Origin of the sequence: Streptomyces sp. NPDC006733, from assembly GCF_040636125.1 — a bacterium.
In the GTDB taxonomy this organism is placed as follows: domain Bacteria; phylum Actinomycetota; class Actinomycetes; order Streptomycetales; family Streptomycetaceae; genus Actinacidiphila.
This window is the reverse complement of the sequence record NZ_JBEYJD010000017.1, coordinates 1-55,239: the sequence shown is the minus strand read 5'-3', so window position 1 is coordinate 55,239 and position 55,239 is coordinate 1. Positions and strand designations below refer to the sequence as shown.

The window sequence follows — 55,239 nt, the reverse complement described above, 5'->3', positions numbered from 1 at the left end:
GAGCGGTGCCGCGACGGCGCGTCGGTCAGGATCTCCGGCAGCCGGTCCAGCAGCGGGGCGTCCGGCGCCATGCGGCGCCCCAGCTCCGCGCGCAGGATGTCGATCCGCCCGTGCAGCAGCCGGCGCACGTACGAGAGGTCCGCCTCCTCCTGCTGCGCGTCGCGGCGCAGGGTGCGCAGGGTGCCCAGGCCGAGCGCCCCCATCTCGGCCTCCGGGGTGTCCGTGGCGAGCGGGCTGCGCGGACCCGGGGGCCGGGGCCCCAGCGCGTCGGCCTTCAGCATGTGATGGCCCTTCTCGATGGACGCGGTCGGTGCGATCGGTGCGGTGGTACCGGAGGTCTCTCCAGTGCCGGGTGTGGTCATTCCTGTCGTCCCCTCGTCGCGGCCGGAGCCGACCAGAGTTCGATGGTCCCACTGCCCGTGGACACCCCGCAGCGACTCTGCACCCGAACGGCCCCGACGGCGGGCGTGCTTGGCGCCCAACCGGGCGTACGACCTGCGGTCGCGTGCGCCCCCTCACCCGTGCGAGTGGTGTTGGCACATGCACGGGACAATGGCCATATGCGAGCGGTTGCCCAGCGGGTCAGTGAAGCCAGTGTCGTGGTCGACGGGGAGACGGTGGGGTCGATCACCGGCCCGGGATTGTGCGTCCTGGTGGGGGTGACGCACGACGACACCCCGGAGAAGGCGGCGCAGCTGGCCCGCAAGTTGTGGAGCCTGCGCATCCTGCCGGACGAGAAGTCCTGCTCGGACATCGGCGGCCCGCTCCTCGTCATCAGCCAGTTCACGCTTTACGGTGACGCCCGTAAGGGGCGCCGCCCCACCTGGAACGCCGCCGCGCCCGGCGAGATCGCCGAGCCGCTCGTCGACGAGGTGGTGAAGCGGCTGCGCGACCTGGGCGCGGACGTGGAAACGGGCCGGTTCGGCGCGGACATGAGAGTCGCGCTGACGAACGACGGCCCGTTCACGGTGGTCATCGACCTCTGATCCCGCCGGACGGGCTACGGCGCGACGACGACCTCCTGCGACGCGACCGTCGTGTCGGCCAGCAGCGTCGCGTCGACCGCCGTGTTGCGCTTCACCAGCGCCAGCGCGATCGGGCCAAGCTCCCAGTGCCGGGCCGAGGACGTGACGAAGCCGATCTGCCGGCTCTCCGCGCCCTCGGAGGCGATACGGACCGGGGACCCGTGCGGCGGGAGCTTCACCTCGCTGCCGTCCAGATGCAGGAAGACCAGGCGGCGCGGGGGCTTGCCCAGGTTGTGCACGCGGGCGACCGTCTCCTGGCCCCGGTAGCAGCCCTTCTGCAGGTGGACGGCGGTCTCCAGCCAGCCCAGCTCGTGCGGGATGGTGCGGTGGTCGGTCTCCAGGCCCAGCCGCGGCCGGTGCGCCTCGATCCGCAGCGCCTCCAGCGACAGCGACCCGATCGGCCGGCCCGCGCCTGCCGCGAAGGACTCCAGCTCGGCGCGCGGCACGAAGACGTCCCGGCCGTACGCCGTCTCGCGGACGCCCCAGCCCTCCGGGACGGCCGTGATGGCCCCCGCGGGCAGGTACACGACCGCGTACTGCTCGGAGGCGTCGGCCGTCTCGACCCGGTAGAAGAACTTCATGCTCTCCAGGTACGCGAGCAGCGCGCCCTGCGTACCGGGCTCCACGTGGATCCAGGTCGTCGAACCGTCGTCCACGAGGTAGAGCGCGTGCTCGATGTGGCCGTGCGCGGTCAGGACCAGCGCCTCGGTCGCGTGGTGCGGGGGCAGCTTCTCGACGTGCTGGGTGAGCAGCAGGTGCAGCCAGGCGAGCCGGTCCTCGCCGCTGACGGTGATGACACCGCGGTGCGACAGGTCCACGAAGCCCGTCCCGTCGGCGAGGGCCCGCTGTTCACGGAACAGGTCGCCGTAGTGTCCGGCGACCCCTTCGTCCGGCCCCTCCGCGGGGACGGCACCGGGAAGGGACAGCAAGGGGCTCTTCGACGTGACGGTCATGGCGATAAGCCTACGACTCGGCGGCGGAAGCCTTCGCGGTACAGGCGGCGCAGCGGCCGAAGATCGCGAAGTGCTTCATGTCCGTCTCGAAGCCGAAGGCCTCGCGCAGCCCCGTGGTGAGCGGCGCGGCGAGCGCCACGTCGGCCTCGATGACGGAGTCGCAGTCCCGGCACACCAGGTGCATGTGGTGGTGCCGGTCGGCGAGGTGGTACGTCGGGGCGCCGTGCCCGAGGTGGGCGTGGCTGACCAGGCCCAGCTCCTCCAGCAGCTCCAGCGTCCGGTAGACGGTGGAGATGTTGATTCCGGACGCGGTTCTGCGCACCTCGGTGAGCAGCTCGTCCGGAGTCGCGTGCTCCAGAGCGTCCACGGCCTCCAGGACAAGCTGCCGCTGCGGGGTCAGCCGGTAGCCGCGCTGCCGCAGATCGCTCTTCCAGTCGGTGGTCACCACAGCCCCCAGTGTAGAGCCGCGGCCCCCGGACGCCGCTTGCCCGCGGGCAGACGGCGTACGGGCTCCCCAGGTGCCGCTCGAAGACGCCAGGGGCTACTTGAAGAAGGCGATCCCGTCGTCGGGCAGGTCTTTGAGGTCCTTCGCCCACTCCCGCGGGTCCACGACCTTCTTCAGGTGCGCGGACATGTACGGGCGCAGCGTCACGGCCGGGGTGGCCTTCTCGCCGACCCACATCAGGTCGCTGTTGACGTAGCCGTAGAGCCGCTTGCCGCCGGAGTACTCCGGGGCCTCGGGCAGCCGCGCGACAGCGTCCGTGACGATGTCGATCTGCGGCTTCTGGTCGGCCAGCTCGCCGGTCCAGATCTCGATGACGCCCTCGTCACGGGTGACGGTGACGTCGACCTTGCGGTCCTTGCCGATCCGCCAGAAGCCGCTCTCGTTCTCGAGCGGGCGCAGCTTCTTGCCCTCGGCGTCCAGCACCCAGGTGCGGGAGGTGTACTCCAGGAAGGAGCGGCCGTCGTGGCTGAACGTCACCTCCTGCCCGAAATTGCACTTCTCGGCGCCGGGGAAGTCGTACACGCCCGCGCCCTCCCACCTGCCGAGGAGGAAGACGAGCGGGACGAGGTCCGGGTGAAGGTCGGACGGGATCTCGATCATGGTGTGGTGCCCTGTTCCGTTGTCCGTGCGTCCGAGGTCAGCGCTGGCCCTGGTACAGCTTCGCCACCGCGAAGACGGAGAACGCGGCGACGCCGAGGCAGACCAGGATGAGCAAGGCGTCGAAGATGTACTCAATACGCACGAGTGTGCTCCTCGGGCAGGCAGGCGGTAATGGACCGGGGACGAGTCTAGTCCGCGGCCACGGGGACGGCGCTGTGAGGTGCGTCCCCGCGGCCGCGGCGGGCCGGGACGGGCCCGAATGGCCCTCGGAGCGGCCGCTCAGCCCAGGAGCTGGGCCTGCAACGTGATCGCCTGGCGGAACGGCACGGCGGGCATCGCACCGGCGTGGGACAGGACGACGACACCCAAGGTGTCGCCTGCGGCGATGTACGAGTAGCGCACCTTCATGCTGCTCGTGCTGTTCCTCCCCTCGAAGGCGTACGTGATCGGCCCTCCCTCGCTCGCCGCCGTCTGGGAGCCGAGGTCGCCCGCCATGCTGGGTGCCAGTTCCAGGGAGGTGATGGCCGCGTCGACGCGGTAGCGGTCGCTGTAGGCCGAGGTGGCGAACTGGAGCAGGTAGACCTCGGCGCGCGTGCCGTCCGGCATGGTCCAGGCGCGGGCCGCGATGTGGCGCAGCCCCTCCTTGGCGAGGTATCCGCCCTGCAGCACCCGGCCGTTTTCCGCGTACAGCTTCAGGTACCGGTCGGTGGGCAGCCAGCCCTTCTCTCCGGGGAAGGCCGGGTCCGGCTTGGCGCCCTCGGGAAGCGGCAGCAGGAGAGAGCGCACGTCGGCGTAGTGCCGGCCGCCGGGATTGTGCTCCGTGTCGAACGCGGCCGGCTTGCCCGCGGGCAGCTTGGGCAGGGCCAGCGGCTGATACTCCCACCGGCCGTCGTCCGGCGTCTTCAGCCCGGGGATCTCGGTCCGCTCGGGCTGGGTGATCCCGTAGGCCGCCCCACCACCGAGCGCACCGAACACCAGCACAGCAGCCGTCCACCGCAAGGCCGCGCGCAGCACGCGGCGCGGCTTCTTCGGTTCGACGGGGAGGACGGGGACGGAGGCCGCCCAGGCGTCCGCCGGCGGCGGAGCCGCGGGGAGGGGCGGCACCGGCGGAAGGTGCGCGGCGGCGACGGGGACGGGCGCGGGCTCGGGCTCGGCTTGCTGCTCGGGGTGGGGTTGTCCCGCGGGCTCGGCGCCCTGCGGGTCCACGTCCTGCGGCTTCTCGTCCTGCGGCTTCTCGTCCTGCGGTGCGATCGACTGGTCGGTCATGCCGCCACCCCCGGGTCCTGGATACGGTCGAGCTGCTGCTTGAGCAGTTCCGCCGCCTCGGTCTTGTGCAGCGGCACGGTGCCGGTCACGTCCATCGTCACCAGCAGGTCGCCTTCGGTGGCCTGGCAGGTCATCTCGTCGAGCTTCTCCCCCGGCTTCGTCGGGGGCAGCACACAGCGCGCCTTGTCGTGGCCCGCGATCCGCGGACCGTTGCGGAAGACCCCCAGCGCCTTCGTGAACTCGTCGAAGTACTGGGTCCGGTCGGCCGCGGCCTGCTTGTTCTTCATCTGCACGATATGCATCTCGACGACGTAGGACCCGTCGTCCCCCGTGTACGTGCGCATGCCCGCGCCTTGCAGGAGCAGGGCGTCGATGGCCTTCTCGACCGCCTTGCGGTTCTTCTTGGGCAGCCCGCTGACGGTCTCCTTCATCATCGACGCGGCCTGCTTGCCGTCCAACTCGACGTCGTTGCCGAACTCGTGGACGTCGGGGCCCGCTACGTAGCCGTCAGGCATCGGGAGCAGCAGCTTTCCGAGGCGGCCGTAGTGGCTGCCTCCGGACAGCGCGCCGAACTCGCCGGTCCTGACCGGAGCCGGGGCCTTCCAGGGCTCGGCCGCCGCGTTCCTGTCCGCCGAGTCGTCGTGGCGCAGCACGGCGTAGCCGATCCCGCCGCCGGCCGCCACGGCGACGAGCGCGGCGGCGATGCCGAGCGCGAGCGCGCGGCGCGACTTGGGCAAGGAAGCCGTCCCGGGCTCAGGGACCGCTTCCGGCTGCGACTCGATCTCCGCCTGCGGCTCGACCTGCGGCTCGATCTGCGGCTCGGGGACCACGGGGTTCTCCTCGTCGCTCACAGTCGCTCCAGCTGCCGCTTGGAGACATCCAGGATGGTGGCGGTACTGATCGGCTTGATCGAGTAGATCTGGACCTCCATGACGATGTTCCCGCGCCGGGCCAGCCCTCGTGCCGTGTAGACGGGCTCGTAGCCCTCCTTGGTCTCCGGCTCGGAGTAGACCCACACCCGGCCGTCGAGGTCTCCGGGGATCGCCGTCCCCTCGTTGGCCGCGTAGTCGGCGTCTGGCATGTACTCCTGCTGGTCGCGCAGCATCTCGACGGCGAACGCCCGCGTGTCGTCGCGGAACTGGATCAACCGGACCTCGGTGACAGTGTGGTTGTCGCCCTCCCAAGCCGTGACCGCGGACCGCCGGAACCCGTTGCCTGCCATCTCCACGAACATGTGGTCCGGGGACTTGAACGAATCCGCGAAGTCCGCGAGCACCGACCAGCCGTCGGAACCGATCGGATACTCCGGCTCCTTCGCGCCCTTCGGCCGCTCCACCAGCAGCTTGCGCAGGTCGCCGTCGACCTTCACGAGGTGGTCGTCGGCGGCCGTCAGCGGGGCGGACGCCGGCGCCGCACCCGCCGGCTGGACCAGCTTGGGCTGGGCCAGCGGCGGGAGGGGGGTTTCCGGGCGGTCCTGCTGGATCTTGTAGCCGGTGCCGGCGCCGGCGAGGACGCCGAGGACGGCCGCCGCGGCGATCAGCAGCGTGGTGCGGCCACGGCGGCGCGGCTTGCGCTCAAGCACGGGCTCGGGCGCCGGCCCTGGCTCGGGCGTCGGCTCGGCGGTCGGCTCGGGCTCGGGCGTCGGCTCGGGCACGGGCCCGGGGTCCACCGGCAACGCTTCCGGTGGTGGCTCGGGGGTGGGCGCGGGGGTGTCTTCGGACATGGTGGTCTCCACGTGGGTGGTGCGAGAAGAGCAAGAAGCAATGAGGGAGGAGGACCGGGCTCAGCGGCCGGTCTTGAGGTGCTGGTACTGCGCGTCCAGCAGGGACTGGAGCAGCTTCGGCTCCACCGTCCTGCCGCCGGTCACGGTGACGGTGATGTGCACGTCGCCCTGGTACGAGATGGCCAGCATCGAGTCCGTGCTCTCCGAGGAGGCGGACTTCAGGTGGTAGGCGCGGGCCGGGTAGCCGCCGGTCAGGGTGAGCTTGGTGCCCTCGTAGTAGTGGGCGTTGTAGTACCCGGCGGCCGAGGCCGGGTCGGCGAAGCGGCTCAGCTTGACCGTGACCTCGGCGCCGCCGCCGGCGGTGAGGTACGTGCGGAAGGCGGCGCCCTTGAAGCCGTACTCGCTCAGGGCGCGCTTCATCTCGGCCTCGTCGGACGCCGTGCTCGCGATCTCGGCGGCGGTGAGCGGGCTGCCCGCCTCGTCGCCGTAGACCTCGGCGTCCTTCGGCGGCGCCAGCAGGAAGAAGCGCAGGTCACCGGTGTGCGAGCCCTGGCTGACCTGGCCCTTGACGGTCGAGGTGGCGGACCCGGACGGTGCCGCGCTGGGGGTGCCCGTCACCGCGGCGGTCGGCGCGGCGGACGTCGGGGCCGAGGACGCCGGAGCGGCCTCGTCGGCGTGGCCGGACGAGGAACCGAGCGCGACCACGAGTCCGGCGGTCACGCCGACCAGCGCGAGCATGCCGACTCCGGCGGATGCGGCGATGACGGCGCCTCGACGGCGTACAGGTTCCACAGGAAGCCCCCCCGGGCACAAACACAACAGCGCAACACTCGCACGCGTGTCGCATTGTGAGTGGAACCGCATTATGTCCAGCCGACACGGCGAGCCCACAATCCTTTTGCCGTGACCTGGGACACAGTTGGGGCTCGTGGGGCACATGAGGTCGGCAGCAGAACCGCTAGCCTGGTGCCCATGGCGAAGAAGCTCGTGCTCAAGGTGACAGCGGGCGCGGACGCGCCCGAGCGCTGCTCGCAGGCGTTCACCGTGGCGGCGGTCGCGGTGGCCAGCGGTGTGGAGGTCTCGCTGTGGCTCACCGGCGAGGCGGCGTGGTTCGCGCTCCCCGGGCGCGCCGCCGAGTTCGAACTCCCGCACGCCGCACCGCTGCCGGATCTGATCGACGGAATCCTCGCCGGCGGCGGCATCACGCTGTGCACGCAGTGCGCGGCCCGCCGGGACATCGGGGAGAAGGACGTCATCGAGGGCGTACGCATCGCGGGCGCCCAGGTCTTCGTGCAGGAGGCCATGGCCGACGGCGTGCAGGCGCTCGTCTACTAGCCGTTCCCCGCCGCCTCCCGCTCAGGGTTTGCCGGCGTCCCCGCCCTCCGGCCGCTTCCCGGCCGCCCTCGCCCGCGCCGCCTCCTCGTCGCGCACCCAGGAGTCGTCCGCGGGCTCGTCCTCCAGCCAGCTGTCGGCCGGGTCGTCCCAGAAGTCGCCCGGCTCGCGCCGGTTCCCGACGATCGCGGCGAACGGCGGGATCACCATCGCGATCACGCACATCGCGACGGCGGCCGGCACCGACCACAGCCGCACCACGGCCCAGGCCAGCACGAACAGCAGGATGCAGCTGCCCATCATGGCGAAGTACCAGTGGCGACGCCGGCGCGCGTACATGCCTCCACGGTACGTCCGGGCCCCGCGTCCGGACAGCGCGAAGGGCCGCACCCGAGGGTGCGGCCCTTCGCCGCTCGTCCGGTCGCCGCCGGGGGGACGGCCCCGGCGGCCACCGGTCACCTGCCAGGTATCAGCTACCGGGTACCAGGTGTCAGGTCAGATCGCGGACCTCAGACCGCGATGGCCACGTCGGCCGCCGCGCCCTGCTGGGCCACGACCGTACGGTCCACCGTGGCGCCCGGGACGAGGGCGCGCAGCGTCCAGGTGCCGGGGGCGGCGAAGAAGCGGAACTGTCCGGTCGCCGAGGTCGGGACCTCCGCGGTGAACTCGCCGCCGCCGTCGAGCAGACGGACGTAGCCGCTGATGGGCTCGCCGTCGCGGGTCACGGAACCCTGAATGATCGTCTCGCTCGCCACGTCAACTCCTGCCAAGTCCGGGCCGCCGGCCTTTGCTCCACACATGTCTGATCCTTTGAGGGGTGGTCTGGAACGGGTCTGGAACCGGACTCAGGCGTTGGCGCCGAGCTCGATCGGGACGCCGACGAGGGAGCCGTACTCGGTCCACGAGCCGTCGTAGTTCTTGACGTTCGGCTGGTCGAGCAGCTCGTGCAGCACGAACCAGGTGAGCGCGGAGCGCTCACCGATGCGGCAGTACGCGATGGTGTCCTTCGCCAGGTCGACGTTCTCGTCCTGGTAGAGCTTGGTGAGCTCTTCGTCGGACTTGAAGGTGCCGTCGTCGTTGGCGTTCTTCGACCACGGGATGTTGCGGGCGCTCGGGATGTGGCCCGGGCGCTGCGACTGCTCCTGCGGGAGGTGGGCCGGGGCGAGCAGCTTGCCCGAGAACTCGTCGGGCGAGCGGACGTCGACCAGGTTCAGGGTGTTGATCGCGGCGACGGCGTCGTCCCGGTACGCGCGGATCGAGGTGTCCTGCTCCTTGGCCTTGTACGTGGTCGTGGCCCGCTGGGGGACCTCGGCGACCAGGTCGCGGGAGTCGAGCTCCCACTTCTTGCGGCCGCCGTCGAGCAGCTTGACGCTGTCGTGGCCGTAGAGCTTGAAGTACCAGTAGGCGTACGAGGCGAACCAGTTGTTGTTGCCGCCGTAGAGGACCACGGTGTCGTCGTTGGCGATGCCCTTGGCCGACAGCAGGGCCTCGAAGCCGGCCTGGTCGACGAAGTCGCGGCGGACCGGGTCCTGAAGGTCGGACTTCCAGTCGATGCGCACGGCGTTGCGGATGTGGTTCTTCTCGTACGCCGCGGTGTCCTCATCCACCTCGACGATCACCACCTTGGGGTCGTCGATGTGGTTCTGGACCCAATCGGCGTCCACAAGGACGTCACTGCGGCTCATTTTGTTCTCCTCCGGGGCAGTACGGATGCGCCAAGACGGGGCGCGGCATTGCGCAGAATGTGCGAGGAACGCCGGGGAGGCAGGCGTACGCGGACGGCCGTCGGGCCTGGTCCGGTACGTAGAAGGCTGCCGCCCCTAGGGCATGCGACAGAGACTGGCGGCGACGCGGCACAGGTCGACTGCCCGCCGCTTCGTGAGATCCGCCTGTCGCTTCATGACCCCGATCGTAGGGAAACCTCCCCAGAAGTGTCACCAGCGTGTCATATACCGAGACAAGATTGTCCGAATATTGGGACACGAATGGGGTCGGCCCTTGTGCGGCGGGCCCGGCGGGCGCTCGGGCGATGTTTCTGACTGCGGTGCGGACGTCGCCGTCTCAGCCCGCGAGAACGACGTTCGTCCCGGAGGCGGCCACCGAGATGCCGCTCGGGGTCGTCACGACCGACTGGACCGTGATGCCGTCGGGCAGCCCCACCAGGCTCCGGGTGAAGTCGATCTTGTCGCGGATCAGCTTGTCGAGGCCGGGGATGGAGTCGACACCCGGGATCACGTCGGCGTGCAGCCGCACCGTGTTGCCCTTCTCGACGCTGACCACGCTGTTGACGCTCTTCTTGACCGTGCCGAGCAGCGGCACGCCGGTGACGCTGCCCGTCACCTTGACCTTGCCCTTGCCGTCCTTGCTCTCGCCCCCGTACGCCACCGTGACGCCCTCGGGCGCGGCGGCCGTCAGGTCCGCGTAGGTGATGAACGCCGAGCCGTCCGCCGTGTCGGCGACCGCCCGCTGGTAGTTGCCGGAGAGGTTCACACCGCGCAGGTCGGCGGTGAAGCTCTCGATGCGCAGCCGCTCGGAGCCGGTGCCCGCCTGGATGTCGTGCGCGGTGATCCTGACGTCGTCCAGCTTGTCCGACGCGACCTGCGTCAGGAACGGGAAGCCCTTGATCGAGATGTCGGGCTTCGAGCTCAGCCCCTGGGTCGACCGGGCGCGGTCGGCCGCCTTGTCCTCGGCGATGGACACGGCAATGCGGTCGACCGCGACGAAGAGCCCGCCGAGGACGACGAGGACGATCAGAAGGATCCGTGCGGCTCGCATTGCTCTCCCCGGGTTCAGGCTGGTCGATCGACACTAACCGCCTGCCCCCGGTGCCCGGGCGGACCGCTGTCGTTTGTCGAGAGGTTGTGACAGCGGCCCGCCGGGCCCGGAGCCCGGAGCGCCGGGGCGTCGCGTCAGCCCGTGAGGACCCGGCCCAGCACGTACACGACCGGTGCCGCGACCGTCAGGGGCAGCGCGACCCCCGCCGTGAAGTGCACGAAGCGCGACGGGAAGTCGTAGCTGGCGACGCGCAGCCCGATGACGGCGCAGGCACCGGCGGCCAGGCCCAGCAGGGCGCCCTGGGTGCCGAGGTCGGTCAGCCGGCCGGTGGCGACACCGCTGCCCGCGGCGGCCAGCACGGCCACCACGACGGAGGCGACGCCGGGCAGCGGCAGGGCGCGGGCGAGCGTCGCGACGGCGACCGCCACCGCGCCGACCACCACCGGGTCGCTGCCGCCCGGTGTCCAGGCGACCGCGAGGAAGCCGGTGGCCAGGACGGTCATCAGCGTCGACACCGAGGTGGCCGTCAGCGAGGACAGCCGCTCGTCCGTCGTCCCGCGGTGGCGCATCTGCAGCACGAGGACCAGCAGCAGCCACGCCCCCAGCGTGCCGGCGACCACGGCGGTCACGTTGTCGCCGTCCGTGGCGAGCAGCGCGACGTCGGCCGTGACGCCCGCCAGGAAGGCCAGCACGATGCCCTGGCGGGCCGGCCACATCCCGTTGAGCCGGAACCAGCCGGCGGCGGTGACCGCCTGCAGGACCGCCACCACGAGCGCGAGCCCGGGGCGTCCGACGACGGCCGCGCCCGCGATCAGCAGGGCGAGGACGGCGGTCAGCGCGGCCGGCTGCATGCCGGGCGCGATGATCGGCGAGCCGGTGCGCTGCCCGGCGGCGGGCGCCGCGGCCCGCTCGCGGGCGGCCCGCCTGCCACCGGCACGCGGCTCCTGGCCGCCCGCGCCTGCCTCCTGCGCGAGCCGGGCGGACTGCGCGGGCTGGGCGGACTGCGCGGGGAACTCGTCGATCGCGGGCAGCACGGCGGTGTGGTCCCCCTCGCGCGCCGGGTCGTACGAGGACGAGGACGACGACGGGTACTGCTGCCCGTGCCGGCCGTGCTGTCCCTGCTGCCCGTACTGGTCGTACTGGGGCTGCGGGGCCTGCGGGATGCCGTTCGGGTCGCCGTACGGCTGCCGCGCGGGAGCGTCGTAGCCGGGTTCCCCGTAGCCGGGCTCCCCGTAGCCGCCGCCGTACTGCTGCCCCTGGGACTGCTGCGGCTGCTGCTGGTTCGGCCACGGCTCCGCGTACGGGTCGTACGCGTTCGGGTCGTAGTTCTGGTGCTGGTTCTGGTTCTGGTTCCAGTCGGAGGAGGTCATGTCACCCACCCGCGAACGGCGGAAGGACCTCGACGGTGCCGCCGTCGGCCAGGGCCACACCCGCGTGGTCGCGGGTCCCGACGGGGTCGCCGTCGACCAGGAACGAGCACCTCAGCAGCACGCGGGCGAACTCCGGCTGCCGCGCGTGCCGTTCGCGCGCGGCGGCGAGCGCCTCCGCCAGCGTCGCGGCGCGGTAGGGCTCCTCGGCCGTGCCGGCCGCTGCCTTGGCCGCGGCCCAGTAGCGGATCGTGCCGGCTCCCGGGGCGGGCCTCCCCTGGATGTCGCTTGCCGCCATAGCGGTTCCTTGTCGTTGTCTTCGCGGTCTCACCGGGCCCTGCGGCTCCTGTGAGGTACAGCCGCCGTCCATGATGACACCCGACCGGAGGCCGGGATGTGAGCCCCGGCGCGGGGCCGGTCAGACCGTGCCGAGCCAGGCCCCGACGCGGCGCAGCAGGGCGTCGTCGGCCGCGTTCTCCGCGTGGCCGAACCCGGGCTCGATCCACAGCTCGGCCGCCTCCCCCGCCGCGCCCGCCAGCGACCGGGGGTGGTCGAGCGGGAAGTACGCGTCGCGGTCGCCGTGCACGATCAGCAGCGGCGTCGGGGCGATCAGGGCCGCGGACTCGATCGGGGAGAGCGGCACGGGGTCCCACTCGTGCGGGTGGATCCGGGTCCCCAGTCCGAGGCGTGAGACGAGTCGGCCGGTGGGACGGGTGACCACCCAGTGCAGCCGCCGCATCGGCGCCGTCCCCCGGTAGTACCAGCGCGCCGGCGCGCTCACCGCGACGACCGCGTCCGGGGCGCCGCCCAGCCGGCGTCCGCCGGAGGGTGCTTCCGTGCGCCCTTCGAGCGCCTGCGCGGGCCGCGCCGCGTGCCGGAGCACGACGGAGCCGCCCATCGAGAAACCGACCGTGACCACCCGCCGGTACCCCAGGCGCCTCGCCCACCCCACGGCCGCGTCGAGGTCGAGAACCTCCAGGTCACCGACGGTGGACCGGCCGCCGGAGCCGCCGTGGCCCCGGAACGAGAACGTGATCACGCCCGCGAACTCGGCGAACACCTCGGCCGCCCGGCGGATCGCCGGCCGCTCCAGGGCACCGGTGAAGCCGTGCGCCACGACGATGGCGCAGCCCTCGTACGGCCCGCCCCCTCCGGCGGAAGTTCCGCCGTCCGACGGCCGGTGTTCGGCCTCGATTCGTACGCCGTCCTCCGTCAACAGAACCGCACGGTGTCCACCCGAAGTGATCGATGAAACACACAAAGGCCCGTTCGGGGACTCACTGACGCTCTCCATGTGGGCTATTCTCCTGGGGAAGAGGACCTGGGCAACGTCGCCCCCGGGTCCTTTCGTGCTTTCTGAACCTGCTTTTCCGACCGCATACTGAGACGCCGCTTTTCGAGACACCGCTTCACCAGGTACGTCCTCGCAGGGACCGAGGAGGGTTCGCAAATGGGCAAGCAAAGCGTGCAGCACCGCCGGACGATCGTCAGGAGTGGCCGGTGAGTTCTCTCCTGCTCCTGACGAACGCGCTCCAGCCGTCCACCGAAGTACTTCCCGCGCTCGGACTGCTGCTCCACAGCGTCCGTGTCGCACCGGCCGAAGGACCGGCCCTGGTGGACACCCCGGGGGCCGACGTCATCCTGATCGACGGCCGCCGCGACCTGCCCCAGGTCCGCTCGCTGTGCCAGCTCCTCCGCTCCACGGGTCCCGGCTGTCCGCTGGTCCTGGTCGTCACCGAGGGCGGCCTCGCCGCCGTCACCGCCGACTGGGGCATCGACGACGTGCTCCTCGACACGGCGGGTCCCGCCGAGGTCGAGGCGCGGCTGCGGCTCGCGATGGGCCGCCAGCAGATCGGCGTCGACGACAGCCCGATGGAGATCCGCAACGGCGACCTGTCGGTCGACGAGGCGACGTACAGCGCGAAGCTCAAGGGCCGGGTCCTGGACCTGACCTTCAAGGAGTTCGAGCTGATCAAGTACCTCGCGCAGCACCCGGGCCGGGTCTTCACCCGCGCGCAGCTGCTGCAGGAGGTCTGGGGCTACGACTACTTCGGGGGCACCCGGACGGTCGATGTCCACGTCCGGCGGCTGCGCGCGAAGCTCGGCCCCGAGCACGAGTCCCTGATCGGCACCGTCCGCAACGTCGGCTACCGCTTCGTCACCCCGGAGAAGGTCGAGCGGGCCGCCGAGGAAGCCGCGAAGGCGCAGGCCCAGGCCCAGGCGCAAGCCGAGGCCCAGGCTCAGGCCCGAGCGCGTGCGGGCGCCGACCGATCCGCGTAGCAGACGGGGTGGACCCGCGTAGACTGCGGCCCGTGGCAAAGGTGACGCGTGACGATGTGGCCAGGCTGGCGGGTACGTCCACCGCCGTCGTCAGCTATGTCATCAACAACGGACCCCGGCCGGTCGCCCCGGCCACCCGCGAGCGGGTGCAGGCGGCCATCGCGCAGCTTGGTTATCGCCCGGACCGCGTGGCCCAGGCGATGGCCAGCCGCCGCACGGACCTCATAGGCCTGATCGTCCCCGACGCCCGTCAGCCGTTCTTCGGCGAGATGGCGCACGCGGTCGAGCAGGCGGCCTCCGACCGCGGAAAAATGGTCCTCGTCGGCAACTCCGACTACCTGGACGACCGCGAGATCCACTACCTTCGCGCCTTCCTCGGCATGCGGGTCTCCGGGCTGATCCTGATCAGCCAGGGCCCGAGCGCGAACGCCGCCGCGGAGATAGAGGCGTGGGACGCCCGTATCGTCCTGCTGCACGAGCGGCCGGAGGCGATAGACGAGTACGCGGTCGTCACGGACGACATCGGCGGCGCGCAGCTCGCCACCCGCCACCTGCTGGAGCACGGCCACGCGTACGTGGCGTGCCTGGGCGGCACCGAGAAGACCCCGGTCCTCGGCGACCCCGTCACCGACCACGTCGAGGGGTGGCGGCGGGCGATGCGCGAGTCCGGCCGCTCCATCGAGGGCCGGCTCTTCCAGGCCCCCTACAACCGCTACGACGCCTACCAGGTCGCCCTCGGGCTGCTCGCGGGCCCCGACCGGCCGCCCGCCATCTTCTGCGCCACCGACGACCAGGCGATCGGCGTGCTGCGCGCGGCGCGCGAGCTGCGGATCGACGTGCCGGGCGGGCTGGCCGTCGCCGGCTTCGACGACGTGAAGGAGGCGGCCCTCACCGACCCGCCCCTCACCACGGTCGCCTCGGACCGCGAGGCGATGGCCCGCGCCGCCGTGGACCTCGTCCTGGACGAGTCGCTGCGCGTCAACGGCACCCGCCGCGACCGGCTGCGGCAGTTCCCGTCCCGGCTGGTCGTCAGGGCCTCCTGCGGCTGCCAGTAGGCGCCCGCTAAACGCCGGACCCACCGGGGGCCGCCGGCCTTTATATCGGTCATACCTACTTCTGTCGGGCTTCTCAGCGGGCGCTCAGCAAGCTCTCATCTTGCCGCCGCAGAGTCAGTGACATGACCGATCACACACAGCGCGGCAACAGCGACTACGACCCGAACGCGGCCTACCCGCCCCCTCCGGCGTACGAGCCGGAGCAGCCCGTGACGACGGACCCCGGGGTCACCGTGTGGCCCGGCGGAGCGCACGCGGCCCACCAGGCACCCCCGGCACCCGAGGCCGGCGGCGGTCACGGCGGGAGCTACCCCCCGCCGCCGCCCGGCTCCCAGCCCTCACCCGGCCCCTCCCCCGTCCCGGCCCCGCGGCGCAAGGTGCGCAAGCCGATCGCCCTCTTCGCCGCAGTCGCGATCGCGTCCGGCGTCGTCGGCGGCGGAACGGCGGCGCTGATCGGCAACACCACCTCGCACTCCCCCGTCAGCGCCGCGGCCTCCGCCGTCAACGCCAGCTCCAGCAAGACGGGCGTGGCGGGCGTGGCCGCCGCCGTCAGCCCGAGCATCGTCGAGATCGGCGCGACGTCCACCGCCGGCCAGTCCACCGGCGCCGGCGTGATCATCACCAGCGACGGCGAGATCGTCACCAACAACCACGTCATCGCCGGCGCGAGCAGCATCAAGGTCACCTACAGCAACGGCAGGACGGCGACGGCCAAGGTCGTCGGCACGGACGCCAAGAAGGACCTCGCACTCATCAAGGTCGACAACGCGAGCGGCCTGACCGCCGCCAAGCTCGGCAACTCCGACGGCATCGCCGTCGGCGACCAGGTCGTGGCCATCGGCTCGCCCGAGGGCCTGACCGGCACCGTCACCAGCGGCATCGTCTCCGCGCTCAACCGCGACGTGACCGTCTCCACCGACGAGAGCCAGGGCCAGAACCAGGGCCAGGGTCAGGGCGGCGGCTCGGGGCAGTGGCCGTTCGAGTTCGGCGGCAACCAGTACAACGGCGACACCGGCAACTCCACCACCACCTACAAGGCCATCCAGACCGACGCCTCCCTCAACCCGGGCAACTCCGGCGGCGCGCTGATCAACATGAACGGCGAGATCATCGGCATCAACTCCGCGATGTACTCGGCCGCTTCGTCCGGCTCATCGGGCAGCAGCGCCGGCAGCGTCGGCCTCGGCTTCTCCATCCCGATCAACACCGTGAAGGCCGACCTCGACTCGCTGCGCAGCGGGGGCAGCGGCAGCTGACCTGCGCTCCGCGGGTCCGCAGTCCGCAGTCCGCAGTTCGCGTCCGCGTCCGCGTTCCGACCAGGGGAGGCACCACCCATGACCAGCATCATGACCAGCACCATCACCGTCAACGTCAACCGCGCCCGGCACGCGCTCGCCGCCGCCGTCTCCTGGGGGGCGGGTGCCCCGGCCGCCCACGGCGCGGTCCGCACCGGGCCGGCCGACCTCGACCTGCCGCTCGGGATGCCGCTGGCCTCCGCCCCGCAGCCGCCCCGTGCCGCCGAGGTCGCCACCCCGGCACCCGCCCGACGCGCCTCCGCACGCCGCCGACCCGCCGCCGTGCGAGGCTGATACCCGTCCCCACGCCCCTTCACCACCACGAGGTCGAGACCCCCATGAGCCCCGGCGAGAACGGCGAGACCAGCCGCATTCTGATCGTCGACGACGAACCCGCCGTCCGCGAGGCGCTGCAGCGCAGCCTCGCGTTCGAGGGGTACGACACCGCCATCGCCGCCGACGGCATGGCCGCCCTCGACCAGGTGAGCGGCTACCAGCCGGACGCGATCATCCTCGACGTCCTGATGCCCCGCATGGACGGCCTCACCACCGCCCGCCGGCTGCGCGCCACGGGTGTCACCGTGCCGATCCTGATGCTCACCGCCCGGGACACCGTCGGCGACCGCGTCACCGGCCTCGACGCGGGCGCCGACGACTACCTCGTCAAGCCCTTCGAACTCGACGAACTCCTCGCCCGGCTGCGCGCCCTGCTGCGCCGCAGCTCCTACGCCGCCGCGTCGGCCGCGGCCGACGCGGACGACGCCCTCACCTTCGCCGACCTCCGCATGGACACCTCCACCCGCGAGGTCACCCGCGCCGGCCGCCCCGTCGAACTCACCCGGACCGAGTACACCCTCCTGGAGATGTTCCTCGCCCACCCGCGCCAGGTCCTGACGCGCGAGCAGATCCTCAAGTCCGTCTGGGGCTTCGACTTCGAGCCGTCCTCGAACTCCCTCGACGTCTACGTCATGTACCTCCGCCGCAAGACCGAGATCGACGGCCTCCCCCGCCTCGTCCACACCGTCCGAGGCGTCGGCTACGCCCTACGTGCACCGGACGGCGGCACGTCATGAAACGGCTGCCGCTCCGCTCCCGGCTGGCGATCCTGACCGCGGCCGCGGTGGCGGTGGCGGTGGCGGCGGTGGCACTGTCCTGCTGGTTGATCACACGCCAGCAGCTGACCGAGCAGTTGGACACCAACCTGCGGTTGGTCAAGGTGGGCAACAACCTCGCGCGCGACCTGATCCGTGCGTGCGACTCGCCGTCCTCGCAAGTGGTCGCCCAGCCCACGCCGTACACGATCCAGATCGTCTACGGCGACGGGCAGACCTGCACGTACCCCGGCAAAGCCAAGCTCACCGTTCAGGAGGGCGACCTGGCGGTGGTGAAGGGCACCCAGCGCTCCTCGGTCCACAACACCACGACCGCTGACAGCAGCCGGACCGAGATGCGGGTCGTCACCAGCCAGCTCGAGAGCCCCCCGGGTATGTCGGCGCGCGGTATCGCCGTCTCCGTCGCCCAGCCCCTGAGCACGATCGACGACCCGCTCTCCACCCTCGCCTGGGTGCTCCTCGCCGTAGCCGGCGTCGGCGTACTCGGCGCCGGCGGCGCCGGCCTGCTGATCGCCCGCGCGGGGCTGCGCCCCGTCGACCGGCTCACCGAGACCGTGGAGCACATCGCGCGGACCGAGGACCTCAGTGTCCGGATTCCCGTGGAGGGGGAGGACGAGATCGCGCGGCTGTCGGAGTCCTTCAACGCGATGACGGCCGCGCTGGCGTCCTCGCGGGACCGGCAGCAGCAGTTGATCGCGGACGCCGGGCACGAGCTGCGCACGCCGCTCACCTCCCTCCGCACCAACATCGAACTGCTGGAGCGCAGCGAGGCCGCCGGGCGGCCGATCCCTCCGGCGGACCGGAAGGCGCTGCTCGCGAGCGTGAAGGCGCAGATGACGGAGCTGGCGGCGCTGATCGGCGATCTGCAGGAGCTGTCGCGGCCGGATGCGGCGCCGACGTTGCAGGTGGTGGCGTTGCACGAGATCGCGGAGGCCGCGTTGGAGCGGGCCAGGCTCCGGGGGCCCGATCTGACGATCAGGGCCGAGCTGGCGCCCTGGTTCGTGCGGGCGGAGCCGGTCGCGCTGGAGCGCGCGGTGGTGAACCTGCTGGACAACGCGGTGAAGTTCAGCCCGCCGGCGGGCTCGGTCGAGGTACGCCTCGACCACGGTCTGCTGACCGTCCGCGACCACGGCCCCGGTATCCCGGAGGACGAACTCCCGCACGTCTTCGAGCGCTTCTGGCGCTCGCCGTCCGCCCGCAGCCTGCCCGGCAGCGGTCTGGGGCTGTCGATCGTGGCCCGCACCGTCCAGCAGTCGGGCGGTGAGGTGAGCCTGCGCCCGGCGGGCGGCGGCGGCACCGTGGCGTCCGTCCGGCTCCCGGGCGCGGCAACCGCCCCGCCGGCGGTGGCGGCGCGGGCCGCACCGTAGAAACGTGGAAGGGGGGCCGGGGCCACCGGCCCCGACCCCCCACCCGCAATGCCGTAGCGGCTACTTCACGACCGTGATCCGGTCGGCCGCCGGAGGCGCCAGCGGGGCCGCCGCCGACGAGTTGGCGGTCAGGTAGGCGTTCAGGGCCGCCAGGTCGTCGCCGCCCACCACCGGGTTCTTACCGGCGCCGAGCGCGGCGAATCCGTCCCCGCCGCCGGCGAGGAACGAGTTCATCGCGACGCGGTACGTCGCCGCCGGGTCGATCGCGACCCCGCCGAGCTTGACGGTGGACGCGACCACGCGGTCCGCGCCCGTCTTCGTCAGGTCGAGCGTGTACGTCAGGCCCGACGAGACCTGGAGGATCTTCGGCGAGGCCTGGTTCGATCCGCTGACCTGCTGCTGCAGCGCCGTGATGAGCTGGGCGCCGGTGAGGTCGACGAGGTTCACCGTGTTGCTGAACGGCTGGACCGCGAAGCCCTCCCCGTACGAGACGACGCCCGGTCCCTCGGTGCCGGAGGGCGCGTAGACGAGGTCCGTGCGGATGCCGCCGGGGTTCATCAGGGCGATGGCCGTCTTGGGGTCGAGGGTCTTGCCGTAGGCGAGCTGCGCGTCCGCGATGACGTCGCCGAGCGGCGACTCGTTGCCGTCGGCGTCGTTCGCCTTGATGTCCGCGCTGATGTAGCCGATGGTGCGGTTGGCCACCGGGGCGGCCAGCGCGCGCCAGTGGTCGACCAGCTTCGTGAGGTCCGCGGCCTTGGGCTGGACGCGGTTCACGACGTGGTTGGAGCCCTTGACGGAGGTGCGGACGATGTCCTGGGTCCGCCGGTCGTACTTCATGTCCAGCTCGGTGAAGAGCCGGCCGAACGAGGAGGCGCTCGTCACCAGGCGCGGGTTGCCGGCCGGGTCGGGGATGGTGCAGACGTAGGCGTTGTGGGTGTGGCCGGTGACGAGGGCGTCCACGTCGGCCGAGGTCTTCTTGGCGATGTCGACGATGGGACCGGACAGGCCGGTACCGGCGCCGCCGGCGTCGCAGTCGTAGTTGTACGCGGGCGAGGCCGGGACGCCGCCCTCGTGGATGAGCGCGACGACGGCGTTGACGCCCTTGCGCTTCAGTTCCTTGGTGTACTTGTTGATCGTCTCCGCCTCGTCGAGGAACTTCAGGCCCTTCACGCCCGCAGCGGAGACGATGTTCGGGGTGCCCTTGAGCGTGACGCCGATGAAGCCGACCCGCACGCCCTTGACGTTCTGGATCGAGTAGGGCGCGAGCAGCGGCTTGCCGGTCGTCTCGTTGACGACGTTCGCCGAGAGGATCGAGTAGTCCGCGCCCTTGAACTTCCGGCCCTCCTCGTAGCAGCCGTCGGTCGGGTGGCAGCCGCCGTTCTGCAGGCGCAGCAGCTCGGCCTTGCCCTCGTCGAACTCGTGGTTGCCGACGCCGGTGACGTCCAGGCCGAGCTTGTTCATCGCCTCGACGCTGGGCTCGTCGTGGAAGAGCCCGGATATCAGCGGGCTGGCTCCGACGATGTCGCCCGCGGCGACGGTGAGCGAGCGGTCGTGGCCGGCGCGCGCGGTGCGCAGGCTCGACGCCAGGTACTCGACGCCGCCCGCGTCGACGGTCTTCGTGGTGCCGTCGGGCTGGAGTTCGGTGACCCGGCCGGAGGAGCCGGCGGGCGGCTCCAGGTTGCCGTGGAAGTCGTTCAGGGCGAGCAGCTGGAGGTCCACGGTGCGGCTGTCGTGGCCGCCGTGGCCGTGGCCGCCGTGTGCGGGAGCGGCGGCGGCGAGCGCGCCGATGGCCGCGAGCCCCGCGGCCGCGGCGGTCAATCTACGTGCCAGAGACATGGGTTCCCTCTGCGTCCTCAGGATAAAGAGCCGTCCGGATGTGGCCGATTTTGGGGAGCCTAAGGTCAACGCGCGTAGCGCGACAGGCGTTCGAGGGTTAAAACCTGATATCGACTCGCGAAACTCCGGCGTCCGGGCGGACCTCGGGCGGAACATCGGCCGGACAACCGACGGATTCCGGCCGGGCGCCGAGCCGGCGCCGCCAATCTCCTGTCCCACTATCCGAAACAAGCTGTCTCATCATGCAGACCCGGCGTCATAGTTGTGTCCACCACCGACCGAGGAGGCGCACCCAGCGATGCCGACGTCCGACTCCCCTCCACCACAGCCGTCACAACCATCACAGCCGACGCGGCAGCCACCGTCGGCCCTGCGCTGGCTGATGCTCGCCCTGGGAACCGCCGCGCAGACCGCCGCCTGCGCGTTCGTCTACGCGATCCCGTCCCTCGCCGACGAGCTGCGCTCCGCCGAGCACCTCACCCTCACCCAGGTCGGCCTGCTGGCCGCCTGCCCGACGGCGGGGCTCGTGCTGGCCCTGATCGCCTGGGGGGCCGCCGCCGACCGCTGGGGCGAGCGCGTCGTCATCGCCTCGGGGCTGGGGCTGGCGGCCGTGCTGCTCGGGGCCGCCGCGACGATCCACTCCATGGGCGCGTTCGGTCTGGTCCTCGTCCTGGCGGGGGCGGCCTCCGGCTCCGTCTACTCGGCGAGCGGGCGGCTGGTGATGGGCTGGTTCTCGGTCCGGGAGCGCGGGCTGGCCATGGGCATCCGGCAGACCTCCACCCCGCTGGGGATGGCGCTGGCGGCGCTGACCATGCCGCCGATCGCCGCCGCGTACGGGGTGCGGGGCGCGATCGCGTTCGTCGCCGTGCTCTGCGGGGTGATCGCGGTCCTGATCGCCGTGTTCGCCGCCGACCCGGCCCGCGCCGCCAAGGGCACGGCGGTCCGCACCGGCAACCCGTACCGCGGGTCGCGGGTGCTGTGGCGCATCCACGGCTCCGGCGCGCTGCTGGTCGTCCCGCAGTTCACGGCGGGGGCCTTCGCGCTGGTGCTGCTGGTCGACGCGCGCGGCTGGTCGCCGGTGGCGGCCGGGCAGCTGGTGGCGGTGGGCCAGGGGCTGGGCGCGGTCTCGCGGATCGTCGTGGGCCGCTGGTCGGACCGGGTGGGCAGCCGGATGCGGCCCATGCGGCAGCTCGCTCTGATCACGGCGGCCGTCATCGGCGCCACCGCGCTGACCGCCGCCTTCCCCTCCCCCCTCACCGACGTCGCCCTCATCCTGGCGATCGGCATCACGGCCAGCACCAACGGCCTGTCCTTCACCGCCACCGCCGAGGGCGCCGGGCCCGCCTGGTCCGGCCGCGCCCTGGGCATCCACAACACCGGCCAGAACCTGACGGCCGCCCTGGTGCCGCCCGCCATGGGGGCGCTGATCACCGGCGCCGGCTACTGGCCCGGCTTCGCCGTCGCGGGCGCCGCCGCCTGCGCGGCGGCCGTCCTCGTCCCCGGACGCGACCCGGTGGCCGGCGCGAAGGACCCGCGCCCCGGCGACTCCCCGCAGCCGGCGCCGTCCCCGGACGCGGTCGGGATGAAATCCCCGATCGCCGGGTCGTAGGCTCGGGTTCATGACCGACGCCGCGCAGCCCAGCCCGTCCACCCGCCGCATCGAGACCGTGGACGCGCTGCCGTCCGGAACCGCGCGGGACGTCCTCACGCTGCTCGGCGAGGCGGCGGCGAGCGACGGGCAGTGGGCCGTCTCCGAGCAGGGCCGGCTCAACCTGCGCGGCGGCGCCCGCCCCGGCGTGCACCACCTGCTGGTGCACGTCGGCGACGAGCTCGTCGGCTACGGGCAGCTCGAGGACGCCGACCCGGTCGAGCCGCCCGCCGCCGAGTTCCTCATCAGCACCACCCGCCGGGCGCACGGCCACGGCCGGGCGCTCGGCCGGGCGCTTCTCGCGGCCAGCGGCCGGCGGCTGCGGGTGTGGGCGCACGGCGGCCACCCGGCCGCCCGGCACCTGGCCCTGCAGCTCGGGCTGAGCCTCTTCCGGGAGCTGCGGCAGCTGCGCCGGCCGCTCGACGGCGGCCCCGCGCTGCCGGAGCCGGTGATCCCCGCGGGCGTCACCGTACGGACCTTCGTGCCCGGGCAGGACGACGCCGCCTGGCTCGCGGTGAACGCCGCCGCGTTCGCCCACCACCCCGAGCAGGGCTCGATGACCCAGCGCGACCTGGACGACCGCAAGGCCGAGCCGTGGTTCGACCCGGCGGGCTTCTTCCTCGCCGTCCGCGGGGACGACATCGTCGGCTTCCACTGGACGAAGGTGCACCGCGAGGACCGGCTCGGCGAGGTGTACGTCGTCGGCGTGCACCCGGACGAGCAGGGCAGCGGCCTGGGCAAGGCGCTCACCGCGATCGGCCTGCACCACCTCGCCGACACCGAGAAGCTGCCCACCGCGATGCTCTACGTGGACGCGGACAACGTCCCGGCCGTCACCGTCTACGAGCGGCTGGGCTTCACGACCCACGAGACCGACCTGATGTACCGCACGGAGAGCTGAGCGCCTCGGACCGCGGCCCGTGGGGCGCGGCTAGCGCACCGCGGGGCGGGCGGGCCACCCGACACCGGACCGGAATCGTTCCGAGCCGGTAATGCAACTTTGTGCACCCCGGGGTCGCCCCCCGCATTCCGGCCCGTCATGTTCTCGTTACCGCTGATTCAGACAGGCTTGCGAGCATCACGGAATGCAGCCGGCCGCCAGTTCCTCCGGCCCTCCCCCTGGGTCGCAGCACCCCCCACCGCCCGACCTGCCGCTTTCCCGCGCGACACGGGACAATGGACGGACGGCTCCAGGGCGCTCCCCGAGGGCGCCCGGCAAGCCGTACGACGTGTTCGACGTGCCGGAACCGGAGGAGGGCTCTTACTCCATGGCCTCGATGAATCAGCCCGGTGTTCCCGGACAGCCCAATGGGGCGGCGAAGGTCCCGACCCCCTTCCGCCCCCAGCTCGTCTCCGACGTGGAGGCCGTCCTGGGCTCCACGGCCGACGGCGATCCCGACGGCGACCTCCCCCAGGGGCGGTTCCTGGACCGGGAGCGCAGCTGGCTCGCGTTCAACGAGCGCGTGCTGGAACTCGCCGAGGATCCGGCCACGCCGCTCCTCGAACGGGCCAACTTCCTCGCGATCTTCGCCAGCAACCTCGACGAGTTCTTCATGGTCAGGGTCGCGGGCCTCAAGCGCCGCATGGCCACCGGTGTCGCCACCCGCTCGGCCTCGGGCCTGCAGCCCCGCGACGTGCTGGACCTGATCCTCACCCGGTCCCGGGAACTCATGGCCCGGCACGCCGCCTGCTTCCAGAACGACATCGCCCCGCAGCTCGCCGACGAGGGCATACACGTCATCCGCTGGGCCGAGCTGACGGAGAAGGAGCAGGCCCGCCTGTTCACCCTCTTCCGGCAGCAGATCTTCCCCGTGCTGACCCCGCTGGCCGTCGACCCCGCGCACCCCTTCCCGTACATCTCCGGCCTGTCGCTGAACCTGGCCGTCGTCGTGCGCAACCCGGTCTCCGGCCACGAGCACTTCGCCCGGGTGAAGGTGCCGCCGATCCTCTCCCGCTTCCTCGAAGCGAGCCCGCAGCGCTACGTCCCGCTGGAGGACGTCATCGCCGCGCACCTGGAGGAGCTCTTCCCCGGCATGGAGGTCCTGGACCACCACATGTTCCGGGTCACCCGCAACGAGGACCTGGAGGTGGAGGAGGACGACACCGAGAACCTGCTCCAGGCCCTGGAGCGCGAGCTGATGCGGCGCCGCTTCGGGCCGCCGGTGCGCCTCGAAGTGGAAGAATCGATTGCTCCCCGGGTGCTCGACCTGCTCGTGCACGAGCTGAAGATGAAGCACACCGAGGTCTACCCGCTGCCCGGCCCGCTCGACCTGACCGGGCTGTTCGCGATAGCCGGGCTGGACCGGCCGGAGCTGAAGTTCCCCAAGTACGTCGCCGGCACCCACCGCGACCTGGCCGAGGTCGAATCGGCCTCCGCGCCCGACATCTTCGCGGCGCTGCGCGAGCGCGACGTGCTGCTGCACCACCCGTACGACTCCTTCTCGACCTCCGTCCAGCGGTTCCTGGACCAGGCGGCGGCCGACCCGGACGTGCTGGCGATCAAGCAGACGCTGTACCGCACCTCCGGCGACTCCCCCATCGTGGACGCGCTCATCGACGCGGCCGAGGCGGGCAAGCAGGTCCTCGTCCTCGTCGAGATCAAGGCCCGCTTCGACGAGCAGGCCAACATCAAGTGGGCCCGCAAGCTGGAGGAGGCCGGCTGCCACGTCGTCTACGGCCTGGTCGGGCTGAAGACGCACTGCAAGCTGTCGCTCGTGGTGCGCCAGGAGGGCGACACACTGCGCCGCTACAGCCACGTCGGCACCGGCAACTACCACCCCAAGACGGCCAGGCTCTACGAGGACCTGGGGCTGCTCACCGCGGACCCGCAGGTCGGCGCGGACCTGTCGCACCTGTTCAACCGGCTGTCGGGCTACTCGCGCCGCGAGGTCTACAACCGGCTGCTGGTCGCGCCCCGCAACCTCCGCGACGGCCTGGTCTCCCGGATCATGGAGGAGATCGGCCACCACCGGGCCGGCCGTCCCGCGTACGTCCGGATGAAGCTCAACTCCATCGTCGACGAGGGAATCATCGACGCCCTCTACCGCGCCTCGCAGGCCGGCGTGCCCGTCGACATCTGGGTGCGCGGCATCTGCGCGGTCCGGCCGGGCGTCGCCGGGCTCTCGGAGAACATCCGCGTCCGCAGCGTCCTGGGACGGTTCCTCGAGCACTCCCGGGTGTTCGCCTTCGGCAACGGCGGCGAACCGGAAGTCTGGCTCGGCAGCGCGGACATGATGCACCGTAACCTCGACCGCCGCATCGAGGCGCTGGTCCGGGTCGCCGACCCGGCCCACCGCGCCACCCTCAACCGCCTGCTGGAGACGGGGATGTCGGACGACACCTCGTCCTGGCACCTGGCGGCGGACGGGAACTGGACCCGGCACAGCACCGGCCCCGACGGGCAGCCGCTGCGCAACGTCCAGGAGATGCTCATCGACGCCCGGAGGCGCCGGCGTGGCCCAGCGACACCGTGACACCGCGTACGCCCAGGCCGGCCCGCCGGCTGTCGTCCTCGACGGGAAGCCGGCAGCGCCGGCCCCCCTCGGCACGCTGAGCGCGGGGGAGGTGTTCTCGGGCTACCTCCACGAGCAGGCGTCCACCTTCCTGCGCGCCCTCAGCCAGAGCGCGCAGACCGACGACGACGGCGCGGCGGCCGGCCTGCTGCTGCGCCGGTCCGCCCGCCGGATCGGCGCGACCCTGCACACGTACGGGGCGCTCACCGACCCCGGCTGGGCCGACCCGCTGCGCACCGAGCTCGGCTGGCTCTCCTCGGCCCTGGCCCACGAGCACCAGCACGCCGCCCGGCTCGCCCGGCTGCTCTCCGCCCTGCACCGGCTGGCCTCGGAGCCCGACCCGATGGCGCAGGACGGTGACCAGCCGGCCGATCCGGACGACGGCGGCCCGGACGACCCCCCGGAGCGGCCCACCGCCACCCAGGGGCCGCTGGCCGTCGGGGCGGCCCGTGCGGGCGCGCTGCTGGAGCGGCAGCTGACGCTGGCGCGCACCCGGGCGCACTCCGCGGCGCTGCAGGCGCTCGGCTCGGCGCGCTTCCACGCGGTCGCCGACGCCGTCGCCGTGCTGGCCTCCGACGTGCCGCTGGCCGCTGGGGCGGACGCGCCCGCCGCCGTACGGCTGCCGCCGCTCGCGGGGGCGGCGCACCGCCGGCTGGCCGAGGCGGCGGCGTTGCTGCCGCTGGCGCGCGCCGGGCACCCGTACAACGCCGACGCCGTGCGCGCCGCGCTCGGTCCCGAGCTGACCAGCGACCTCCAGGACGCGCCGTGGCACCGGGCGCGCACCCTGCTGCGGCTGAGCCGCTACGCCGCCGAGGTCTGCCCGCCCGACGAACCGGGCCCCGACGGCCCGAACGGCGCCGAGTACCCCGCCCAGGGCCTGCGCGACCGGCTCAAGGACGCCGCCCGGCTGCTGGAGCGGCACCGCGAGGCCGCCGAGTCGGCCAACGCCGTGGCGGCCGCCGCGCGCACCCCGCGGATCGTCCCGGCGACCGCGTACGCGCTGGGCGTGCTCCACGCCGACCAGCGCCAGGAGGTCGAAGCGGCCCGCTTCGCCTTCGCCCGCCTCTGGCAGCACACCGCCCTCCCGGTCCCCGCCACCGCCACCGCCACCGCCACCGCCACCGTCCCCGGTTCGAGGTGAGCCACCATGCTCCGACCCCCTGCAGACCCCCCGGCAGACCAGCCCCCCGTCCTGGCCGCGCGATGGTGATCCTCGCGGCGGGTTGCGTGCTGTGGCGCCGTGCCGCCGTCACTGACCAGATCGAACTGGCCCTGGTCCATCGGCCGAAGTGGGCGGATTGGTCGCACCCGAAAGGGAAGCTCAAACACGGAGAGACGTTCGCGGATGCGGCGATCCGGGAAGTGCGCGAAGAGACCGGCATGACCTGCGCTCTCGGTCCGGCCCTGCCCACAGCCCGGTACCTGGCGGAGGGCATCCCCAAGGAGGTCCGCTATTGGGCGGCCGAGGCGACCGGCGGAGTATTTCTGCCGAGCAAGGAAGTGGACCGAATGCTCTGGCTGTCCCCCATCGCCGCACAGGGACGCCTCACGCACGAGCGGGACCGGGATCTCGTCCCACTCCTCCTCGGCGCCCTTCGCCCAGCAGGCGAGGGGCCGTGACACCGCCTCAGGGGTTCCGCCATTGCACGGTGAGCAAGTCGGGATCAAACGCAGCTTTATCACTGACGCCCGCCGGAACAGGCAGCACCACGATCGCAGTGAATACGTGCCCCAGAATCTCTCGTCTCTCGGCGAGTTCCGAGCTCTCCCACTTCTCCCGGATCCAGCCTCGAATCAGGTTGCGCCGGGCCTCCGCCTGCAGGTGATCAGCCTCCTCCTGCTCCAATGTGGTGATGTTCCTCGCAAGTCGCGTCAGGATGTCGTACGCGTCGCCCCAGGGTGCGTCTCCTGAAGCCAGAGACTCTCTCATGTCGTCGCTCTGCTTGCGAAGACGGGCGAGCTTTGCCTTCCCCCGCCAGGGAGTCACTGTGACCTCGGTCCCTGCGAAGCGCCTGTCCAAGTATGCCAGGGCAAGACCTTCCAAGTAGGCGTCCACGGCGGCCACCCGACGGCCGATTCCCTTGCAGTTGGGGTCACCACAGCGGTAGTAGTTCCCGTATTTCGCGTTCTTTCCCGTGCTCCTGTTCCCGTTCAGCTTTGCATAGCAGACTTCATCGAAATCATTGATCCGGCCGCAACGGAGAAACCCTGAGAACAGGTACCCACGCGTCCGCGGCTCTTTCGGAAGCGATCTCACGTCCGCACCCGTGGTCATACCTCTGTGAAGGCGGTTCGCCCTGACCCCCGCCATGATCTGCTGCCACATCTCATAAGTGCACTCATCCGAATCTCGGACGTGGTCCCACTCACCGATAACGGGCTCACCGGTCTCGGCCTCTATCTGGACTTCACCGTTGTAGACCCGGCCGCCCCACCACGCCGGGTTCGTGACGATGGACTTGACGCTCTGTTCTGTCCAGACGCCACCTCTGGCGGTCGTGACGCGAAGCCTGTTGACCTCTCCCGTGATACTCCGCCAAGACCTGCCGGCGTACCGCATTTTGATCATGCGGGTCAGATGTGGCCACTCTTCTTCGTTACGGTGCTTGTTGCCGACGCGATAGGGGTCCTTCGACGCTCCCAGCCAGCCGAACCGGCGCGGGGCACCGCAGGTCTTCCCTTCCTTCGCGCGGTCAGCAGCGTTCCGCGCGGCTCGCTTGCGCATGTTCGTGACCTCGGCCTCATCCGCAGGCGCGATGACCGGGTACGAGCAGATCGTTCCGTCGTTGTGGACCAGGTCCAGAAGGGTGGTGTCTTCGATGAAGACACCGTCGCCGACCATGAGCAGCGCGTCCTGGAAGGCGACGAAGTCACGGGGCCGGCGGTAGACCCGATCCCTCTCCACGGCCACGCAGCCGCGTACCGGAATCCCGGTTTCCTCCTCATGGCCGTGTGCGATGTCGGCACACATCTGCCGGAACACAGGCCGTACGACCTCAAGTTTCGCCGCGGTGATGTTGTTGTCCTCGCGTGGGGCATCGGGTGTCGATCACTCACCGAGCGTAGTGCACCGTGATCAGAGAGGTAACGGAATCCGTACCACCCCAGGGGCAGTTGCTTCCTCGTCAGGGGCCGCCCGCGCTACCTGCCGCCGGGCCGGGCTTCGGCGCGGCCAAAAACACCCGTCCCGCGGCCCCCTCGCACCCCACGGAGCGGCACCCGCGACAGGCCGCCCCGCACTGATAGACGAGGTTCACCTTGCGTTCACCCTCTCCCGTTGGTCGATTCACCTGGCCTGCCTAATTTCGGCCTTACCGGTGAGCATCACGCTGTGCCGGGTGGATGCAGAACTCCATACCTCTGCTTCGCCGTCCACCGGCGGGCTCCTGGAAGGAACACAGAAGGTGAAGCTTTTCCGTAACAGCGGACTGCGCGCCCTGACCGTCGGCGCGGTCGCGGTTTCCAGCGCGTTGGTCCTGACCGCCTGTGGTTCCGACGACAACGCTTCGGCCGACGGCACCAAGACGACGGGCGCGGCGAAGAGCTCCATCGCGTGCGCCAAGTCGGGTCAGCTGCTCGCGTCCGGCTCCAGCGCTCAGAAGAACGCGATGGACGTCTGGGTCAAGAACTACATGCAGGCGTGCCCCGGCACGAACATCAACTACAAGAGCTCGTCCTCGGGCGAGGGCGTCACCGCCTTCAACCAGGGCGGCGTCAGCATCGCGGGCTCCGACTCGCCGCTGAAGCCCGAAGAGGTCACCGCCTCGAAGACGATCTGCAAGGGCGGCCAGGGCATCGACCTGCCGATGGTCGGCGGCCCGATCGCGATCGGTTACCACCTGCCGGGCGTCGACAACCTGGTCCTGGACGCGCCGACCCTCGCGAAGATCTTCAACTCGACGATCACCAAGTGGGACGACGAGGCGATCAAGAAGCTCAACCCGAGCGCCAAGCTGCCCAGCAGCAACATCCAGGCGTTCCACCGCTCGACCGACTCGGGCACCACGGACAACCTGACCAAGTACTTCAACGCGACCGCCAAGGCCGAGTGGCCCTACGAGCACGCGAAGGCCTGGAAGGGCAAGGGCGGCCAGTCGGCCCCCGGCTCCGCCGACATCGCCTCGAACGTGAAGCAGGCCGAGGGCACCATCGGCTACTTCGAGCTGTCGTTCGCCACCGCGAACAATCTGCAGACGGTCAAGCTCGCCACCGGCGCCACCGCCCCCGTCGCCGCCACCTCGGAGAACGCCTCCAAGGCCATCGCCGAGGCCAAGGTCACCGGCACCGGCACCGACCTGGCGCTGAAGCTGGCCTACGACACGAAGGCCGAGGGCGCCTACCCGCTGGCCCTCGTCACCTACGAGATCGCCTGCGACAAGGGCAACAAGGCCGAGACGCTCGAGCTGGCGAAGTCCTTCCTGACGTACATCGCGAGCGAGGACGGCCAGAAGGGCCTCGCGGCCATCGGCTACGCGCCGCTGCCGACGGAGATCGCCACCAAGGTCCGCGCCCAGATCGCGACCATCTCCTAGTACGAGCGGCCGGTCCCGTCCCGCGCGGGACGGGACCGGCCGCACATTCCGGTGCACCGCCGCCGGGGGAGCCATCCCCCACCCAGACCGGAGAACCTCATGGACATAACACCGACAGACAGCGCACTGCCTCCCCCCAGCTCCCAGGGTTCCGTCACCCGCATCGGGGACCGCGTCTTCAGCGGCCTCTCCCGCGGGTCCGGCATCCTCCTCCTGGTCGTCATGGCCTCGATCGCGATCTTCCTCACGATTCGCGCGACGCACGCCATCTCCCAGGACCACGCGAACTTCTTCACCAGCTTCGAATGGGACGCGAACGCGAACCCGCCGGTCTTCGGCATCGGCGTCCTGATCTACGGCACGATCGTCAGCTCCGTGATCGCGATGGCGCTCGCCGTCCCGATCGCGGTCGGCATCGCGCTGTTCATCTCGCACTACGCGCCGCGCCGGCTGGCCACCCCGCTCGCCTACGTCGTCGACCTGCTCGCCGCGATCCCGAGCATCATCTACGGCCTGTGGGGCGCGATCTACCTCGTGCCGCACCTGAAGGGCCTGAACCTCTGGCTCGACACGTACCTCGGCTGGACCGGGATCTTCGACAAGACCGACCCCGAGGGCGCGGCCCGGTCGCTGTTCACCGTCGGCATCCTGCTGGCGATCATGATCCTGCCGATCATCACCAACGTCAGCCGTGAGGTCTTCCGGCAGGTGCCGAAGATGCACGAGGAAGCGGCGCTCGCGCTCGGCGCGACCCGCTGGGAAGTCATCCGGATGTCGGTGCTGCCGTTCGCCCGCTCCGGAATCATCAGCGCCTCGATGCTCGGCCTCGGCCGCGCGCTCGGCGAGACGATGGCCGTGGCCACCGTCCTGTCCGCCTCCCCGGTGCTGTCCGCGAAGCTCCTCGACCCGGTCGGCGGGACCTTCGCGCAGAACATCGCCGCCAAGTTCGGCGAGGCGTCGCCCTTCGGCCGTGACGCGCTGATCGCCTCCGGCCTCGTCCTGTTCGTCATCACGCTGCTGGTGAACGGCGCGGCCCGCCTGATCATCGCCCGCCGCAAGGAGTACTCGGGGGCCAACGCATGAGCCACGTCATCGCCGACAAGGCGCCCGCCACCGTCCCGACGACCCAGCGGCTGTCCCAGCGCCGGATGCCCCGCTGGGCACCGGCCGGCATCGCAGCCGCCGCGATCGTGCTCGGCGTCGGCCTGAGCGTCGCGGTCGGGCTGGAGAGCCGGGTCCAGTGGGGCCTGATCTCGCTGCTGCTCTTCGTGGTCGGCACCTACGCGGTGACCACCGCCGTCGAGGGCCGCCGGCAGGCCAAGGACCGGGTCGTCACCAGTGTCGTCTGGGCCTGCTTCATCGTGGCCATCGTGCCGCTGTACTCGCTGATCGCGACGACGGTCTCCAAGGGCCTCAAGGTCCTGGACGGCGACTTCCTCGGCCACTCGATGGGCGGGGTCATCACGATCCAGCCCGGCGGCGGCATCTACCACGCGATCATCGGCACCCTGGAGCAGGTCGGCATCGCGACGGTGATCGCCACGCCGCTCGGCCTGCTGACCGCGATCTACCTGGTCGAGTACGGCAGCGGCAAGCTCGCCAAGGCCGTAACGTTCTTCGTGGACGTCATGACCGGCATCCCGTCGATCGTCGCCGGCCTGTTCATCCTGACGGTCTGGGTCCTGATGCTCGGCAACGGCCCGTCCGGCTTCGCCGGCTCGCTGGCCCTGACGATCCTGATGCTGCCCGTCGTGGTCCGCTCGACCGAGGAGATGCTCAAGCTCGTCCCGAACGAGCTGCGCGAGGCGTCCCTCGCGCTGGGCGTCCCGAAGTGGCGCACCATCCTCAAGGTGGTCCTGCCCACGGCCATCGGCGGCATCACGACCGGCATCATGCTGGCCATCGCCCGCATCACCGGCGAGACGGCGCCGATCATGCTGCTGGTCTTCGGCAGCCAGGTGATCAACAACAACCCCTTCGAGGGTGGCCAGTCCTCCCTGTCGTACTACGTCTTCGAGCAGTTCCAGAACGGCAACGACGCTTCGTACGACCGGGCCTGGGCCGCGGCCCTGGTACTGATCGCCTTCGTCATGATCCTGAACATGGTGGCTCGCGGCATCGCCCGCTGGAAGGCCCCCAAGACCGGTCGCTGACGCGACCAACCCAGCGACCAATTGATTGTGAGCCCCACCATGGCCAAGCGCATCGACGTGAGCGGCCTCTCCGCTTACTACAGCAACCACAAGGCGATCGACGACATCTCGATGACCGTCGAGCCCCGCTCCGTGACGGCCTTCATCGGCCCGTCCGGCTGCGGCAAGTCCACCTTCCTGCGCACCTTGAACCGGATGCACGAGGTCACCCCCGGCGGCCGGGTCGAGGGCAAGGTCATGCTGGACGACGAGAACCTCTACGGCTCGGGCGTCGACCCGGTGGCGGTCCGCCGCACCGTCGGGATGGTCTTCCAGCGCCCGAACCCGTTCCCCACGATGTCGATCTTCGACAACGTGGCGGCCGGCCTCCGGCTCAACGGCATGCGCCGCAAGAACGAGCTGGAGAACGTCGTCGAGAAGTCCCTCAAGGGCGCCAACCTCTGGAACGAGGTCAAGGACCGGCTCAACAAGCCCGGCTCCGGCCTCTCCGGCGGCCAGCAGCAGCGGCTCTGCATCGCCCGCGCCATCGCGGTCGAGCCGCAGGTCCTGCTGATGGACGAGCCCTGCTCGGCGCTCGACCCGATCTCCACCCTCGCGATCGAGGACCTGATCGGGGAGCTGAAGGAGCGCTTCACCATCGTGATCGTGACGCACAACATGCAGCAGGCGGCGCGCGTCTCGGACCGCACCGCGTTCTTCAACCTCTCGGCCATCGGCCAGCCCGGCAAGCTCATCGAGCTGGACGACACCGAGCGGATCTTCTCCAACCCGTCGGTCCAGGCGACCGAGGACTACATCTCCGGCCGCTTCGGCTAGGCCGGTCCACGACCCGCTTTGCGGTGCTGCATGGCGGTGCCACCGCAAGGCGAAGGGCCCGCCCCCGTGAGGGGGGCGGGCCCATTTCGATGCTCTCGTCTCCCGGGCGCGGGATCAGAAGATCAGCGCGACGATCCAGTAGCTGACGGCGGCGACGATCGCCGCGGCCGGCATCGTGATGAACCAGCCCGCCACGATGTTCTTGGCGACGCCCCAGCGCACGGCCTTGACCCGCTTGGTCGCGCCGACACCCATGATCGCCGAGGTGATCACGTGCGTCGTCGAGACCGGGGCCTGGAAGACGTACGAGGTCGTGTAGAGGATCGAGGCGGCGGTCGTCTCGGCCGCGAAGCCCTGCGGCGGGTCCAGCTCGATGATGCGGCGCCCCAGCGTCCGCATGATCCGCCAGCCGCCGGCGTAGGTGCCGAGCGAGAGCATGGCCGCGCAGGCGAACTTCACCCAGATCGGGATCGAGTCGCTGTCGTGCACGTCGGCGATGGTCAGCGCCATCACGACGATGCCCATCGTCTTCTGCGCGTCCTGGAGGCCGTGGCCCAGTGCCATCGCCGCCGCCGAGACCGTCTGCGCGATCCGGAAGCCGCGCTTGGCCTTGTGCGGGTTGGACTTCCGGAACATCCACAAAATGGCGAGCATCACCAGATAGCCGACCACCAGGCCGACCACCGGGGAGACGAACATCGGGATGACGACCTTCTCGATCACACCCGACCAGTAGACGGTGATGCCGCCCGCGAGGGCCGCGCCGACCATTCCGCCGAACAGCGCGTGGCTGGAACTCGACGGTAGTCCGAAGTACCAGGTGACCAGGTTCCACACGATCGCGCCCACCAGGGCCGCGAACAGGATGCCCATCCCGGCCCGGCCGTGCGGCGTCTCGATGAGCCCCTTGCTGACCGTCTTGGCCACGCCGCTGCCCAGGAAGGCGCCGGCCAGGTTCATGACCGCGGCCATGGCGAGCGCCGCCTTGGGCGTCAGCGCGCGCGTCGAGACCGACGTGGCGATGGCGTTCGCCGAGTCGTGGAACCCGTTCGTGTACGTGAATCCGAGCGCGACGCCAATGGTCACGATCAGTGCAAAGGTGTCCACAGAAGGTCAGGACTCCTTGACCGCGATGGTCTCCACGGTGTTCGCGACATGCTCGAACGCGTCCGCGGCCTCTTCCAGTACGTCCACGATCTGCTTGAGCTTCAGCACGTCCATGGCGTCGTACTTGCCGTTGAACAGGTGCGCGAGCAGCTTGCGGTGGACCTGGTCCGCCTGGTTCTCCAGGCGGTTGATCTCGATCCAGTACTCGGTGAGGTTGGACATCGTCCGCAGGTTCGGCATCGCCTCGGCGGTCAGCACCGCTGCCCGCGCCAGCACCTCGATCTGCTGCTCGACACCCTTCGGCAGTTCGTCCACCTGGTAGAGAACAACCAGGTCAACGGCCTCTTCCATGTAATCCATGATGTCGTCGAGACACGACGCGAGGTTGTAGATGTCCTCACGGTCGAACGGCGTGATGAAGGAGGAGTTCAGCTGGTGGAAGATCGCGTGGGTAGCGTCGTCCCCGGCGTGCTCCGCCGCCCGCATCCGTTCGGCGATCTCGATACGCGTGGCCGAATCGGCCCCGAGCAGTTCCATGAGGAGCTTCGAACCTGTGACGATGTTGTCCGCGGATGCGGCGAACATGTCATAGAAGCTCGTCTCCCTGGGGGTCAGACGAAAGCGCACGTGAGGTCCTCGGGGTGCATCGGATTCGGTCTCGTCAGGTCTCGTTGATGCTAGGCGCATCATCCGGCCACGGCTAACCAGCGTCACCCAGTGTCGCCCATCGGACAGACTGCCCCTCACCGGGGTCAGTTCCCGAGGTGAACACGACGAGGTGCCCACATAAGGCACCGATCGGTAAGATATACCCACCAGGGGTATTTCCGGGCAGGGAGAACGGGATGACGACCACCGAGACCGGTCCAATCGACGAGGCGGCGGCAGCGGGTGCCTCGACGGCCGCCGAGACCGCGCCGGGCGGCGCCGCACCGCAGAGCCCGCCGGGTCCGCACGGCTACAGCAACCACAAGGACGCCCACCTCAAGCGCCTGCGCCGGATCGAGGGCCAGATCCGCGGCCTGCAGCGCATGGTCGAGGAGGACGTCTACTGCATCGATGTCCTCACGCAGGTCTCGGCCAGCACCAAGGGGCTGCAGTCCTTCGCCCTGCAGCTGCTGGAGGAGCACCTGCGGCACTGCGTCGCCTCGGCGGCGGCCGAGGGCGGGCCCGAGATCGACGAGAAGGTGGCCGAGGCGACCGCGGCCATAGCCCGGCTGCTGCGCACCTGACCGGTCCGGCAGCCGGGCCCGCGTCCCGCGGACCCGGCCGGCGACCGAGACGAATGTCTCCCCGGCCGATCCTCGGGGGGAGCGGGCGACCGGCGGTTCAGTTCGGGCGCCGGGCCGCCTGTGCGGGGATCCGCACGGAGGGGAGCTCCGCCGTCCGGTCCACTTCGAGCACCTCGTCGATCCGGGCGAAGCTCAACCGCTCCTCACCGGCGGCGGAAGCCGCGATCATCAGCTCACCGCACAGCTCGATCTCCGCGAGGGCCACGAAGTCCTGACTCGACCCGTTCTGCGTAGACATGTGCGTTTCGCGAGACAAAGCCACGTGCACCACCTCCTCGTCCTCGAGCAGTGGCCGGTTTCATCGGCCATTGGTCAGAGTAGGCACCCGCACACGGTCCGCGCATGGCACGGAAGGACCATTTCACCCACCGTCATTTCGGCGGTGCAGTAACGATCTTCCCGTTGTAAATGTCGGCCGGCTTCGGCAGAACGACACTCACCGGCGTACCGAAGGCGTCGAAGACCGTGGTCGACGTCACCGTCACATCGCCCGGCCCCGCGGACGCGCTGCCGGAGGCGTTCGGGGCGCCGCCGCGCGAACCCTGCGGGCCGCCGCCCGCCGTACCGCTGAACGTGAAGCGCTGGCTCACCTTGCGCGGCCGCCCCTCGGCGTCGAGGTACGCGTCGAACGGCACCCGCGTCACGGAGAAACCCCTGGCCGCCGCCTGGAGCGGCTGCCGCGTGGCGGGCGAGGCGCCCTGGGCGCGGGCCGCGCGGGCGATGTCCGTCACCCCCCGGAAGTGCCGCACCTTCACCCCGTGGAACACCTCCTCGCCGACCAGCTCCACCGTCTGCGCCCCGCGCAGGAGCTCGGCCGCCGCCAGCGGGTCGGTCGCGCCGCCGGTCACGAGGTTGCCGTCGGACAACTGCGTGGTGTCCACCCGCACCCACTTGTCGGCGGGCACGCCGGCGCCCCGGTCCTTCATGTACAGCGCGCCCGGGGTCATCAGCTCGGTGACCGGGCGGTGCTCCTGGGAGCCCGCGGCGTCCCTGGGGAGGGTGACGCGCAGCTCGCCGTGGCCCTTGCCGTAGTCGAACCCGCCGGCCCCGGTGATCACCACGCGGGTCCCGCCGCTGGCCATCTCCATCGACGTGCCGACCTTCGAACTCCCCGCCCTGATCAGGGCGTCCGCCGCGCGGCGCACCGCGTCGGCGGGCTCCGCCCCCGCTCCGTCGGCGGCCGCACCGTCGCCGGCGCAGCCCGTCAGCACGGTCATCCCGCACACGAACCCCGCGGCGGCGGCCGTCACCAAGCGCCTGCGTCGCATCACCATCGCCCGCTACCCCCTGGGTATCCCGCCACCGGCCTCGTCCGTCTAACGACGGGTCGCCCGCACCCGTAACGGCGCCCGGTCCGAACCGCGGGGGAATCGCCCGGTCGCGCCGGAGCGCGCGCGGAGCGCGGCCGGCCGCGCGGGCGCGGAGACGGACCGCGTGTGCGCGGAGGCGGGCCCTCCACGACCGCCCGCGGGTCCCGTACCGTTGTCGTGTGCTCATCCAGCCCGACGCCGCACCGCCCGGAACCCACCACACCACGGTCACCGACAAGGGCTCCTTCGCCTCCGCCCGCTGCACCTGCGGCTGGAAGGGCCCCGCCCGCCGCGCCCGCGACCGCGCCCGCCGGGACGCCGAGGCCCACACCGGCGGCTGAACCCGCCCCCGCGGTCCGAACCCGTCCCCGCAGGCCGGACCCGTTCCCGCAGGCCGGACCCGTTCCCGCGGGCGGCACTCCCGACCTTCCCGACTTTTCGCCCAACCCGCCCCGGCAGCCCCTTGCGTACGGTCACCGGGGGGTAGGAGGGTGAGCAGTCGCCCGCCGACGGCGGGCCCGGGCAGGAGGCTGCGGCCGTGAACCGACGAGATGTGCTGCGTGCCGGAACCGGTGTCGCCGCGTCGGCCTGGCTGGCCGGCTGCACCACGGCGGACGGCGGGGACGCGAAGCCGTCGGCCACCACCCGCACCCCCACCACCCCGTCCACCGCGAGCAGTTCGGCCACCGCCGGCGCACCGCCGGACTGGCCGGCCCTGGCCAAGGGCCTGGGCGGCGCGCTGATCCGCCCGGACGACAGCGCGTACGACACGTCCCGCCGGCTCTACAACACCCGCTTCGACGGGCTGCGCCCCGCCGCCATCGTGTACGCCTCGGGCCCCGACGACGTCCGCGCGTGCCTGGACTTCGCGCGCCGCTCCCGCTCGGTCCGGCTGTCGGTCAGGAGCGGCGGCCATTCCTACGGGGGATGGTCCAGCGGCGGCGCGGACCACCTCGTGCTGGACGTGTCCCGGCTCAACGCGATATCCACCAACGGCACGGACGCCACGGTCGGCGCCGGCGCGAAACTCATCGACCTGTACTCCCGGCTCGGCGAGAACGGCAGAACCGTCCCCGCCGGCTCGTGCCCCACGGTCGGCGTCTCCGGGCTCACCCTCGGCGGCGGCCACGGCGTGCTCAGCCGCTCGTACGGGCTGACCTGCGACAGCCTCACCGGCGCCACGATCATCACCGCCGACGGCAAGCAGCTCGACTGCGACGCGAAGACCGAGCCCGACCTCTTCTGGGCGCTGCGCGGCGCCGGCTGCGGCAACTTCGGCGTCGTCACCGAGCTGCGCTTCGCCACCCACCCCGCGCCCTCCGTGGTGACCGGGTACGCCACCTGGCCGTGGAGCCGGGCGGCGGCCGTCGTCCGCGCCTGGCAGGAGTGGGGGCCCGACCAGCCGGACCACCTCTGGTCGGCGCTGCACCTGGAGGGATCGGCGGGCGGCTCGCCCAAGATCTCCCTCGCCACGTTGTCGACCGGCTCGCAGACCGACCTGGCCAACGCCGTCGACCGGCTCGCCGGGAGCGCGGGCGGCACCGCGCCCTCGTTCTCGACGCGCCCGCACGCGTACGTGGACGCGATGTTCTCGTACGCCGGCTGCTCGGGGCTGACGGCCGCGCAGTGCCATCTGGAGCCCAAGGGCCGGCTGCGGCGCGAGACGTACACCGCCCGCTCCGATTTCTACGACCGCTCGCTGCCGCCCGCCGGCATCCAGGCCCTGCTCGGCCAGGTCGAACGGCTCGGCGCGCTCCCCGCCGGGGGCGACGGCAGCGTGGCGCTGACCGCCCTGGGCGGCGCGGTCAACCGGGTCGACCCCGGCGCGACGGCGTTCGTGCACCGCCGCTCGCGCTTCCTGGCGCAGTACACGGCCTCGGACGGCCTCAGCCGGACGGCGTGGCTGGACACCCTGTACGCGGCGATGCGCCGCTACGCCTCGGGCTCCGCCTACCAGAACTACGCCGACCCGGGTCTGAAGGAGTGGCGCCAGGCCTACTACGGCCCCGCCGCGGCCCGTCTGACGGAGCTGAAGAGGAAGTACGACCCGCAGAGGCTCTTCGACTTCCCGCAGGCCCTGTAGCCCGGCCTCAGGCCGCCAGGTCCTTGTCGTACGCGGTGGGCAGCGGGTACGGCTCACCGCGCCGCGCGGGGGCCCGGACGAGGCCGCCCATCCTGGACCGGCCCATCGCGGTCGTGACGGGCGTCAGCAGGGCCATCGCGAGCGGGGCGAACAGCAGCGCGGTGGCCGTGCCGAGGGCGAAGCCGCCGATCACGTCGGTCGGGTAGTGCACGCCCATGAAGACGCGGCAGAAGCCCTCGGCGAGCGCGATCAGTATGGCGAGCAGCCCCACCTTGCGGCTGACCATGAACAGCCCGACGGCCATGGCCATCGTCAGCGTCGCGTGGTCGCTCACGAACGAGAAGTCGGACTTGCCCTTGATGAGGACGTCGATCCCCTCGTGGTCCACGAAGGGTCTGGGACGCTCCACGAGGCCGCGCACCGGAATGTTCAGCAGGATGGCGATGCCGGCCGCCAGGCCGGACCACAGCACCCCCGCGACGGCGGCGGGCGCCTGCTCGCTGCGGCGCGCGACCCGCCACCAGCACCAGCCGGCGAGCAGCAGCATGAGCACGATGAGCCCGTACTCGCCGACGAACTCCACGGAGCGGTCGACCCAGTGCGGCGAGTCCTTGGTGAGGCCGTTGATGTCGCGCAGCAGGCCCAGGTCGGGGTTGGAGCCGTCGGTCGCGTGCTCTGCCATGTGGTGGTGCCCCTTACCTGATCCATACTCCGGCCCCGCTGCTGGCCTCCAGGCCATGAACGCCGTTTCTACGCGCCATTGTCCCTGTGCAACGGCGGACACGGTACGTAGCGTTCCGGTCTCTACCGGATGATCACCAGGAAGTTACCCAAGAGAGATCAGAAGCGCATCCCAGGGCCAAAGCCTCACGCGGAGCCGGTAGTCGGCAGCGCCTGAGCACCGTCCTTCGTCACCCGGGTCCCCCCGATGAAGTCCGGTGTGTCGATCTTGTCGAAGCGGATGACCGCCCCGGTGTACGGGGCGTTAATCATGTACCCACCCCCGACGTACAGTCCGACGTGGTGGATGGACCGGGGATCGGTGAGGTCGTAGGCGAAGAAGACCAGGTCCCCCGGCAGCAGCTCGTCCCGCTTCGGGTGCGGCCCCGCGTTCCACTGGTCGTTGGCCACCCGCGGCAGCTCGATGCCGACCGACGCGTAGGCCGCCTTCGTCAGCCCCGAGCAGTCGAACCGGCCGCCCTGGTCGGCGGTTCCGTTGCCGCCCCACAGGTACGGCGTGCCGAGCTTGCCCTGCGCGTAGTAGATCGCCGCCGCGGCCTGCTGGGACGGCGCCACGCGGCCCACGGGCGCGGCGAAGCTCTTCTCCAGCGTCCTGATCGTCTTCACGTAGTTCTGCGTCTCGCGGTACGGCGGGATGCCGCCCGAATGGATCACCGCGTAGGCGCCCGCGTTGTACGCCGCGAGCATGTTGTTCGTCGCGTCACCCGGCACGGCCTTCACGTAGCCGGCCAACTCGCAGTCGTACGAGGCGGCCGACGGGATCGCGTCCTGCGGGTCCCACACGTCCCGCTTCCCGTCCCCGTTCCCGTCCACTCCGTGGGACGCCCAGGTGCCCGGGATGAACTGCGCTATCCCCTGCGCCGCCGCGGCGCTCTGCGCCCGCGGGTTCCAGCCGCTCTCCTGGTACAGCTGCGCGGCCAGCAGCGCCGGATTGATCTCCGGGCAGAGGTTGCCCCACTTCTGCACGATCGCCTGGTACATCGCCGGCACCGAGCCCTTGGCGAGCGTGACGGACCCGCCGCCCTTGCCGGCCAGCCCGGCGGCGGCCGAAAACGTACCGATCAGCAGCAGCGCCATGAACGAAAGGCACAGCCCGAGGCCGAGAGTGACGGTGAGCCAGACCTTCTTCGCCATCGGACAAGCCCTCCCAGGTGTGATGCCAGGGCCGCCAGGCACCGATGGTGACGGTGAGCCAGACTTTCCGCAGCATTGGTCCGCGCCTTCGTTCCAATCGTTGCCCTACGGTGACGCTCGTGATACACAGAGTAGTCGTCTACGTCCCATCGAACACCGGTCCGTGCAACATTCTGGACGCTGCGGTCCGGATCACACGGGGGATCCGTCGAGAAAGTCGCCGAGTCGACAAGAACCGGTTGACACATCGGCCAAGATAGACCCTGGACCCTTGCGCCCCGGCGAGGGCTCCAACTGATCGAGCGGGGTGGTGAGTTCCTCATGTTCTTGGCAGCCACAAAGGGCGACATCAACACCATTATCGGTGGCATCGCCCCCAACTGGGGGCCCTTCGGGTCTCTCGGGAACGAAGCGCGCGTGATGATCGAAGTGGTGATGGCGGTAGCGATCCTGCTCTGCCTCGCCATCGCGATCTGGGGCGCGGCCAAACAGCGGATCGGCGCGACCGCCCTCCGCGACACCTTCAGCGCCGAACAGGGCAAGGGTCTGATCATCGCCGGCCTGACCGGCGTGTTCATCATCGGATCCCTCGGCACGCTGTTCACCATCGTCTACGGCATGGCCGTGTAGCCATGTAGCCCAGAGCCAGCCTGTCCCATGTCCCCGGGAGCCCGTCCCAGGCCCCCTCCCCCACCCGAGGCTGCGTGCTGATGCCCACTCACCCCAGCAGCGATACCGGCCAGGACGGCCCACCGACACGCACCCGCATGCCCGAGGGCCACGGCGGGCACGGCGTTGCGACACGCCGCACGAAGCCGAGCCGCGCCCTGGTGACGGTCCTCGGCGTCGTCGTCCTCCTCGTCGCCGTGATCGTCCTCGCCAACCGCGGCAATGACAACACCGCCTCCCACAGCACCACCGGCGGCGGCGCCAAGGGCACCAACGCGAACCCCACCGCCCCCACCGGCGAGAAACCGGCCACGGGCAACAACGCGGGGATCCCGGCGGGCTACGCGAAGACGGAACAGGGAGCGCAGTCCGCTGCCGCGAACTTCGCGGTGGCGCTGGGGGGCGACGGCATGTTCAACGCGGACCGCCGCCACACGATCATCAACGCGATCGCGGACCCGAGCGCGGTCGCCAAGATGCAGGCGGGCTTCGACGCCAACTATTCGAAAGCCTTCCTGACCGGCATCGGACTGACCGAGGACGGTGCGGCGCCGGCCGGTCTGACGTTCGTCAACCGCACCCTCCCGGCCGGTGCGAAGATCGACAAGTTCGACGGCGAAACGGCCGGCGTCTCCGTCTGGTGCGCCGGGATGTTCGGACTGGCGGGCAACGCGTCGACCAAACCGGTGACCAACAACTGGTTCACCGTCACGTTCACGCTGAAGTGGAACGGTTCTGACTGGAAGGTCCTGGACACCGGACAGACGAAGGGTCCGACCCCGGTCAGCGGCGACAACCCCGTCTCCGGAGCCGGCGAGATCGCGGACGCGGTCAAGGGTTTCGGAGGGTTCACGTATGCGCGCTGACCGACGTCTACGTGTCCTGTCCGTCGCGGGAGCCCTGGCGGGTCTCCAGACCGCCGCGGTCCTCCTCGCGACCCGCGCTGCCGCGGCGCCCGCCCCGACCCCCACTCCGACGCCGTCCCCCACGACCAGCAGCGACCCCTGCGCTCTCATCTCGGGTCCTGCCAAGGAGTACTGCGAGAAGGGCAAGGGCGGCGGTGGAGGGCCCTCCAATCCCCTTCCTGACACCCTCGACCCCCTCAGCGCCCTCGCAAAAGGCTGTGCCGACGCCGCCTCCTGGGTGATCACCAAGCTCTCCAAGGCGATCACGTCCACCACGCAGGTGGACTTCACCAACACCACCTTCCTGCGCCAGTACGCCGTCGTCTTCGCCGCCTCCACGATCCTGACGCTCGTCCTCTGGCTGCTGGCCGTCGCCAAGCGGGCCGTGCGCGGTGTGCCGCTCACGGAAGCGCTGACGGAGGCCGTGGGGTTCCTGTGGCTGACGGTGCTGGCCTCGGCGTTCACGCCGCTGGTGCTCTACACGGTGGTGTCGGCGACGGACGCCGTGACCGACGTCATCGCCGCCGGCACGTCGCAGAACACCGACACGTTCTTCGGCAACTTCTCCGCTGCCCTCGCCAAGGGCTCGGACATCGGCGGCGGCCCGATCATGCTGATCGTCGTCTCCATGGTGTCGGTGCTGGCCGCCGGCGTGCTGTGGCTGGAGCTGGTGATCAGAGCCGCGCTGCTCTACGTCGGCGCGCTGCTGGGCACCGCGGTCTACTCCGGGCTGGTCGACAAGAACATGTGGGGCCACGTCCGCCGCTGGGCGGGGATCATGATCGCCGTCATCCTGGTCAAACCGGTGATCGTGATCGTGCTCGGCCTGGCCGGGGCGCTGAGCGCCTCCGATGGGCCGAACTCGTTCTCCGCCGTCGTCTCGGGGCTGGCCATCATCCTGCTGGCCATCTTCGCCAGCTTCATGATCTACCGCTTCGTCCCGGGCTTCGGCGACGACGTCGTGACCCTGAAGAACAACCGCAAGGAAGCCGGCGGCGCCCAGGCCGCCGCCGTGATCTCCTCGCCCGCCGCGCTGGTCAAGCAGGGCATCAAGACGCACAGCGCCCGCGGCGGGCCGCAGGAGCAGGCAACCAGCGGGGGCGGGCAGCCGTCCAACCCGGTGTCCGGCGGCGTGGCGGCGCACGGCAGCCGCAACGGCAACCCCGGCCGGACCGGCGGAGGCGGCGGTTCGAACGGTGCACCGGCGGCCCCCGCGCCCCGCACCACACCTGACCGCGGGAACAACAGCAACGGAAACAAGCACGGAGGTGATCGCCGGTGACGTCCCAGCCCTTCACCCAGCCGCGCCGCACGTATCTGATCGGCAAGGCCCGCCCGAACGCCATCGTGGGCAAGAACCGGGAGACCGGGGAGATCGCGCTGATCGTCGTCGGCGCGTTCCTGGGCATGATGTGCGGCCTGCTGGTCCCGATCCTTCCGCTGCGCATCCTGACGCTCGTCGGGTGGCCTCTGCTGGCGTTCGCCGCCGTCTACATGCCGTACCGGCGGCGCACGTTCTACCGCTGGTTCGAGATCAACCGCACCTACCGCCGTACGCTGCGCCGCACGCCCGCCTACCGGTCCGCGGCCTCCGAGGCCGGGACCTCCCTCGACGGCCGCGAGGTGGAGGTCGGGCCGCCGCCCGGCATCGGCCGGATCAACTGGCTGTCGGCGCCCTTCGGCCCCGACGAGATCGCCGTGCTGCTGCACATCGACCGCCGGACGGTGACGGCCGCGATCGAGATCGAGGGCCCCGGCGTCGGGCTGCGGGACAGCGAGGACCAGGAAGCCCTGGTGGAACGGTTCGGCACGCTGCTCAAGCACGTGGCCAACGGCGACGGGTACGTCACCCGCCTCCAGATGCTGGCCCGCACCCTGCCCGCCGACCCGGACGCGCACGCGAAGGACGTCTCGCTGCGCGGCGACCCGCAGGCCGAGTCGTGGCTCGTGGACTCCTACGAGCAGCTCCAGTCGATGGTGTCGACCTCCTCGGAGCAGCACCGCGCCTATCTCGTCGCCTGCATGCACTTCACCCGCGAGCTGGCCGCCGAGGGCCACGCGCTGGCGCGCGCCACCGTCACCCGCCGCTCCGAGATCGACAAGGACGCCGGGCTGGCCGCCGTCATGGCCCGCGAGCTGACCGACATCTGCGCCCGGCTCGCCGAGGCGGACATCCGGGTCCGCCAGCCGCTCGGCCAGGCCCGGCTGTCGTCCCTCGTGCACTCCATGTACGACCCGGACCACCCCATCGACCACATCCAGGCGATGACCCGGCGCAATGCCTGGCCGGCCGAGCTGGACGCGACGGAGCCGACGTACCTCCAGGCCAAGACCCGCGAGTCGTCCACCCGCGCCCCCTGGCACCACTCCACCGCCTGGGTGAAGGAGTGGCCGATGACCCCCGTGGGCGTCAACTTCCTCGCCCCGCTGCTCGTCCACACCCCGGACGTGATCCGGACGGTCGCGGTCTGCATGGACCTGGAGCCGACCGACGTCGCCATCGAGCGGATGCTGACCGAGAAGACCAACGACGACGCGGACGCCAGCCGCGCCGCCAAGATGAACCGGGTCATCGACCCACGAGACGTCGCCCATCACGGGCGTGTCGACCAGCGGGGTGAAGACCTCGCCAGCGGCGCCGCCGGAGTGAATCTCGTCGGTTACATCACGGTGAGCTCCCGTTCGCCGGAAGCACTTGCCCGGGACAAGCGTACGATCCGCGCGTCTGCGGGTAAGTCCTATCTGAAGTTGGAGTGGTGCGACCGGGAGCACCACCGTGCGTTCGTGAACACGCTGCCGTTCGCGACCGGCATCCGCCGCTAACAGGAGGCCCACCATGCCCATGCTGGACCCCCTCGCCGCGCTCACCGACGCGTTCACCGGCTTCCTGTTCGGGAAGGTGGAGTCCACGCGGCTGCCCGTCCGCACCTCCACCGGGCAGGCGCAGGCCGTCTACCTGCCCACCGCGGCCCCCGGCCTCGGTGACTCCGGCGTGATCATCGGCCGCGAGGTGTACTCCGGCAAGGGCTACATCTACGACCCCTTCCAGCTCTACGGCCAGCAGCTGCCCGCCCCGCACTGGCTGGTGCTCGGCGAGTCCGGCAACGGCAAGTCCGCGCTGGAGAAGACGTACGTGCTGCGCCAGCTGCGCTTCCGCGACCGGCAGGTCGTCGTGCTCGACGCCCAGGGCGAGGACGGCGTCGGCGAGTGGAACCTGATCGCCAAGGCGCTCGGAATAACCCCCATCCGGCTGGACCCGATGGCCGCGCTCAACGGCGGCATCAAGCTCAACCCGCTGGACCCGGCGATCGCCGCGACCGGGCAGCTCGCGCTGCTCCGCACGATCATCGAGGTCGCGATGGGGCGCGCCCTGGACGAGCGGTCCGGCTTCGCCCTCAAGGTCGCCCACGCGTACGTCACGGAGACCACCACCGACCGCCAGCCGATCCTCACCGACATCGTGGAGCGGCTCCGACATCCCATGCCCGACTCCGCCGAGGCGATGAACGTCGACGTCGACGACGTCCGGGCGTGGGGCCTGGACGTGGCCCTCGTGCTGGACCGCCTGGTCGACGGTGACCTGCGCGGCATGTTCGACGGCCCGACGACCAACGGCATCGACCTGGACGCCCCGCTGATCGTCTTCGACCTCTCCCACATCGACCGCAACTCGATCGCCATGCCCATCCTGATGGCCATCGTCGGCGTGTGGCTGGAGCACACCTGGATCCGGCCCGACCGGGTCAAGCGCGTCTTCCTCGTCGAAGAGGCCTGGCACATCATCAACAGCCCCTTCGTGGCTCAGCTCTTCCAGCGTCTGCTGAAGTTCGGCCGCCGCCTCGGCCTGTCCTTCGTCGCGGTCGTCCACCACCTGTCGGACGTCGTGGACGGCGCGGCGGCCAAGGAGGCCGCCGCGATCCTGAAGATGGCGTCGACCCGCACGATCTACGCCCAGAAGGCCGACGAGGCACGGGCGACGGGCCTGGTCCTCGGGCTGCCCCGGTGGGCGGTCGAGATCATCCCGACGCTCACCCCGGGCATCGCCGTCTGGGACGTCAACGGCAACGTCCAGGTCGTCAAACACCTGATCACCGAGTCCGAACGCCCCCTGGTCTTCACGGACAGCGCGATGACGCAGTCGTCCGTCGACCACGCGGCCGAGGTCGAGGCGGAGGCGGTCGCCGACGCGGAGATCGCGCTCGCGAAGCAGTTGGCCGACGACGCGGTGGCCTGAGGTGGCGGCGGAGCGACGCGGGACCGCGGAGCGGCGGTCGGAGGGCGGTGTCCCCGACGGGCTGATCCTCGGGATCCTGGGCTTCCTGCTGGGCATGACCATCATGGTCTGGACGGCCACGGGTATCGCGGGGCTCTTCGCGCACGGCGAGTGGCCGACGGCGGTGCACTTCACCCGCACCCCGCTGGCCATGCGCCATCTGATGGGCGATCCGCACGACATCCCCGGCGCCTGGCCGGAGTCCCCGCCGCCCGAGCTGCCGGGCTCCGGGCTGTTCTGGGGCATCTTCATCGGGCAGTTGATGGTCCTGTTCGTCCTGACGGTCTTCCTGATCGGTGTCCTCACCCGGTACCGCGTGGTGCGCGCCAACCACCGCGCCGCCCGGGAGACGGAGGCGGCGGAGGCTGCGGCGTCCGCGGAGGAGGAGGCGAAGCCGGACCTGTCCAAGAACGTCGAAGCCCCCGCCCCGCGCCGGCGTACGCCGGAAGCCCGCCGGGCGCCCGAGCCGGAGAAGGAGCCGGAGCCCGAGCCGGAGACCGAGCCGCAGCCACGGCAGCAGCAGCCGCCGGAACCGGCCGTCCCCGTCCCCGCACCGATCACCGTCCAGGAGTTCCCGCAGCCGCGGAGCGCCCTCGCCGCCCACGACATACCGCCCGTCACGCCGCCCCCATCGGCCGACCCGCTGGTGAGCGGCGAACTGACGCGTACGTACGCCCTGTTCGCCGCCCCGCGCGGCGACAAGGCCAAGCGGGCGGTGGAGCCCGCGATCCTGAACGCCGCCGGTGCGGTGATCGTCACGACCGCCGACGCCGAGACGTACCGCAGGACCGTCGGCAACCGCGGCAAGCTGGGCCCGGTCCTCGTCTATGACCCCGCCCACCTGATCGACCTCCCGGGCCGCCTGCGCTGGGCCCCGCACACCGGCTGCGAGGACGCGCCGAGGGCCACGACCCGCGCCGCCGCCCTCCTCGCCCCCCTGCGGCCGACGAGCAGCCTGGACTCCCTGACGTTCGCGGCGGCGGAGACCCTGCTGCGCTGCTGGCTGCACGCCGCGGCCGTCGACGGCCTGCCGTTCCGTCAGGTGCACCGCTGGGCGGCGGGCGGAGCCGCCGGCGGCGAGGCCGTACGGATCCTGCGGACGGCGCGGACCGCGGCGCCCGGCTGGAGCGGCGAGCTGGAGTCGGTGCTGCACGCCCACCCCGAACGCCGGGACGCGGCACAGGCGTTGATACACCGGGGGCTGGAGTGTCTGAACTCGATCCATATCAGGGACGCCTGCAATCCCGGTCGAGCCGGTGCGCCGGATTGGGAGTCGTTCGTCTCCGAGCGGGGAACGCTTTACGTGGTGGGTGAGGCGATCGAGGATCCACGAGCCCACCCGGGTGCGATGCCACTGCTGACCGCACTCGTTTCGAGCGTGGTCGAGCACGGCCGGTCCATGGCTGCGAGGTCATCTGCCGGTCGGCTCGACCCACCAATCACCCTGGTGCTCGACGACATCGCGGCCATCGCCCCGATCCCCGAGCTGCCCGCCCTGCTGGGCTCCGGGCAGGCCGACGGGCTTCCGGTGCTCGCCGTGTTCCGCTCGCCGGAGCAGGCCAGGGACCGCTGGCGGACCGCGCTGTGGCAGCAGGCGGACGTCCGCCTGACGCTCGGCGATCCGCTCGGCTCGTTCTCCGACGAGATCCCGGACGCGGTCCAGCTCGGCTGACGTGCCCCGGGTCCGGACGGACGGTCAGCCCCCAGGCCGACGAACGGTCCGGGCCGGTCCGGCCGGACGATCAGCCCCGCGGCGCCCGTCCCACCGAGTCGCGCACCACGATGTGCGTGCCCAGCAGGTGGCGGCGCTGTGCCGGGCCGCCCGACACGTCCTCCGACAGCGCGATCCTGACCGCCTCGCGCCCCAGCTCGTACGAGGGGATGTGCACGGTCGTCAGCGGCGGGTTGAGGTCCTGCGCGAAGTGCTCGTTGTTGTACCCGACGACGGACACGTCCTCCGGCGTCCGCAGCCCGGCGTCCCGCAGCGCAGACATCGCGCCCGCCGCGACCAGGTCGTCCCCCGCGAAGACCGCCGTGAACTCCGGCCGCCCGCCGGACGCCGCGATCATCGACCGCACCACCGCGTAGGCGTTGTCCCGGCCGAGGCCCGATCCGGAGACCTGCGCCGGCTCCGGTTCGAGGCCGTGGTCGGCGAGCGCGCGGCGGTACCCGGTCAGGCGCGGCTCGAAGGTGCTGTGGCCCGGGATCCGGCCCAGGAACAGGATCCGCCGGTGCCCGGCCGACAGCAGGTGGCTGGTGATCGCGTAGGCGCCCGCCTCGTTGTCGTACTCGACGACGAGCACCGGCATGTCGGGCGTCGGCGCCGGACGGCCGCACAGCACCAGCCGGGACCCGGCCGCGGAGAGGGCGTGCGCGTACTCGTTCAGCCGGGCCCGGTAGGGCTCGTCCTCGACGGCGCCACCGACCAGCACCACCACCTCGGCCCGCTGCTCGCGCATCATCTGCACCAGCGCCAGCTCCCGGGCGACGTCCCCGCCGTGGCTGCACACCAGGCACAGCCGGCCGCGCGCCGCGGCCTCCTGCTCGACGCCCTGGGCGACCTCGGCGTAGAACGGGCTGTCGACGGCCTGCACGATGACCGCGACGGTCTTCGGACCGGTCCCGGCCAGCGCCCGTGCCCGCGCGTCGATGACGTAGTCCAGGTCCTTCACCGCCCGCAGCACCTTCGCGCGCGCCGCGGCGGAGGTCGGGTAGTTCCCGGCCAGGACCCGCGAGACCGTCGCGACCGACACGCCCGCCCGCTCGGCGACGTCCCGAATGGTGACCCGGCGCTGCCCGCCGCCCCGTGCTGCTGCTTCCGTCATGCCCGCATGCCCGCCATCCGATTCCGTGCGCCTCTGGGCCGGCCGCCGGCACCGGCCGCGGGTGGCCGACCGGTCGTCCGGCGCCCCACGCGCCCCGCCCCGTCGAGCCCCGCCCCGCGCTGCCGCCCAGCGTATCCGTGCCACGCCCGGCGGCAGCGCCCTCCACGCCCCTTCACACCCCTGCGCACCCGACGATCCGCGCGCACCGGCCCGCGCCCGTACCGACCCCCCGCCCGTACCGGCGTGCCACCCGTACCGGCCGCTGCCCGCTCAGGCGTTGGCGGCGTAGTCCTTCGCCAGCTCGTCGGCCATCTTCGCGCGGCCGTCGTTGCGCATCTTCTTGACCACCGCGTCCCACTCGCCGATCGACTTGCGACCGGCGACGATGCTCATCACGCTGTCCCGCAGGTACTGGTCGATGTTGGCGCCGACCCGGCTCAGCGTCGCCGACTGCAGCCCGAAGCGCGGATTGCGGACCATCATCGGCACGGCCTTGACCTGCCAGGCGTGGTTGATCCGCACCGCCTCCGGCTGCCCGGGGATGAAGAGCACCTGCGGTGCGTCGCTCAGGTACTTGAACGGCAGGTTCGTGTTGCCCTCCAGCAGCCCCAGGTCGTTCAGCTTCGGCGAACCGTCGGCGGCCCGGGTGAAGTGCGTCCCCTCGATGCCGTAGTGCAGCAGTTCGTACTCCTTGCTGCCGAACGGCGAGGCCAGGTAGTCCAGCACGCGCAGCATGAGCCGCAGCCGGTCCTTCGACGCCTTCTTCAGCACGGTGTAGCCGAAGATGTTGCGCGCCTGCTGGATCGCCGGCTTCGCGCCGCCCGCGCTGTACGGCAGCGCCGCGTCGAGCTCGAACCTCCCCTTGATGCCCTGGACGTTGCTGATGAGCGCGCCGAAGCCGTCCGTCATCGAGGCGACGGTGCCGTTGTAGAACTGCGTCTTGAGGTCCACCTGGGAGGTCGCCGACGCGTTCGGCTCGTAGACGCCGGCCGCCCGCAGCTTCGCCATGTACTCGATGGACGCCCGGAACTCGGGGGTGGCGTACGCGTCGGTGAACGCCCCGCCCTCCACCTTCCACTCGAAGGGCGCCCCGAAGGCCAGCGGGTGCACGTTCACCCCGAACACGCTCTGCTGCGACGCCCCCAGCGCGTACTTCCGGCCCCCGGTCGCGGCCTTCGCCACGGCCAGGAACTCGTCGGCGGTCCAGCCGTCCTTCATCCCGGCCGCGCCGAAGACGCTCTTGTTGACCCACAGGGTGTTGCCGGGCTTGGAGCGCTCCACCGGGACCCCGAAGATCCGGCCGCCGATCCGCCCCATGTCCTGCCAGGCGTAGGTCGGGATGTTGGCCAAGTTCGGGTACTGCTTGACGGCGTCGCCGGACAGGAACTCCGACAGGTCGGCGCACTTGGACTGCACGAACTCGGCCTCGCGCGGCAGCACGTACCCGCCGCCGATGTTGATGATGTCCGGCAGGTCGTCGCCCGCCATCAGCGTCGCCATCTTGTTGGGGTAGTCCGAGTCCGGCACGACCGTGTACTCGATCTTCACCCCCAGCGCCTCGTTGACCGCCGTCCAGAACCTGTTCTGCGCGGCGCCCTTGGGCGGCGTCCCGTACGTGATCGTCAGCACCTTGATCGTGCTGCCGTCCCCCGGCTTGGCGGCCACCGCCTGCACCAGGTTCTTCGGGTAGGAGGTGAAGCCGGCCTGCACGCCGTTGGCCGAGCCCGGCAGATCGGGCACCGGGCCCTGGAAGGGCAGGTGCGTCGGCCAGGCGGCGAGCTTCTTGCCGGCGTTGGAGACGTCGTGCCCGCCCGAGGACGAGGACGAACAGGCGGTGAGGACGGACGGGACCGCGAGGGCGGCGCCACCGGCGGCGATCGAGCGCAGCAGCGTACGCCGCGAGTACGACGAGGAACTCAACGGAGTGGTCCTTTCGGAAGGGGAGTGGAGCAGCTCAGCTCTTGATGGCGCCGGTGAGCACGCCCTTGGTGAAGTACTTCTGCAGGAAGGGGTAGACGACGAGGATCGGGACGGTCGCCACCACCAGCACCGCCATCTGGATCGTCTGCGGCGCGGACACCATGCCCGCCTCGCTCACCCCGGTGTCGGCGATCTGCGCGCCGTTGATCACGTACGTCCGCAGCACCTGCTGCAGCGGCCAGTGGTCGGAGTTGAGGTAGATCGAGGCGTAGAACCAGGCGTTCCAGTACGAGACCGCGTAGAAGAGCCCGACGACGGCCAGGGCCGCCTTGGAGAGCGGGAGGACGATCTTCGCCAGCACCGTCCAGTCCCCCGCCCCGTCGAGCCGGGCCGCCTCGTACAGCTCCTCGGGCACCGACTGGAAGAAGCCGCGCAGCACGATCAGATTGAAGACGTTGATCAGCACGGGAGCGACGAGCGAGGAGTAGCTGTCCAGCATTCCCAGCTCCTTGACCAGCAGGAAGCCGGGGATCATGCCGGGCGGGAAGAGGAACGTGAAGAGGATCAGCAGCAGGACCGGACGGCCGCCGAAGACTCCCGGGCGGCTCAGCGCGTAGGCGAGCCCGATGGTGCACGCGAGGCTGACCGCCGTTCCGACGACCGTCACCCCGGCGCTCACCATCAGCGCGTGGCCGACGATCCCGCCGTCGAAGATCTGCCGGTAGGCGCGCAGCGTCGGGTGCTGCGGCCACAGCACCCAGCCGCCGTTGTCCACGACCTCCTGGTTGGAGGCCAGGCTGGTCGAGACGATGATCAGGAACGGGACGAGGACCAGGCCCACGACCGCCGTCAGCGCGACGGCCTTCGCCGCCCGCGTGACCGGCCGCGGCTTCTCCATCCAGCTGGGGCGGGCGGCGCTCATCGGTACACCCCCTGCTCTCCGAGACGATGGGCGATCTTGTTCGCCGTGTAGACCAGCGCGGCACCCACCAGGCCCTTGAACAGCCCCGCGGCGGCGGCGAACCCGAAGTCGCCGCCGATGATGCCCTTGTAGTAGACGAAGGTGTCGATGATCTCCGCGGCCTCCGGCCCCACGGCCGGGCGCTGCAGCAGCATCTGCTCGAAGCCGACGGAGAGGACGTCGCCGAGCCGCATGATCAGCAGCAGGACGACGATGGGGCGCACGGCGGGCAGCGTGACGTGCCAGAAGCGCCGCCACGGCCCGGCGCCGTCGATCGCGGCCGCCTCGTACTGCTGCTCGTCGACCTGGGCGAGCGCGGCGAGGAAGATGATCGTCCCCCAGCCGGCGTCCTTCCAGATCACCTGGGCGACCACCAGCGGCTTGAAGGCGTCGGGGTTCCCGATGATGTCGACGCTGTGCAGCCCCGCGTCGCCGAGCGCGCTGTTCAGCAGGCCGGTGTCGCCCAGCAGTTGCTGGAAGAGCGCGACGACGATGACCCAGGACAGGAAGTGCGGGAGGTACGCGACGCTCTGCACGAACCGCCTGACGCTGTCCCCCGTGAGGCTGTGGAGGAGCATGGCGAGGGCGAGCGGGACGGGGAAGTAGAACGTCAGCTGCAGCACCGCTATCCACAGGGTGTTGACGACGGACGCCCAGAAGTCGGCGTCCTCGAACATCCGCTGGAAGTTCTGCACTCCGATCCACTGGCTCGCCCACAGCCCGTCGAACGGCACGTAGTCCTTGAACGCGATGACGTTGCCGGCCATCGCGCCGTAGTGGAAGAGCAGGAAGTACGCCAGGCCGGGCAGCATGAGCAGCAGCAGGACCCGGTCCTTGCGAAACCGCTTCCACCGCGAGTCCCGCTGCGGGCCCCGCGTGTCCGGGCCGGCCGGCGGACCCGGCTCTGCCGGCCGCGCTCCCCGTTTGCGCTCTTCAAAGGGCGCTGCGACCGCATGGCTGCGGTCGGTGGCGCCTTGGTCGGCTATCGCCATCGCGTCCTCCCTGACGGTCGAGGTGGGAGGAAAGTAAACCGGTTACTACGTCAGGTCAAGGGCTTGCGCCGTTGTGGTTCTTGACCTGGAGGGCTGGCGGCTCTAGCCTCCGAGCAACATCAAGTAACCGCTTACATCGTGGGGGTTTCCATGGCGGACCGACCGACCGCAGTCCTGGCCATGCGCGCGGACGTGGTCGACGCGGTACTCCCCGCCGATCTGCGGGCCCGGCTGGAGAGCTGCGTACGGCTCCGCCCCGAGGCGATCACCGGCAGCTTCGACGAGCCGTCCGCCCGCACGGCCCTCAGCACCGCGGACCTGCTCATCACCGGCTGGGGCTGCCCCCTCATCGACCCGGACACCCTCGCCGCGGCCCCCCGGCTGGGCGCCGTCATCCACGCCGCCGGCTCCGTCAAGCACCATGTGCACCCGGCCGTCTGGCAGCGCGGCATCTCCGTCTCGTCGGCGGCCGACGCCAACGCCGGCCCCGTCATCGAGTTCACCCTCGCGACCATCGTGCTGGCCGTCCGCCGCACTCTGGGCTCGGCCGCCCGGTACGCGCGCGGGAACAGCCCCGGCTTCGGCGAGCGCCAGGGGGGAGACGGCGCGACCATCGGCGTCATCGGGGCATCGCGCATCGGGCGGGGGGTCATCGCCCGCCTCACCACCGCGAGCGCCGGCTACCGCGTGCTGCTCGCCGACCCCTACGTCTCGGAGCGGACGGCCACCGAACTCGGCGTGCGGCTGGTGGACCTGGACGAGCTGTGCCGGTCCTCCGACATCGTCACCGTCCACGCCCCCGACCTGCCGGAGACGCACCACCTGCTCGACGCCCGGCGCCTGGCCCTGCTGCGCGACGGGGCCGCGCTCATCAACACCGCCCGGGGCCGGCTCATCGACACCGACGCCCTCGCCGGCGCCTGCTCCACCGGCCGCATCGACGCCTACCTCGACGTGTCGGAACCCGAGCCGCTACCCAAGGGCCATCCGCTCTTCGACCTCCCCAACGTCCTCGTCACCCCGCACATCGCCGGCTGCCAGGGCAGCGAGGTCCGACGACTCGGCACCTACGCGGTGGAGGAGGTGGAGCGCTGGACGCGGGGCGAACCGTTGCTGGGGGCGGTCGGCGCGGCCGACCTGGAGCGGATCGCCTGACGCCCTGCGAGGAAGAGGACGGTAGGAGTCAGAGGGGGCGGGTGAGCTCCATCTCGTACTCGGTCTGCGACGGGTCGAGCGGGAACGCCATCGTCTCGCCGGTCCTGGTGAACCCCAGCCGCGCGTAGAAGGCCTGCGCCCGCGGGTTGTCCTCGTGCACCCAGAGCCGGACCCGGCCGATCTTCTCCGGCAGCGCCCAGGACCAGTCGATCGCGGCCTGGAGCATCCGGGCGGAGAGCCCGTTCCCGCGGCCTTCCGGTGCCATGTAGACGCCGACGATGTGGGTCTGCGGAACGGGGAACGCGGCCCCCACCTCGACCAGCACGGTGGCGGAGCCCACCCACTCGCCGGCCTCGTCGACCGCCACGAACCCGGGAGTCGTCCCCCTGCGCTGCCAGATCTCCTCGGGGAACGCCGCTTCCGTCTCATACGTGTTGACGAAGGCCACACTGCTCGCCGGATCCTGCAGCGCGGCCAGCCTCAGCTGCTTGCGCCGCTGCCACTCGTGCGGCTCGGTGGCACGTATCTCGTATCCCATACGCCGATCGTGTCAGCCGCCCCGGCAGCATCGCAACGCAAAAAAACCTCAGGCCCGGGATCAGAGATCCCAGGCCTGAGGCTTAATGATTGTTCGGCGGCGTCCTACTCTCCCACAGGGTCCCCCCTGCAGTACCATCGGCGCTGAAAGGCTTAGCTTCCGGGTTCGGAATGTAACCGGGC

At 71.1% G+C, this 55,239-nt stretch carries 56 protein-coding genes and 1 rRNA gene (1 of these 57 only partly in view); 27 read left to right on the top strand and 30 right to left on the bottom strand.

Translation table 11 applies throughout. The features are described 5' to 3' along the window. On the bottom strand, window positions 1–281 hold the 5' portion of the coding sequence (locus ABZ721_RS17035) for an ABC transporter substrate-binding protein (RefSeq protein WP_358789502.1). The gene continues 271 nt to the left of window position 1, outside the view; the window shows 281 of its 552 coding nt (coding positions 1–281); the start codon lies at window positions 279–281; the stop codon falls past the left edge of the window. Window positions 282–560: 279 nt separating this feature from the next. Between ABZ721_RS17035 and dtd the strand changes: the two genes are divergently transcribed. Then, complete coding sequence (gene dtd, locus ABZ721_RS17030; RefSeq protein ID WP_358789407.1) at window positions 561–986, top strand: D-aminoacyl-tRNA deacylase; 426 nt, start codon at window positions 561–563, stop codon at window positions 984–986. Between the two features lie 14 nt (window positions 987–1,000). Here dtd and ABZ721_RS17025 read toward each other — a convergent pair whose 3' ends face one another. The 7 genes from ABZ721_RS17025 to ABZ721_RS16995 form a co-directional block, all read right to left on the bottom strand. Further along, window positions 1,001–1,978, bottom strand: a complete 978-nt coding sequence (locus ABZ721_RS17025; RefSeq protein WP_358789406.1) for a folate-binding protein — start codon at window positions 1,976–1,978, stop codon at window positions 1,001–1,003. A gap of 10 nt (window positions 1,979–1,988) precedes the next feature. After that, window positions 1,989–2,426, bottom strand: coding sequence for a transcriptional repressor (locus ABZ721_RS17020; protein WP_358789405.1), 438 nt, complete (start codon window positions 2,424–2,426; stop codon window positions 1,989–1,991). Window positions 2,427–2,519: 93 nt separating this feature from the next. Beyond that, entirely contained in the window at window positions 2,520–3,083 is a 564-nt protein-coding gene (locus ABZ721_RS17015) for an FABP family protein (RefSeq protein WP_358789404.1), read from the bottom strand. Between the two features lie 279 nt (window positions 3,084–3,362). Next, on the bottom strand, window positions 3,363–4,349 hold the full coding sequence (locus ABZ721_RS17010) for a hypothetical protein (protein WP_358789403.1): 987 nt from the start codon (window positions 4,347–4,349) through the stop codon (window positions 3,363–3,365). Further along, window positions 4,346–5,200 (bottom strand): hypothetical protein, encoded by an 855-nt coding sequence (locus ABZ721_RS17005; RefSeq protein ID WP_358789402.1) that lies wholly within the window; start codon window positions 5,198–5,200, stop codon window positions 4,346–4,348. Before ABZ721_RS17005 ends, ABZ721_RS17010 begins: the two co-directional genes overlap by 4 nt. Next, window positions 5,197–6,072 carry a hypothetical protein gene (locus ABZ721_RS17000; protein WP_358789401.1) on the bottom strand — a complete coding sequence of 292 codons (876 nt, stop codon included), beginning with the start codon at window positions 6,070–6,072 and terminating at the stop codon, window positions 5,197–5,199. Before ABZ721_RS17000 ends, ABZ721_RS17005 begins: the two co-directional genes overlap by 4 nt. 60 nt (window positions 6,073–6,132) lie before the next feature. After that, window positions 6,133–6,810 (bottom strand): hypothetical protein, encoded by a 678-nt coding sequence (locus tag ABZ721_RS16995; protein WP_358789400.1) that lies wholly within the window; start codon window positions 6,808–6,810, stop codon window positions 6,133–6,135. A 234-nt stretch (window positions 6,811–7,044) separates the two neighbouring features. On the opposite strand from ABZ721_RS16995, the gene ABZ721_RS16990 reads away from it, so the two are divergent. Continuing rightward, a complete protein-coding gene (locus ABZ721_RS16990; RefSeq protein WP_358789399.1) occupies window positions 7,045–7,407 on the top strand; it encodes a DsrE family protein in 363 nt (120 codons plus the stop codon). A gap of 21 nt (window positions 7,408–7,428) precedes the next feature. Here ABZ721_RS16990 and ABZ721_RS16985 read toward each other — a convergent pair whose 3' ends face one another. From ABZ721_RS16985 to ABZ721_RS16950, 8 genes are all read right to left on the bottom strand, one after another. Next, window positions 7,429–7,743, bottom strand: coding sequence for a DUF3099 domain-containing protein (locus ABZ721_RS16985; RefSeq protein ID WP_358789398.1), 315 nt, complete (start codon window positions 7,741–7,743; stop codon window positions 7,429–7,431). A 170-nt stretch (window positions 7,744–7,913) separates the two neighbouring features. After that, complete coding sequence (locus tag ABZ721_RS16980; RefSeq protein WP_138354054.1) at window positions 7,914–8,204, bottom strand: DUF1416 domain-containing protein; 291 nt, start codon at window positions 8,202–8,204, stop codon at window positions 7,914–7,916. Window positions 8,205–8,249: 45 nt separating this feature from the next. Next, window positions 8,250–9,089 carry a sulfurtransferase gene (locus tag ABZ721_RS16975; RefSeq protein WP_358789397.1) on the bottom strand — a complete coding sequence of 280 codons (840 nt, stop codon included), beginning with the start codon at window positions 9,087–9,089 and terminating at the stop codon, window positions 8,250–8,252. A gap of 135 nt (window positions 9,090–9,224) precedes the next feature. Beyond that, entirely contained in the window at window positions 9,225–9,305 is an 81-nt protein-coding gene (locus ABZ721_RS16970; RefSeq protein ID WP_358789501.1) for an Ms5788A family Cys-rich leader peptide, read from the bottom strand. Window positions 9,306–9,465: 160 nt separating this feature from the next. Further along, a complete protein-coding gene (locus tag ABZ721_RS16965) occupies window positions 9,466–10,179 on the bottom strand; it encodes a DUF2993 domain-containing protein (protein ID WP_358789396.1) in 714 nt (237 codons plus the stop codon). 134 nt (window positions 10,180–10,313) lie between these two features. Then, on the bottom strand, window positions 10,314–11,549 hold the full coding sequence (locus tag ABZ721_RS16960; RefSeq protein WP_358789395.1) for a hypothetical protein: 1,236 nt from the start codon (window positions 11,547–11,549) through the stop codon (window positions 10,314–10,316). Window position 11,550: 1 nt separating this feature from the next. After that, a complete protein-coding gene (locus tag ABZ721_RS16955) occupies window positions 11,551–11,844 on the bottom strand; it encodes a MoaD/ThiS family protein (protein ID WP_358789394.1) in 294 nt (97 codons plus the stop codon). A 120-nt stretch (window positions 11,845–11,964) separates the two neighbouring features. Then, window positions 11,965–12,840: an alpha/beta hydrolase gene (locus ABZ721_RS16950; RefSeq protein WP_358789393.1), complete on the bottom strand. Its 876-nt coding sequence runs from the start codon at window positions 12,838–12,840 to the stop codon at window positions 11,965–11,967. 206 nt (window positions 12,841–13,046) lie between these two features. Here ABZ721_RS16950 and ABZ721_RS16945 point away from each other — a divergent pair, with 206 nt between their 5' ends. From ABZ721_RS16945 to ABZ721_RS16920, 6 genes are all read left to right on the top strand, one after another. Next, on the top strand, window positions 13,047–13,826 hold the full coding sequence (locus tag ABZ721_RS16945; protein ID WP_358789392.1) for a response regulator transcription factor: 780 nt from the start codon (window positions 13,047–13,049) through the stop codon (window positions 13,824–13,826). A 32-nt stretch (window positions 13,827–13,858) separates the two neighbouring features. Continuing rightward, window positions 13,859–14,881, top strand: a complete 1,023-nt coding sequence (locus tag ABZ721_RS16940; RefSeq protein ID WP_358789391.1) for a LacI family DNA-binding transcriptional regulator — start codon at window positions 13,859–13,861, stop codon at window positions 14,879–14,881. Window positions 14,882–15,003: 122 nt separating this feature from the next. Beyond that, the gene (locus ABZ721_RS16935; protein ID WP_358789390.1) at window positions 15,004–16,137 is read left to right on the top strand and encodes a trypsin-like peptidase domain-containing protein; all 1,134 of its coding nucleotides are present in this window, start codon (window positions 15,004–15,006) and stop codon (window positions 16,135–16,137) included. A gap of 78 nt (window positions 16,138–16,215) precedes the next feature. Beyond that, window positions 16,216–16,470 carry a hypothetical protein gene (locus ABZ721_RS16930; RefSeq protein ID WP_358789389.1) on the top strand — a complete coding sequence of 85 codons (255 nt, stop codon included), beginning with the start codon at window positions 16,216–16,218 and terminating at the stop codon, window positions 16,468–16,470. A 44-nt stretch (window positions 16,471–16,514) separates the two neighbouring features. Next, window positions 16,515–17,249, top strand: a complete 735-nt coding sequence (locus ABZ721_RS16925; RefSeq protein ID WP_358789388.1) for a response regulator transcription factor — start codon at window positions 16,515–16,517, stop codon at window positions 17,247–17,249. Then, window positions 17,246–18,655 (top strand): HAMP domain-containing sensor histidine kinase, encoded by a 1,410-nt coding sequence (locus ABZ721_RS16920; protein WP_358789387.1) that lies wholly within the window; start codon window positions 17,246–17,248, stop codon window positions 18,653–18,655. The genes ABZ721_RS16925 and ABZ721_RS16920 overlap by 4 nt, the downstream gene beginning before the upstream one ends. A 60-nt stretch (window positions 18,656–18,715) precedes the next feature. Here the strand turns inward: ABZ721_RS16920 and ABZ721_RS16915 are convergent, their stop codons facing one another. Further along, the gene (locus ABZ721_RS16915) at window positions 18,716–20,491 is read right to left on the bottom strand and encodes a bifunctional metallophosphatase/5'-nucleotidase (RefSeq protein ID WP_358789386.1); all 1,776 of its coding nucleotides are present in this window, start codon (window positions 20,489–20,491) and stop codon (window positions 18,716–18,718) included. Between the two features lie 298 nt (window positions 20,492–20,789). Here ABZ721_RS16915 and ABZ721_RS16910 point away from each other — a divergent pair, with 298 nt between their 5' ends. The 5 genes from ABZ721_RS16910 to ABZ721_RS16890 all read left to right on the top strand — a co-directional run bounded on the left by ABZ721_RS16910 (window position 20,790) and on the right by ABZ721_RS16890 (window position 27,271). After that, entirely contained in the window at window positions 20,790–22,100 is a 1,311-nt protein-coding gene (locus ABZ721_RS16910; RefSeq protein WP_358789385.1) for an MFS transporter, read from the top strand. Between the two features lie 10 nt (window positions 22,101–22,110). After that, the gene (gene mshD / locus ABZ721_RS16905; protein WP_358789384.1) at window positions 22,111–23,040 is read left to right on the top strand and encodes a mycothiol synthase; all 930 of its coding nucleotides are present in this window, start codon (window positions 22,111–22,113) and stop codon (window positions 23,038–23,040) included. 184 nt (window positions 23,041–23,224) lie between these two features. Beyond that, on the top strand, window positions 23,225–25,612 hold the full coding sequence (locus ABZ721_RS16900) for an RNA degradosome polyphosphate kinase (RefSeq protein ID WP_358789383.1): 2,388 nt from the start codon (window positions 23,225–23,227) through the stop codon (window positions 25,610–25,612). Between the two features lie 76 nt (window positions 25,613–25,688). Then, complete coding sequence (locus ABZ721_RS16895; protein WP_358789500.1) at window positions 25,689–26,792, top strand: CHAD domain-containing protein; 1,104 nt, start codon at window positions 25,689–25,691, stop codon at window positions 26,790–26,792. Between the two features lie 62 nt (window positions 26,793–26,854). Then, on the top strand, window positions 26,855–27,271 hold the full coding sequence (locus ABZ721_RS16890) for an NUDIX hydrolase (protein ID WP_358789382.1): 417 nt from the start codon (window positions 26,855–26,857) through the stop codon (window positions 27,269–27,271). A 7-nt stretch (window positions 27,272–27,278) separates the two neighbouring features. Here ABZ721_RS16890 and ABZ721_RS16885 read toward each other — a convergent pair whose 3' ends face one another. After that, window positions 27,279–28,622 (bottom strand): recombinase family protein, encoded by a 1,344-nt coding sequence (locus ABZ721_RS16885; RefSeq protein ID WP_358789381.1) that lies wholly within the window; start codon window positions 28,620–28,622, stop codon window positions 27,279–27,281. A 433-nt stretch (window positions 28,623–29,055) separates the two neighbouring features. On the opposite strand from ABZ721_RS16885, the gene pstS reads away from it, so the two are divergent. From pstS to pstB, 4 genes are all read left to right on the top strand, one after another. Further along, the gene (gene pstS, locus ABZ721_RS16880) at window positions 29,056–30,183 is read left to right on the top strand and encodes a phosphate ABC transporter substrate-binding protein PstS (RefSeq protein ID WP_358789380.1); all 1,128 of its coding nucleotides are present in this window, start codon (window positions 29,056–29,058) and stop codon (window positions 30,181–30,183) included. A gap of 99 nt (window positions 30,184–30,282) precedes the next feature. Continuing rightward, a complete protein-coding gene (gene pstC, locus ABZ721_RS16875) occupies window positions 30,283–31,266 on the top strand; it encodes a phosphate ABC transporter permease subunit PstC (protein WP_358789379.1) in 984 nt (327 codons plus the stop codon). Then, entirely contained in the window at window positions 31,263–32,336 is a 1,074-nt protein-coding gene (gene pstA / locus ABZ721_RS16870) for a phosphate ABC transporter permease PstA (protein WP_358789378.1), read from the top strand. The genes pstC and pstA overlap by 4 nt, the downstream gene beginning before the upstream one ends. 39 nt (window positions 32,337–32,375) lie before the next feature. Then, complete coding sequence (gene pstB / locus ABZ721_RS16865; RefSeq protein ID WP_358789499.1) at window positions 32,376–33,152, top strand: phosphate ABC transporter ATP-binding protein PstB; 777 nt, start codon at window positions 32,376–32,378, stop codon at window positions 33,150–33,152. Window positions 33,153–33,266: 114 nt separating this feature from the next. On the opposite strand, the gene ABZ721_RS16860 is transcribed toward pstB, so the two are convergent. Continuing rightward, window positions 33,267–34,259: an inorganic phosphate transporter gene (locus ABZ721_RS16860; protein WP_358789377.1), complete on the bottom strand. Its 993-nt coding sequence runs from the start codon at window positions 34,257–34,259 to the stop codon at window positions 33,267–33,269. A gap of 6 nt (window positions 34,260–34,265) precedes the next feature. Continuing rightward, window positions 34,266–34,886, bottom strand: coding sequence for a DUF47 family protein (locus ABZ721_RS16855; protein WP_138358477.1), 621 nt, complete (start codon window positions 34,884–34,886; stop codon window positions 34,266–34,268). A 218-nt stretch (window positions 34,887–35,104) separates the two neighbouring features. Between ABZ721_RS16855 and ABZ721_RS16850 the strand changes: the two genes are divergently transcribed. Beyond that, the gene (locus tag ABZ721_RS16850) at window positions 35,105–35,491 is read left to right on the top strand and encodes a metal-sensitive transcriptional regulator (protein ID WP_358789376.1); all 387 of its coding nucleotides are present in this window, start codon (window positions 35,105–35,107) and stop codon (window positions 35,489–35,491) included. A 97-nt stretch (window positions 35,492–35,588) separates the two neighbouring features. Here the strand turns inward: ABZ721_RS16850 and ABZ721_RS16845 are convergent, their stop codons facing one another. Both ABZ721_RS16845 and ABZ721_RS16840 read right to left on the bottom strand, forming a co-directional pair. Beyond that, the gene (locus ABZ721_RS16845) at window positions 35,589–35,789 is read right to left on the bottom strand and encodes a hypothetical protein (protein ID WP_358789375.1); all 201 of its coding nucleotides are present in this window, start codon (window positions 35,787–35,789) and stop codon (window positions 35,589–35,591) included. A gap of 133 nt (window positions 35,790–35,922) precedes the next feature. Beyond that, entirely contained in the window at window positions 35,923–36,768 is an 846-nt protein-coding gene (locus ABZ721_RS16840; protein WP_358789374.1) for a hypothetical protein, read from the bottom strand. Between the two features lie 272 nt (window positions 36,769–37,040). Here ABZ721_RS16840 and ABZ721_RS16835 point away from each other — a divergent pair, with 272 nt between their 5' ends. Together ABZ721_RS16835 and ABZ721_RS16830 are read left to right on the top strand one after the other, a co-directional pair. After that, window positions 37,041–37,202, top strand: a complete 162-nt coding sequence (locus ABZ721_RS16835; protein WP_358789373.1) for a hypothetical protein — start codon at window positions 37,041–37,043, stop codon at window positions 37,200–37,202. 197 nt (window positions 37,203–37,399) lie between these two features. Beyond that, entirely contained in the window at window positions 37,400–38,944 is a 1,545-nt protein-coding gene (locus ABZ721_RS16830; protein WP_358789372.1) for an FAD-binding oxidoreductase, read from the top strand. Window positions 38,945–38,951: 7 nt separating this feature from the next. On the opposite strand, the gene ABZ721_RS16825 is transcribed toward ABZ721_RS16830, so the two are convergent. Next, a complete protein-coding gene (locus ABZ721_RS16825; protein WP_358789371.1) occupies window positions 38,952–39,626 on the bottom strand; it encodes a phosphatase PAP2 family protein in 675 nt (224 codons plus the stop codon). 185 nt (window positions 39,627–39,811) lie between these two features. After that, window positions 39,812–40,819, bottom strand: a complete 1,008-nt coding sequence (locus ABZ721_RS16820) for a bifunctional lytic transglycosylase/C40 family peptidase (protein ID WP_358789370.1) — start codon at window positions 40,817–40,819, stop codon at window positions 39,812–39,814. Window positions 40,820–41,140: 321 nt separating this feature from the next. On the opposite strand from ABZ721_RS16820, the gene ABZ721_RS16815 reads away from it, so the two are divergent. From ABZ721_RS16815 to ABZ721_RS16790, 6 genes are all read left to right on the top strand, one after another. Next, the gene (locus ABZ721_RS16815) at window positions 41,141–41,449 is read left to right on the top strand and encodes a hypothetical protein (RefSeq protein ID WP_138358463.1); all 309 of its coding nucleotides are present in this window, start codon (window positions 41,141–41,143) and stop codon (window positions 41,447–41,449) included. Window positions 41,450–41,529: 80 nt separating this feature from the next. Then, entirely contained in the window at window positions 41,530–42,354 is an 825-nt protein-coding gene (locus tag ABZ721_RS16810) for a hypothetical protein (RefSeq protein WP_358789369.1), read from the top strand. Further along, on the top strand, window positions 42,344–43,675 hold the full coding sequence (locus ABZ721_RS16805; protein ID WP_358789368.1) for a hypothetical protein: 1,332 nt from the start codon (window positions 42,344–42,346) through the stop codon (window positions 43,673–43,675). Before ABZ721_RS16810 ends, ABZ721_RS16805 begins: the two co-directional genes overlap by 11 nt. After that, a complete protein-coding gene (locus tag ABZ721_RS16800) occupies window positions 43,672–45,216 on the top strand; it encodes an SCO6880 family protein (RefSeq protein ID WP_358789367.1) in 1,545 nt (514 codons plus the stop codon). The genes ABZ721_RS16805 and ABZ721_RS16800 overlap by 4 nt, the downstream gene beginning before the upstream one ends. Before the next feature lie 19 nt (window positions 45,217–45,235). Then, window positions 45,236–46,627, top strand: coding sequence for an ATP-binding protein (locus ABZ721_RS16795; RefSeq protein ID WP_358789498.1), 1,392 nt, complete (start codon window positions 45,236–45,238; stop codon window positions 46,625–46,627). A 94-nt stretch (window positions 46,628–46,721) separates the two neighbouring features. Beyond that, window positions 46,722–48,338: a type IV secretory system conjugative DNA transfer family protein gene (locus tag ABZ721_RS16790; protein WP_358789497.1), complete on the top strand. Its 1,617-nt coding sequence runs from the start codon at window positions 46,722–46,724 to the stop codon at window positions 48,336–48,338. 70 nt (window positions 48,339–48,408) lie between these two features. On the opposite strand, the gene ABZ721_RS16785 is transcribed toward ABZ721_RS16790, so the two are convergent. The 4 genes from ABZ721_RS16785 to ABZ721_RS16770 all read right to left on the bottom strand — a co-directional run bounded on the left by ABZ721_RS16785 (window position 48,409) and on the right by ABZ721_RS16770 (window position 53,184). After that, window positions 48,409–49,491 (bottom strand): LacI family DNA-binding transcriptional regulator, encoded by a 1,083-nt coding sequence (locus ABZ721_RS16785; RefSeq protein ID WP_358789366.1) that lies wholly within the window; start codon window positions 49,489–49,491, stop codon window positions 48,409–48,411. A 270-nt stretch (window positions 49,492–49,761) separates the two neighbouring features. Beyond that, window positions 49,762–51,411: an extracellular solute-binding protein gene (locus ABZ721_RS16780; RefSeq protein WP_358789365.1), complete on the bottom strand. Its 1,650-nt coding sequence runs from the start codon at window positions 51,409–51,411 to the stop codon at window positions 49,762–49,764. 34 nt (window positions 51,412–51,445) lie between these two features. After that, window positions 51,446–52,333 carry a carbohydrate ABC transporter permease gene (locus ABZ721_RS16775; RefSeq protein ID WP_358789364.1) on the bottom strand — a complete coding sequence of 296 codons (888 nt, stop codon included), beginning with the start codon at window positions 52,331–52,333 and terminating at the stop codon, window positions 51,446–51,448. Then, window positions 52,330–53,184 carry an ABC transporter permease subunit gene (locus ABZ721_RS16770; protein ID WP_358789496.1) on the bottom strand — a complete coding sequence of 285 codons (855 nt, stop codon included), beginning with the start codon at window positions 53,182–53,184 and terminating at the stop codon, window positions 52,330–52,332. Before ABZ721_RS16770 ends, ABZ721_RS16775 begins: the two co-directional genes overlap by 4 nt. Window positions 53,185–53,514: 330 nt before the next feature. On the opposite strand from ABZ721_RS16770, the gene ABZ721_RS16765 reads away from it, so the two are divergent. Continuing rightward, on the top strand, window positions 53,515–54,519 hold the full coding sequence (locus ABZ721_RS16765) for a hydroxyacid dehydrogenase (protein WP_358789363.1): 1,005 nt from the start codon (window positions 53,515–53,517) through the stop codon (window positions 54,517–54,519). 28 nt (window positions 54,520–54,547) lie between these two features. On the opposite strand, the gene ABZ721_RS16760 is transcribed toward ABZ721_RS16765, so the two are convergent. Then, entirely contained in the window at window positions 54,548–55,057 is a 510-nt protein-coding gene (locus ABZ721_RS16760) for a GNAT family N-acetyltransferase (protein WP_358789362.1), read from the bottom strand. Window positions 55,058–55,148: 91 nt separating this feature from the next. After that, window positions 55,149–55,239 (bottom strand): 5S ribosomal RNA (rrf, locus tag ABZ721_RS16755); the annotation flags it as partial.

Coding starts and splice junctions, on each gene's coding strand:
- dtd (WP_358789407.1), top strand. CDS start 561: ATGCGAGCGGTTGCCCAGCGGGTCAGTGAAGCCAGTGTCGTGGTCGAC.
- ABZ721_RS17025 (WP_358789406.1), bottom strand. CDS start 1,978: ATGACCGTCACGTCGAAGAGCCCCTTGCTGTCCCTTCCCGGTGCCGTC.
- ABZ721_RS17015 (WP_358789404.1), bottom strand. CDS start 3,083: ATGATCGAGATCCCGTCCGACCTTCACCCGGACCTCGTCCCGCTCGTC.
- ABZ721_RS17010 (WP_358789403.1), bottom strand. CDS start 4,349: ATGACCGACCAGTCGATCGCACCGCAGGACGAGAAGCCGCAGGACGAG.
- ABZ721_RS17000 (WP_358789401.1), bottom strand. CDS start 6,072: ATGTCCGAAGACACCCCCGCGCCCACCCCCGAGCCACCACCGGAAGCG.
- ABZ721_RS16995 (WP_358789400.1), bottom strand. CDS start 6,810: ATGCTCGCGCTGGTCGGCGTGACCGCCGGACTCGTGGTCGCGCTCGGT.
- ABZ721_RS16990 (WP_358789399.1), top strand. CDS start 7,045: ATGGCGAAGAAGCTCGTGCTCAAGGTGACAGCGGGCGCGGACGCGCCC.
- ABZ721_RS16985 (WP_358789398.1), bottom strand. CDS start 7,743: ATGTACGCGCGCCGGCGTCGCCACTGGTACTTCGCCATGATGGGCAGC.
- ABZ721_RS16980 (WP_138354054.1), bottom strand. CDS start 8,204: ATGTGTGGAGCAAAGGCCGGCGGCCCGGACTTGGCAGGAGTTGACGTG.
- ABZ721_RS16975 (WP_358789397.1), bottom strand. CDS start 9,089: ATGAGCCGCAGTGACGTCCTTGTGGACGCCGATTGGGTCCAGAACCAC.
- ABZ721_RS16970 (WP_358789501.1), bottom strand. CDS start 9,305: ATGAAGCGACAGGCGGATCTCACGAAGCGGCGGGCAGTCGACCTGTGC.
- ABZ721_RS16965 (WP_358789396.1), bottom strand. CDS start 10,179: ATGCGAGCCGCACGGATCCTTCTGATCGTCCTCGTCGTCCTCGGCGGG.
- ABZ721_RS16960 (WP_358789395.1), bottom strand. CDS start 11,549: ATGACCTCCTCCGACTGGAACCAGAACCAGAACCAGCACCAGAACTAC.
- ABZ721_RS16955 (WP_358789394.1), bottom strand. CDS start 11,844: ATGGCGGCAAGCGACATCCAGGGGAGGCCCGCCCCGGGAGCCGGCACG.
- ABZ721_RS16950 (WP_358789393.1), bottom strand. CDS start 12,840: ATGGAGAGCGTCAGTGAGTCCCCGAACGGGCCTTTGTGTGTTTCATCG.
- ABZ721_RS16935 (WP_358789390.1), top strand. CDS start 15,004: ATGACCGATCACACACAGCGCGGCAACAGCGACTACGACCCGAACGCG.
- ABZ721_RS16930 (WP_358789389.1), top strand. CDS start 16,216: ATGACCAGCATCATGACCAGCACCATCACCGTCAACGTCAACCGCGCC.
- ABZ721_RS16925 (WP_358789388.1), top strand. CDS start 16,515: ATGAGCCCCGGCGAGAACGGCGAGACCAGCCGCATTCTGATCGTCGAC.
- ABZ721_RS16920 (WP_358789387.1), top strand. CDS start 17,246: ATGAAACGGCTGCCGCTCCGCTCCCGGCTGGCGATCCTGACCGCGGCC.
- ABZ721_RS16915 (WP_358789386.1), bottom strand. CDS start 20,491: ATGTCTCTGGCACGTAGATTGACCGCCGCGGCCGCGGGGCTCGCGGCC.
- ABZ721_RS16910 (WP_358789385.1), top strand. CDS start 20,790: ATGCCGACGTCCGACTCCCCTCCACCACAGCCGTCACAACCATCACAG.
- mshD (WP_358789384.1), top strand. CDS start 22,111: ATGACCGACGCCGCGCAGCCCAGCCCGTCCACCCGCCGCATCGAGACC.
- ABZ721_RS16900 (WP_358789383.1), top strand. CDS start 23,225: ATGCAGCCGGCCGCCAGTTCCTCCGGCCCTCCCCCTGGGTCGCAGCAC.
- ABZ721_RS16890 (WP_358789382.1), top strand. CDS start 26,855: ATGGTGATCCTCGCGGCGGGTTGCGTGCTGTGGCGCCGTGCCGCCGTC.
- ABZ721_RS16885 (WP_358789381.1), bottom strand. CDS start 28,622: ATGTGTGCCGACATCGCACACGGCCATGAGGAGGAAACCGGGATTCCG.
- pstC (WP_358789379.1), top strand. CDS start 30,283: ATGGACATAACACCGACAGACAGCGCACTGCCTCCCCCCAGCTCCCAG.
- pstA (WP_358789378.1), top strand. CDS start 31,263: ATGAGCCACGTCATCGCCGACAAGGCGCCCGCCACCGTCCCGACGACC.
- pstB (WP_358789499.1), top strand. CDS start 32,376: ATGGCCAAGCGCATCGACGTGAGCGGCCTCTCCGCTTACTACAGCAAC.
- ABZ721_RS16850 (WP_358789376.1), top strand. CDS start 35,105: ATGACGACCACCGAGACCGGTCCAATCGACGAGGCGGCGGCAGCGGGT.
- ABZ721_RS16845 (WP_358789375.1), bottom strand. CDS start 35,789: ATGTCTACGCAGAACGGGTCGAGTCAGGACTTCGTGGCCCTCGCGGAG.
- ABZ721_RS16840 (WP_358789374.1), bottom strand. CDS start 36,768: ATGACCGTGCTGACGGGCTGCGCCGGCGACGGTGCGGCCGCCGACGGA.
- ABZ721_RS16825 (WP_358789371.1), bottom strand. CDS start 39,626: ATGGCAGAGCACGCGACCGACGGCTCCAACCCCGACCTGGGCCTGCTG.
- ABZ721_RS16820 (WP_358789370.1), bottom strand. CDS start 40,819: ATGGCGAAGAAGGTCTGGCTCACCGTCACTCTCGGCCTCGGGCTGTGC.
- ABZ721_RS16815 (WP_138358463.1), top strand. CDS start 41,141: ATGTTCTTGGCAGCCACAAAGGGCGACATCAACACCATTATCGGTGGC.
- ABZ721_RS16810 (WP_358789369.1), top strand. CDS start 41,530: ATGCCCACTCACCCCAGCAGCGATACCGGCCAGGACGGCCCACCGACA.
- ABZ721_RS16805 (WP_358789368.1), top strand. CDS start 42,344: ATGCGCGCTGACCGACGTCTACGTGTCCTGTCCGTCGCGGGAGCCCTG.
- ABZ721_RS16795 (WP_358789498.1), top strand. CDS start 45,236: ATGCTGGACCCCCTCGCCGCGCTCACCGACGCGTTCACCGGCTTCCTG.
- ABZ721_RS16790 (WP_358789497.1), top strand. CDS start 46,722: ATGACCATCATGGTCTGGACGGCCACGGGTATCGCGGGGCTCTTCGCG.
- ABZ721_RS16785 (WP_358789366.1), bottom strand. CDS start 49,491: ATGACGGAAGCAGCAGCACGGGGCGGCGGGCAGCGCCGGGTCACCATT.
- ABZ721_RS16775 (WP_358789364.1), bottom strand. CDS start 52,333: ATGAGCGCCGCCCGCCCCAGCTGGATGGAGAAGCCGCGGCCGGTCACG.
- ABZ721_RS16770 (WP_358789496.1), bottom strand. CDS start 53,184: ATGCTGCCCGGCCTGGCGTACTTCCTGCTCTTCCACTACGGCGCGATG.
- ABZ721_RS16765 (WP_358789363.1), top strand. CDS start 53,515: ATGGCGGACCGACCGACCGCAGTCCTGGCCATGCGCGCGGACGTGGTC.
- ABZ721_RS16760 (WP_358789362.1), bottom strand. CDS start 55,057: ATGGGATACGAGATACGTGCCACCGAGCCGCACGAGTGGCAGCGGCGC.